Source organism: Ohtaekwangia koreensis, from assembly GCF_900167975.1.
Lineage (GTDB): Bacteria > Bacteroidota > Bacteroidia > Cytophagales > Cyclobacteriaceae > Ohtaekwangia > Ohtaekwangia koreensis.
Window position 1 is genome coordinate 1,276,270 of sequence record NZ_FUZU01000002.1, and the last position, 57,671, is coordinate 1,333,940.

The window sequence follows — 57,671 nt, forward strand, 5'->3', positions numbered from 1 at the left end:
CTGCGAGAGGATTTTTGGTCCCGTGAAGGATTGGGAATGTCATTGTGGAAAATATAAGCGTATCCGTTATAAAGGTATCATTTGCGATCGCTGCGGTGTAGAAGTTACCGAGAAGAAAGTAAGACGCGAGCGCATGGGGCATATCGAGTTAGTTGTACCGGTAGCACATATCTGGTATTTCCGTTCGCTCCCTAACAAGATTGGTTACTTGCTTGGCCTTGCTACCAAGAAACTCGATCAAATTATTTACTACGAACGCTATGTGGTGATTCAACCTGGTGTTAAAGAAGAAGATGGTGTAAATCGTCTTGATTTCTTAACCGAAGAAGAATACCTCGATATCATTGATAAACTTCCTCGCGAGAATCAATTGTTGGATGACAATGATCCTAAGAAGTTCATCGCGAAAATGGGTGCGGATGCACTTGAAATGCTGTTATCAAGAACTCAACTTGACACACTTTCATATGAATTAAGACACCAGGCAGCGACTGATACATCTCAACAACGTAAGGCTGAAGCATTGAAGCGTTTGAAAGTGGTTGAAGCTTTCCGTGATGCAAAAACTCGTATTGAGAATAAGCCTGAATGGATGGTGATTAAAATGGTTCCGGTAATTCCTCCGGAATTACGTCCACTCGTACCATTGGATGGAGGTCGTTTTGCAACATCAGATTTGAATGATCTTTACAGACGTGTTATTATTCGTAACAATCGTCTTAAGAGATTGATCGATATTAAAGCTCCGGAAGTTATCCTTCGTAATGAGAAGCGTATGCTTCAGGAAGCTGTTGACTCTTTGTTTGATAACTCAAGAAAAGTAAACGCTGTGCGTTCCGATGGAAATCGCGCGCTGAAATCTTTGAGTGATATGCTGAAAGGCAAGCAAGGACGTTTCCGTCAAAATTTGCTGGGTAAACGTGTTGACTACTCGGGTCGTTCAGTAATCGTGGTTGGTCCTGAGCTGAAATTACACGAGTGCGGTCTTCCAAAAGATATGGCGGCTGAGTTATTCAAGCCATTTATTATCCGTAAGCTGATTGAAAGAGGAATTGTAAAAACTGTGAAGTCAGCAAAGAAAATTGTTGACAGAAAAGATCCAGTGATCTGGGACATTTTGGAAAACGTATTGAAAGGACATCCTGTTCTTTTGAACCGTGCTCCAACACTTCACAGACTAGGTATACAAGCATTCCAACCGAAATTGATCGAAGGAAAAGCGATCCAGCTTCACCCGCTCGTATGTACTGCGTTTAACGCTGACTTTGACGGTGACCAGATGGCGGTTCACGTTCCTCTTGGACAAGAAGCGATTTTGGAAGCTTCGTTATTGATGCTGTCATCGCACAACATCCTTAATCCTGCTAACGGTGCCCCTATCACAGTTCCTTCTCAGGACATGGTGTTGGGATTATACTATCTCACAAAAGGAAGAAAAGGAACTCCTGAACATCCAATTAAAGGTGAGAACAAACGCTACTACTCTTCTGAAGAAGTTATAGTTGCGTTCAATGAAGGTAAACTTTCAAAGCACGCTAACATAAAAGTTCGCGCTGTTGTAAAAGATAAGAAGACAGGTGACTTAGAATTTAAGATGATTGACACTGTCGCAGGACGTGTTATCTTCAACAAATTCGTACCGGAAGAAGTAGGCTTTGTAGATGAACTTCTTACAAAGAAAAAACTTCAGACGATCATCTCTGACATCTACAAAATTGCAGGTCAATCTAAGACTGCCAAGTTCCTTGACGATATTAAAGAACTTGGATTCCAGATGGCTTACAAAGGTGGATTGTCAATGGGCTTGAACGATGTAAAAGTTCCTGCCGAAAAAGAGAAATTGGTAGCAAATGCCCAGGAAGAGGTTGATGCCGTTTGGAACAACTACATGATGGGTCTTATTACTGACAACGAGCGTTACAACCAGGTGATTGATATCTGGACGCGTACGAATACGTTGCTCACCAATACACTGATGAAACAGCTGGAAGAAGACCAGCAAGGTTTTAACTCGATCTACATGATGATGCACTCTGGTGCTCGTGGTTCGAGAGAACAGATTCGTCAGTTAGGTGGTATGCGGGGTCTGATGGCGAAACCTCAAAAGAACCTTGCAGGTTCAGTAGGTTCCATCATTGAGAACCCGATCCTTTCTAACTTTAAAGAAGGATTGGATGTATTGGAATACTTTATCTCTACGCACGGTGCTCGTAAAGGTCTTGCTGATACTGCGTTGAAAACAGCCGATGCTGGTTACTTAACGCGTAGGCTTGTGGACGTTGCACAGGATCTTGTAGTGAGTGAAGATGACTGTGGAACTTTACGTGGCTTGAAAGTAACGGCTTTGAAGGACAACGAAGACATCGTTGAACCTTTATCAGAACGTATCCTTGGCCGTGTTACAGTTCATGATATATATGATCCGATCAATGATACATTGATCTGCCCTGCGAATTCTGAAATTACTGACGAGCTTGCTAAGTTGATCGAAGATACAGCGATTGAAGAAGTTGAAATTCGCTCACTGCTTACATGCGAATCGAAAGTAGGAGGTTGTGCTAAATGCTACGGTCGTAACCTGGCTACCGGTAAAATGGTACAAGCAGGTGAAGCTGTAGGTGTAATTGCAGCACAATCCATTGGTGAACCAGGAACGCAGCTTACACTTCGTACATTCCACGTTGGGGGTACTGCGTCTAACATCGCTGTAGAAGCAAACATCAAAGCGAAGTTTAGCGGTATTCTTGAATTCGAAGGTATCCGTACCATTGATACAACGAACAATGATAACAACCCGATCCAGGTAGTAATGGGTCGTACCGGGGAGATTAGAATTGTAGACAGTGAAAAGACTAGAGTATTGATCACTAACCACGTTCCTTACGGTGCTTTCCTGAAAGTGAAAGACGGTCAGAAAGTGGAAAAAGGTGAGGAACTTTGTTTCTGGGATCCTTACAACGCTGTGATCTTGTCTGAGTTCGATGGAACAATTGAATATGAAGCGATAATTGAAGGTGTTACTTACAAGGAAGAATCAGATGAACAAACTGGTCACCGTGAGAAAGTAATCACCGAGACACGTGATAAGACTAAGAACCCTGCTATTGTTGTAAAAGGGAAAACTGATACAAAAGGTTATAACATTCCTGTGGGAGCTCACTTAGCAGTAGATGCAGGTGAGAAAATCAAAGCAGGACAAGTGCTGGCGAAGATTCCTCGTACCATGGGTAAATCTCGTGATATTACAGGGGGTCTGCCTCGTGTAACTGAATTGTTCGAAGCACGTAACCCTTCAAATCCAGCAGTAGTAAGTGAGATTGACGGAGTTGTTACTTATGGAGGTATTAAACGTGGTAATCGCGAAATCTTTATTGAATCTCGTGATGGTGTACAAAAGCGTTATTTAGTGCCACTGTCAAAACACATCCTTGTTCAGGATAACGACTTCGTAAAAGCCGGTCAGCCATTATCTGATGGTTCGATCACGCCTTCGGATATCTTATCAATTAAAGGTCCGACTGCTGTTCAGGAATATCTTGTGAATGAAATCCAGGAAGTATACCGTCTGCAAGGTGTGAAAATCAATGATAAGCACATCGAGGCTATTGTAAGCCAGATGATGCAGAAAGTTGAAATCATTGATCCGGGAGATACAAGCTTCCTGCCAGGCGAATACGTTGATAAACTTCAGTTTAGAGAAGATAACGACTTGATTCTTGATAAAAAGGTAGTTATTGAAGCAGGCGACTCTCAAGTGTTGAAGCCAGGCCAGATCATTACCGCGCGGGAATTAAGAGACGAGAATTCAGTTCTTCGCAGAAAAGACCATAAATTGGTTGAGGTACGCGATGCACTGGCGGCTGTTTCGAGACCAACGCTTCAAGGTATTACTCAGGCTTCGTTGAAAACTGAAAGTTGGCTATCTGCTGCATCCTTCCAGGAAACCACGAAAGTACTTAGCGAAGCTGCTATCCGTGGTAAAACTGACTGGTTGAATGGTTTGAAAGAGAACGTAATTGTAGGTCACTTGATCCCTGCGGGAACTGGTCAGCGTAGATTTGCTGATTTGATTGTAACGCATAAGGATGAATACAATGCATTGGTTAATGCTCCTGAAAGAGCTCGTGATCGCGAGAAAGAACTCCAGGATTAATTAACAAATTGAAATAGAACAATCTGCGGATGCGCCCTAAATGGCCATCCGCATTTTGCTTATAGGGATATTGAATATGATTTAAACTTGTGACCTCGGTGCAAGAACTATTTAGAATATGACAGACGAAAAAAACAAACAAGCTCAAAACCAGATCAATATAGAGCTTTCAGAAGAAATTGCTGAAGGGATCTATTCGAACCTGGCCATGATTGCGCATTCTAACAGCGAGTTCGTCATTGACTTTATTCGCTTAATGCCGGGGGTTCCGAAGGCCAAAGTCAAATCCCGGATAGTGATTACTCCGGAGCACGCCAAACGTTTTCTATTAGCATTAAAAGACAATATAGATAAGTATGAAAGTAGCTTCGGCCCGATAAAAAGAACAGAGGATATGCCAAAGTTTCCAATGAATTTTGGTGGAACAGTTGGTGAAGCGTAAAAAATGATTAGTAAGAATATGAATGAAAAAGTGCTACTCAGGCTTTGCTTGCACTAAAAGTCATATTTAACTACTCAATAATGCTCTAATCCTTTAAAAATAATCTAACATGGCTTTGCAAGCTGTCATACTTTAAATACCTTTGCAGTCCTAATTTTTGAGAGGTTTATAAAAGAAATATAAATGCCGACCATTCAACAACTTGTAAGAAAAGGGCGTAAGAAACTGGAATTCAAATCGAAATCTCCGGCCCTTGATTCTTGCCCACAGAAGAGAGGAGTATGTACACGTGTGTACACAACAACTCCTAAAAAGCCTAACTCTGCGATGCGTAAAGTAGCTCGTGTTCGCTTAGTAAGCGGCAAAGAAGTGAACGCATACATCATGGGTGAAGGTCACAACCTGCAGGAGCACTCTATTGTGCTTATTCGTGGAGGTCGTGTTAAAGATTTGCCAGGTGTTCGTTACCACATCATCCGTGGTGCACTGGATACTGCAGGTGTAAATGGTCGTAAACAAAGCCGTTCTAAATATGGTGCAAAACGTCCTAAGCCAGGTGCAGCAGCTCCTGCAGCTAAAGGTGCGCCAGCAAAAGGTAAAAAATAATAGGATAGAGCCATGAGAAAGACAAAACCTAAGAAAAGATATCTTCTTCCTGACCCTAAGTTCAACGACACGTTGGTAACGAAGTTCGTGAACTACCTAATGGAACAAGGCAAGAAAAGTACAGCATATGGCATTTTCTATGATGCTGTTGCTTTAGTAGAAAAGAAAACCAACGAGAGCGGTCTCGAAGTTTGGAAGCGTGCCATGAGTAATCTGACACCTTCTGTTGAAGTAAAAAGTAGACGTGTTGGTGGTGCTACATTCCAGGTTCCGGTTGAAATTCGTCCGGAGCGTAAAGTGAACCTGAGCATCAAATGGTTGATTGATTATTCGAGACTTCGCGGTGAGAAGACAATGATGGATAAGCTTGCTGCTGAAATCATCGCTGCTTCAAAAGGCGAGGGCGCTGCTATAAAGAAGAAAGATGATACACATCGTATGGCAGAAGCGAATAAGGCATTTTCACATTTCAGATTCTAATCAGAGGACCAGGTAATGTCTAGAGATTTAAAATACACCAGAAACATAGGTATTGCTGCTCACATTGATGCAGGTAAAACAACAACTACCGAGCGTATTCTGTATTATGCCGGTGTTAATCACAAGATCGGTGAAGTACACGAAGGTGCTGCTACTATGGACTGGATGGCTCAGGAGCAGGAGAGAGGTATTACCATTACTTCGGCCGCTACTACAGTATTCTGGGATTATAGAAGTAATAAGTATAACGTAAATATTATTGATACACCTGGTCACGTGGATTTTACCGTTGAGGTAAACCGCTCCCTCCGTGTATTGGATGGTCTTGTGTTTTTATTCAGTGCTGTTGATGGTGTTGAGCCTCAATCAGAAACAAACTGGCGCCTTGCGGATAATTACAAGGTTGCTCGTATTGGTTTCGTGAATAAAATGGACCGTGCAGGCTCTGATTTTCTTGGAGTTTGTAAACAGGTAAAAGAAAAATTAGGTAGCAATGCAGTTGCTCTTCAGTTGCCAATCGGTGCAGAAGAAAACTTCAGAGGTGTTGTTGACTTGATTAACAATAGAGGTATTGTTTGGAACGAAGCCGATAAAGGCATGACTTTCCAAGTTGTTCCAATCCCTGATGATATGTTGGAAGAAGTCAAAGAATACAGAGAAAAACTTCTGGAAGCTGTGGCTGATTTCGATGAATCATTGATGGAAAAATATTTCGAGAATCCGAATTCAATTACGGAATTAGAAATATTGACAGCTTTGAGAAAAGCCACAATAGCGATGAAGGTTATTCCAATGGTATGCGGATCGTCTTTTAAAAACAAAGGCGTTCAGACTATGTTGGATTATGTGATGGAACTTCTTCCTTCACCATTGGATAAAGATGATATCATTGGAACTAATCCTGATACTGACCAAGAGGTTATTATCAGACCAGATGAGAAAGAACCATTTGCAGCACTTGCATTTAAAATTGCTACAGATCCTTTCGTTGGACGTCTTTGCTTCGTTCGCGCTTACTCAGGTGTGCTTGAATCGGGATCATATGTTTACAACACAAGATCAGAAAATAAAGAGCGTATCTCGCGTGTATTCCAAATGCATGCTAACAAACAGAATCAAATCGAAAGGTTGGTTGCTGGTGATATTGGAGCGGTAGTTGGGTTCAAAGATATTAAAACAGGTGATACACTTTGCGATGAAAAACGCAAAGTAATTCTAGAATCAATGGTGTTCCCTGAGCCTGTAATTGGTTATGCTATTGAACCTAAGAAACAAGCAGATGTTGATAAGCTGGGTATGGCTATCGCGAAGCTTGTAGAGGAAGATCCAACACTTCGTGTGAATACAGATCAGGAAACTGGTCAAACGATTCTTCGTGGTATGGGTGAACTTCACTTGGAGATCATTATCGATCGTCTGAAGCGTGAATTCAAAGTAGAGATCAACCAGGGTGCTCCTCAGGTTGCTTATAAAGAAGCTCTTACGAAGTCTGTTGAGCATAAAGAAGTTTATAAGAAGCAGACTGGTGGTCGTGGTAAATTTGCTGATATCGTATTCGAAATCGGGCCACGCGAACTGAAAGAAGGCGATAAAGACGGTCTGGAGTTTGTAAACGATATCGTAGGTGGTGTAATTCCTCGCGAATTCATTCAACCTGTTCAGAAAGGTTTCGAAAGCGCAATGGTAAATGGTCCGCTGGCTGGATATCCGATCGACAACATGCGCGTTCGTTTATACCACGGTTCTTACCATGATGTCGATTCAGATTCATTGTCATTCGAATTGGCAGCTCGTATTGGTTTTAAGGAAGCTGCATCGAAATGTGCTCCTCAGTTACTTGAGCCAATCATGTCAGTAGAAGTAATGAGCCCGGATGAATATACAGGTTCTGTAACAGGTGACCTGAACAGAAGACGTGGTGTTATGAAAGGCATGGACACTCGTTCGGGTGCACAGCTTATCAGAGCCGATGTTCCGTTGAAAGAACTCTTCGGATACATTACAGACTTGAGAACACTTACTTCAGGTCGTGCTTCTGCATCCCTGACGTTCTCACACTATGCTCCGGTTCCGAAGAACCTTGCAGACAAAGTAATTGAAGAAGTAAAAGGCGCAGTTGCCGCTAAATAATAAACATCTAAAAGGCGTTTAGATCATGAACCAGAAAATCAGAATAAAACTTAAGTCTTACGATCACAACTTGGTTGATAAATCATCTGAGAAAATTGTAAGAGCTGTAAAGGCAACAGGTGCTGTAGTTAGCGGTCCTATTCCGTTACCAACCGAAAAAGAAAAATTCACTGTACTTCGTTCCCCACACGTTAACAAGAAGTCACGTGAGCAATTTCAACTTTGCACCTACAAGCGCTTGGTTGACATTTATTCAAACAGTGCAAAAACTGTAGACGCCTTGATGAAACTTGAACTTCCTAGCGGAGTTGATGTAGAGATCAAAGTGTAGTTATCTACGAAACAATACTAAAAAGCCATCTTCTCAAGAGATGGCTTTTTTAGTATATATACTTTTCTTCACCCGGTTGCTGTTTGGCTTTCCTGGTTATTATAGGAATTAAGAATTTCCTGAGTAACATCTTTGCCGCCATTCAGATTGTGGACTAAACTGCCAATACTATATATAGGCCCCCAAGGAATTCCCCACCAGCCTAGTAAAAATGTCATAAGAGTGAAAGGTAGTCCCTTAATCAAACGACTTTCACCAGAGCGAATAAAATAAATGTCTGATGATCGTCTGAAGGTCATTACAAGAACAGAAATTGTGAATTGGAACACAACGAACTTAGCGCCATGTGCGAGTTCTCGGTTGATTTGGTCTGTTGTAAGACCCTCAATGTTTTTAATTCCAGCCATTGATAGATGTAGTTTAGACGTGAAATCAAATCTAGCTTTCAATGACTATATATTCGTATAAAGAACGCAAGGCCTATCACTGATGTAGGAAATGGTTAGTCTTTAGGAGTTTTTATCAAGGAAGGATTTATAGCTGTCCGGTGTATCTAAATCAATCTCCCCGTTGGGGAAATTAATAAGCTCAGCGTCTTCCGGGTGAAGTGTAATTACTTTTTTAGCACCTTGGTCGTCAGGCATATTCAATAATACGGGGAATATGTTTTTATCGAAAAGAGCAGGCACTCCAGGTGAATCTGAATAGTAAGATGCTATAATTTTTTTTTGTGTTAATAGATATCGATCAATCAGAACATTCAGATGATCTTCGGATATATAGGGCTGGTCGCAGACTATGATGATAGCCGCATCAATGGCTGCGTCAATTGTTAACAAGTGATTGAGCCCTGCCTTTAAAGAACCTCCCATGCCGTTTTGCCACAATGGGTTTTGAATGATAGCTACTCGTTGATTTTTTAATATACTTTCGTGAAGGTCTTTGTTCGCTCCAAGCACCACCACGGTATATGCAGCTTTTGATTTTAACGCAATGTTACACGTTCTGGTGAGCATTGGTTCTCCAAAGATAGGCAACATCTGTTTTGATTGGCCCATTCGTGTTGAAGAACCTGCAGCAAGTATAATTATACCTATACTTATCCTACTCACGGCTCCAATGGCTTTCCGTTATTGAAATCTTTTTCACTAATGGTTCCCCCTTCTGATGAATCAGAATCAACGAGTATTTTCCAGATTCCATTTTCCTTACGAAGCACTACATGAAATTTACCATAGAAACTTCTACTCTCGCCCTGGGCGTTTATGACAGTTGTCTTGTATACACCTACTTCATAAGCTTGGTTCTCATTTGCTATTCGCTCCAGGAAATGAAGCTCTATAGACCGTTTCGTTTTTTGCTGAAGTGCTTTGTTATCTCCTTCGGTATTCTGTTTTTTATATTGATCAAAGGATAAAAGTGTTTTCGAGTCACGCGGAGTACGAATTAAATCCTGAGAATGAACAGACATAAATCCCTGTGTATCGTGATTGCTGAATGATGTTATGAAAGGTTCCCAGACTTGTTCATTGATTTGTTTTTGGATTTCTTGCGAATAACCTGCGAACGATATTACTATAAATAGAAAAACGATCCATTTTTTCATTGTATAAATATTAGGAGTTCTGTGCAGCCTTGTCTTCGTGATGATGCAAATATACTTGCTTGAACACTTGGTCGCTTGCAGAATCGCGTTGATGTATAGAACCCGTTCTGTATTTTAAATACCCACCCGAGCGATTGGAAAATTTACTTTGGATTTCAGCAATAATAGAAACGGCAATTTCATCAGGAGCTTCCGCACCAATATCAAGACCTATCGGAGAATGAATGCGGTGAACATCATTTGAAGAAAGCTGAATATTTTCTTTTGCAAACTCGTTAAGCATTTTATCAAAACGCTTTCTGGGTCCAAGCATACCTATATATGGTGTTTCTGTCTTTAGTAGTTTTCGCAACACGTCTCTATCATACTCATAATTATGAGACATTAATACACAGGCTGTGTATGGGGTGATGTTGAAATCACGGTCTATAAAGTCACGTTGACAAAGCGAGAGATTGTCAGCTGCGGGAAAAAAGAGTGGCGCTATATGTGCAACACATTCATCGGTAACGGTAACTTCCCAGCCAAGTGATTTGGCCAGGTAACTCACCGGCCGTGCATCAAATCCACCTCCGAAAATAATAAGTGAAACAGAAGGCTGAATCAGCTCAATGAAGACTTCTATTTCTTTACCCTTTACTGTATATACTTTGGCTTCGGATTTCTTTGATTCAAACAAGATTTTGAGATCAGCGGAAATAATTCGTTCGAGTTCCGGATCCTGCAGATTGTGAAGCTTCGTTAATCCAGGGGTAACTAAAAGTTTTTTTCCGATCTCATGAGCATCGTTGTGCACAAATATAGTGGCCAGTGCAACCGGGGCATTCATCTTGATGATACTATCAAAAAGCAACGTTGGATTATTCTGATCTTCCGGGTTTATAGGTTCAATCAATACATCGATCACGCCATTGCATCCTAAGCTAATCCCAAGGTTTTGATTACTTTCTTCTCGTGTATCGTACGTAACAGTTAAAGGTTTCCCATCGGTCATTACCAAGCGCGCTTTGCGCAAGGCATCACCCTCCAGGCATCCTCCGCTGATAGATCCTACCCACTTACCATCATCAGTAATCAACATGCGGGCACCAGGACTTCTATACGATGAGCCTCTCACTTTAACGACTGTAGCCAGTGCTGCCTTGTGTAGATTAAAATCAATCTTCGTGCATTCCTGGAGTATCGTTTTAAATTCCTTCATCGCTATATCTATATAAGTATACGATCTTATTCGAAGATTATTACCAGACTGGGTTAACGTGCGGCCTTTGCTTCTTCGGGTTTTACAGCGTCTCCTTTATTTCCCCACGAATTACGCACATAGTTTAATACATCACTTACTTCCTCATCAGTCAGATCTATAGCCGCCATTTCTCCGTTATAAGTAACGCCGTTTACTTTTATTTCGCCACTAACGCCATGGAGTACTTGTTGGATTGAGCGTTTCTTGTCAGCCATTAAATAGTCCGATTTAGCGAGTGGTGGAAATACACCTTCCATACCTTCTCCTTGTTCCATGTGACAAGTCATGCACTGTACAGTATATATTTCTTTTCCTCTGGCGATACTAGCCTTCAGATCGAATTTTGGTTTTTGCTGGAACGCCACAAATGAAAATCCGGTGGCAGCGATTGTAATAATAGTGATATAGTGATTTAACCTCATCTTAATGATATATATGTGCAATTAATCAGTGCATATTTACGCCGGGTAAATATGCACTATATTTTTTATAGATATTTACGTTATACCCTGCTTATACTCTATTGTATTTTTTTATACTTCCTCCAGGTTAAACGGTAGTTTGCGAATTCTCTTTGATGTCAGATCGAAAATTGCATTCGTCAATGCCGGTGCGAAAGGAGGTAAACTTGGTTCACCAACACCGCCTGCTTTTTCCTCGTTGTCCATAATATGAACTTCAATTTCAGGAGTATCCGTAATGCGCGGCATCTTGTATGTATTAAAATTCTGTTCCACAGCTTTGCCATCTTTGAAATGCGTAGCATGTGTAATAGCAGCACCCAGTGCCATAATTATACTACCTTCTATCTGCGCTTTGATGATGTCAGGGTTTACATACCAGCCACAATCCATTACCGCCCATACCTTATCAACCTTTACTTTGCCATCAGCTTTCTTGGACACCTTCACTACTTCGCCTACTATACTTGAGAAGCTCTCAGCGATAGCTACTCCATACCCCTCATTTTTCTTCCGTGATTTCCAACCTGAAACTTCCTCAAGCTTATTGATCAAATCGTGATATCGACTTTCTTGTAAATGTTGTCTGCGAAACTCCAGCGGATCTTTACCAGCTTTGAAAGCGAGTTCATCCATAAAACTTTCAAATGCAAAAGCATTTGTAGAAGCATATACTGATCTCCACCACATTACCGGAATAGGTGCATCCAGCGGAGCATCAGAGAAGCTATAGTGTGGCAGCGAATTGAAGTATGTTTCCAGGAATCCTTCAGTAGCCGAACCGTTGTATGACTTCTTATCCGCATTTGGCCACTGGTGATCCATGTTCTGACCTGCAGAACGATGAAGGAAGGATTCTATACTTCCATTCGCATTTATCGAACCTTTGCATTGATACATCATACCCGGGCGGAAAGGCCCTTGTGTTGTATCATCTTCACGCGACCAGACTACTTGCACGGGTGCCTTTATTTCCTTGGAAATTATAGCCGCTTCATGCGGATAATCCATGAACGCTTTACGACCAAATCCTCCTCCGAGGAAAGTCATATTCACGATAATTTTTTCTTTTGGCAGTCCCAGAAGCGGACTCAAAAAATCCTGCACCCAATCAGGTCCCTGAATCGGTCCCCAGATTTCAAGTTTATCATCCTGATAGTGTGCTACACAGTTAAGCGGTTCCATACAACTATGCGATTCATATGGAGTTTCATATACCGCCTCTACCTTTTTATCTGATTTTTGAAATATACCTTCTGCATTTCCTTTTGTTCGTACCGAAAGACTGTCATTGCTTTTCAGAGATTCACTCATACGGGTATATAACTGCTCAGTACTCAAGTGTTCAAAACCAGAATCATCCCATTCAACTTTTAAAACTTTTCTCCCTTGCATAGCAGCCCACAACGTATCGGCTACAACAGCAACACCTTCACGGAAGGTGGAGAATACACTCATCTTTACTGGGAGTACATGTTTTACACCGGGTATCTTTTTTGTCTCCGTATCATCAAAGCTTTTTACTTTACCCTGAAAGCGTGGATTACGTTCTACAACAGCATAAAGCATTCCCGGTAATTTTTTATCGAGCCCGAAGATTGCTGTCCCATTTGTTTTTAAAGGAGTATCCTGACGAGGAAGAGGCTTTCTGATAATTTTATACTCTTCCGGTAATTTTAACTTTACATTTTTTGGTGGTTCAAGTTTAGATGCCTCCTGTACGAGTTCACCATAATGAAATTTCTTTCCGGAGGGTTTATGTATAACGTGACCACTCTCGGCATAACACTCAGCCTTTGATGTGTTCCATTTCTTGGCAGCCGCTTCCATTAACATTTCACGTGCAGACGCACTGAGCTTTAGTAACTTTTTATAGGAGCCGCGAATGGTAGAACTTCCACCTGTAATCTGACTTCCATACTTCGCGTTGTTACCCTGCGCAAAAATAATGTTGATATCGTTCAGGTTTACTTCCAGCTCTTCAGCAATGATCTGCGGTATAGATTGAAATGAACCTTGTCCCATCTCCGAACGGTGATTGGTAATGGTAACTTTACCGTTGGTATCAATGGTGATCCAGGCGTTCAGTTCGATGCCTAGGTTTTCTGCTGTTTCAAGATTTATAACTTCAGCCTCCTTGCCATTCGCAGGAAAATAAAATCCAATGCTAAGGGCAGCACCCGTAAGACTGGAAAGCTTAATGAAGTTTCTTCTGGATATACTTTTGGTGATTTCTTTCATGATATAGGTATAAAGAACATGAGTATAGCGATGCCGTATATATAGTATGAAGTTTACCTTCACACCAGTTGCCTGCATCTATTTAATACTTGCTTTTTGATTCATCAGCTGTGATGCAGCTTTGATAGCTTTGCGTATACGAGGATATGTACCACAACGGCATATATGTCCTTGCATAGCCATGTCGATATCTTTATCGGTAGGGTTAGGCGTTTTCTTGAGTAGCGCAGTGGCAGCCATGATTTGTCCGGATTGACAATAACCACATTGCGGCACTTGCTCCGCGATCCATGCTTGTTGCACCGGATGAGAGTTGTCAGATGAAAGTCCTTCGATGGTGACAATATCTTTGTTAGCCGCCGCTGAAACAGGAATGGAGCACGACCGAACCGGAGTGCCTCCAAGGTGTACTGTACACGCTCCGCATTGAGCAATACCACAACCATACTTTGTACCGGTCAATCCTACGACATCACGAATAGCCCAGAGTAGCGGCATTTTAGGATCGACATCTACCGTATGATTTTTGTTGTTGATCTTTAAGGTGAGAGATGCCATGATTATTATTTTGGGGTTGGAACTAAGGTAAGTTACGAAATAACAATGAACGTGTTACTGCTGTTAAAGGAAGAATAGAGTGTGGCGTTCAAAAAAATGATTATTACGTATAAACGGTAACTTGTGGAAGACAAAACGCATTCGTATTTCTGGCATAATTTTTTGACTACAGAAATAAACAGGGAAACTGAAAGTGTTATATATTGAAAACTTAATCGGAGAGATATGAAAAAGCTTATGATGTTGTGTTTGATAGCAGGGTTAGCAGTAAATGTTATGGCACAAACAAAGTTGCAGGTGACGGTAAAGAATATAAAAGGACATAAAGGTGATATTCTCGTAGGTCTGTTTGATAACGATAAGGACTTTCCAAGAAATGCTATGGATGGAAAAGTTACGAAGGCATCCGGCAATGAGGTAACGGTTGTGTTTGAAAATGTAAAGCCCGGAAAATATGCTGTAAGCGTTTTACATGATGCTAACCGAAATAAAGATCTGGATAAAAATAAACTCGGAATTCCGAAAGAAGGCTTTGGCTTTTCCAACAATGCGATGGGAGCTATAGGACCACCATCTTTCGAAAAAGCACAGATCGATCTGCAGCCAGATCAAAAAGATTTGGATATCAGCATCGATATGAAGTATATGTGAGGCATCATCAATACTTCATAAGTTTTTTAAATGAAGTATATAGATCGCAAGATCAGCCTCCTTTAATTTCCTTTAGCAACGCGGTGCACCGCTCTTTACGTGGAATATCATCCGGTTCTTTTAGCGGTAAAGCCAGTGCTTGCTGAAGAAGCTTAACAGCTTTGTCATCCTCGTCCTGGTAATGATAGGCAGAGGCTTCACCAAACAGAAAAAGTATAGTGTTAGGTTGAAGCTCGCTAGCTTTCTTTAGATTTTTAATAGCGGCATCCATCGATATATTTTCAGGAAGTCCTCCGAAAAAGAACTTGCATGCCATCTGTTCGATCCAGCTTAGTCGCGCAAGCTCAAAATGCCATTTGCCTAAAATGAAATACGCAGGAGCAAAGGTCGAATCCATTTTAATCATTGCATCAGCCTCTTGCCGGATGAGCTTGGCATCCTGAATTTTTTCGCGCGGTGAGCCAGCAACTTCAGTCATCAATCCCATCGAAATTATATAGGCAAGTCTGGCTTCAATATCCTGATTGTTGATAGCTACAGAACGGATTGCATATGCCTTGGCCTTGCTATAGTATTTTTTCTTTTCCTCTTTTTTGTCGACTGGTAAACGTCCTCCTATATTCGAGAGCATCCGGCTTGCATGTGTTAACGCTTGCGCGTGATGCGGATTTGATTTTAAGCACAACTCATACTTCTCAAGGGCCGCCTCGACTTTAAATTCTTTTTCAAGGTGCATACCTTCCGAGAATCGATCGGGTGTTTGTGCCCAGACAGAGGAAACGATAAAACAAAGACTTAGAACAACGGAGCCTGATAATATTTTCATTTTGCAGTGGAACTACGATTAGAATTTGATTCATCGACACACCGGTTCAGTATCTTCGTAATTTCCTGCAATTCTATACTATCGCGTTTATGATCCCAGGTGTTATATAGATAGGTTGTTATCTCTGCAATTTCAAGGTCTGTAAGCGAAGGTATACCCGGCATACTTTTGTTAAAGCTTTTTCCATTTACGATCAGTTCACCATCTATACCATGTCGCATCAGACAGACAACGGTTTCAAAATTCTGATCTACAAAATCAGATTTTGCAAGAGGTGGATATAGCAGCCCCAGGCCTGTGCCATTTTTCTGGTGGCAATTACTGCAATGCTTTATATAGAGCTGCTCGCCCTGAACATAATATTGTTGCTGCTTAATAGACGATGATGAAGATATATTGGAGTCCGTTTTCTTTTCACGACAACTCTGTAAACTCAAAGCAAAAAGCAGAAAGCCTAAAGTGAAAAGCTTTGCGACTAAGGTTACGCGATATATAGCTTTTGGCTTAACGTTCTTCATTAGTTCTCTTTCGCATATTCTTTCTTGAGACGCTGTATATCTGCGAGTAAACGATTAACATCCTCTTCTTTTGTGCCATCGTACTTACCACGGATTCTACGGTCTTTATCAATTAGCAAGAAAGCTCCACTGTGTATAAAACCATCCGGCTCCGATTTATCTTCCATAGCGGTGGCGAAGTAACTGGTTTGTGCAATCTTATAAATATCTTCTTTCGGCCCGGTAACAAAATGCCACTTGTCACTTTTTACCCCCAGGCGTTCCGCATAGTCATGTAGCAACCCTACGGTATCATATTCCGGATCTATACTATGCGAGAGTAACAATACATCCGGTTCATTTTGAATCGAATCATATACCCGGAGCATTTGTGTTTTCATAATTGGACAAATCGTGCGGCATGATGTGAAGAAAAAATCAGCCACATAAATTTTGTCCTTGAAAGTATCATTTGTTACAGCGGCACTGTCCTGGTCTACAAATTTGAATTCACCGATGGTGTGATATACTGTATCTGTTCCTTCTACCTCACGTTCACCAAAAATAGGAAGCGGGTTTTCCTTCTTTGTACATGCAGAAATTAATATACTAAATACGATAAGTAAAGAAGCCGCTCCTCTCACTATTGACTGTTGACCATTGATCAATGACTTATTCATCTTTCCTTGTTTTTTTATAGACTTTGATTCCTACCATAATCAGGATTGTTACCGCCAGTAATCCTGCAATGCCCCATAGCATACTGAGTGCATCCTTGAGCACAATTAAAAATACAATACTGATCAGAAATAAAGTAGACACTTCATTCCATACTCGCATTTGCTGAGAAGTATACTTTACAATTCCCTTCGTTAACTGGTTTAATAGTATCTGCAATGAAACGTGGTATATGTATAGAAAAAAAACCAGAGTAAGCTTGATGTGCATGAATCCCATCGTTAGCCACTGCGGCTGATCGATCAGAAGAGATGTGCCCATGCCTGCAGTAATAATTGCCGATGGCCAGGTAATGCCATACCAGAGGCGACTCGCCATCATATTTAATTGCCTTACAAGGATTGATTTCTCCGGCTCATCTTTACCATTTGCTTCAATGATATAAACAAAAAGCCTCGGCATATAAAATAGTCCGGCAAACCAGGTAACAATAAATATAATGTGGACTGCTTTTAGATATAGGGAAGTCATGCGTGATGGATCATTCGTGATACATGTCAGTTATAGAACGGATATTTTATCACCAACTTGTATTTGCAGATGATGGGTTGCAATCAGATTTTGTCCGAAGTATACTTTGTTATTCTTGGTACGATACGATGCTAATGTCTTGAGAGGCTCTGCACCTCTTACGGCAGTATCCTGATTCACGGTGGTAAGTACACATCTGGCACAGGGCTTCACGGCTGTAAAACCATTTGAGCCTATTATAAAGTTTCGCCAATCATCCTCCTCAAATGGATCTCCCCCAGTGAAAACAAAATTAGGACGGAACCGATTCATAGGGACAGGTTCTTTTAGCCTTGTGTTAAGATCGTTCAATGATGTCTGCCCGATAATCAGGAAGGGATATGCATCTGCCAGACTAACATGTTCATCGTTTACTTTATAGGTAGGGTCAACAGGTCGTTCGTTTTCTTCCGGAAAAAATACAAGCCTGCATTTCATCCCGAGCAGATCAGAGAACCATTGACTATAGATCGGATTTACTTCATTTGCTTGCACACGGTCATCCCAGATCTGAACCGATTGTGCCGGTTCGCTTATAGGAGGCACTATTGGCAGAGCGATACTTTCTTGCTGATGCCGGATGGTTAATTGCGTATCCTCGATTGATAATTTGAACAACGCCATCTTTGGGTATACCCGTTGCGTCATGAATTTACCTTCTTCATCGATCAGCATAAACCGCCTGTCATATAGAAGACCTTTTTCCATAACTTTACAGGATGATAACCGTATTCCTCCCAATGACTTCACAGGGTAAATCCAGATTTCACTGAGTCGTAGATCCTTCATGCAGGTACAATCAATTTTAGAAACTTAATGTAAATGGCAACTTCAGCAGCAGCCCTTTGGTACTTCGAAAGTGTTAATCTCTACCACATCCTTTGCCCGCACAAAGTAAAGAAGATGGGCGATAAGCACGAGTTTATCCGCTATAAAAAAGATCAGTTTATTTATGTTCCGGAGGATGCCGCGTCTACTATTTATCTGATCGTTGACGGAAGAATTAAGATCGGGCATTACCTGGAAGATGGAAAGGAAGTTGTTTCGTCTATTCTTACCACCGGTGAAATTTTTGGAGAGCTTGCGTTGGCAGGGGAGAACACGCGAAAAGATTACGCCCAAGCAATGTGTGAGGCTGTGATCTGCCCACTGACTATTGAAGAGCTTCGGGAACTCATGTTTGAAAATAAAGAACTCAGTTTTAAGATCTTGAAACTGATAGGCCTGCGGTTGATGAAGCTCGAGCGAAAGCTTGAACTCCTTGTATTTAAAGATGCGCGCACGCGTATCATAGAATTCCTGAAAGATACAGCAGCCTGGAAAGGAAAGAAGGTTGGCTTTGAAACGATGATCCCTACAAAACTTACACACAAGGATATAGCTTCACTTACGGGTACATCGCGCCAGACGGTAACAACTATTTTAAATGAATTAAAGGAGCAGAACCTGATCAACTTTGATCGGAAGAAAATCCTCATCCGCGATATTGATAAGTTGCAATAACAAAAGGTGCATTTCGATCCCTTTTGGCTATTTCTAAAATATTTTATTTTTCTTCTGTAACAACCACTACCCCTCAGCGTCTTGTATTTGAATTTCAACGGATGAACCTCGAATCTTTTCAAACCCAGGTATTGCCAGTCAAAAACAAGCTTTTTCGCTTTGCCCTGAAATTTGTAGGCAGTGAAGAAGAAGCGAAAGACGTTGTGCAGGAAGTATTTATCAGGGTATGGAATGGACGTGAGCAAATGAATGAGGTACAAAACTGGGAGGCTTGGTGTATGCGCATCACCAGAAATCTTTCACTCGACCGCATTCGCTCGATGAACCGGAAACAGACTCATCCGATTGAAGAAAGTTTTAATGTTCAACACGAAGCGTTAACGCCGCATGAATCAACCGAAATACATGAGAGTATGCAGCGAATCAATCAATTGATAGCAGCGTTGCCCGAGAAGCAACGCCAGGTAATACACCTTCGGGATGTGGAAGGGTATAGTTACAACGAGATTTGTGATATTCTCGAACTGGATATGAACCAGGTAAAGGTGAACCTGTTCAGAGCCAGAAATGCAGTGCGCGAAAAACTGACGAAGATTAATGCTTATGGACTCTAACCGGATTGAAGAATTACTAAACAAGTACTGGAACTGCGAGACTTCTCTCGAAGAAGAGCAGCAGCTGCGCGAATACTTTAAAGGTGGAGGTATACCCGAGCAATGGAAAGAGACCGCTGCTTTGTTCCGCTACTTTGAAGAAAATAAAAAAAAGGCGTTAAGCGATCTTGCTTTTGATGCTGAGGTTTTAAAAAATGTGAACCCGCCCAAGCAAGGTAAACTTGTAAAACTCTTTTATAACTCGATGCGCATTGCTGCCGGAGTAGCTGTGGTAATGATGGCTGTATGGTTTGTACGCAAAGAGGTTCGGCAAACAACGCCACAACAGGTTGTTGATACATATGATGATCCGCAGCTGGCCTTTGAAGAAACTAAAAAAGCATTGCTGATGATCTCAAAGAGTTTCGGTAAAGCAGAAAACCAGGCAAAAAAAATAAACATGTTTAACGAGGCGCAGGAAGAAATTCAAAAGAAAGAAAAGGAAAAGAATAAAAACCTTTAAAGGTATATATACCATACACACACCGCCACACCGTAAAAATCAAACATGAAAAACATATAATTATGAAAAAGATATTTGTGATCGCATTGATGATGGTAATCGTGAACGGAGTATTTGCGCAGGATGCTATCTCTAAATTTTTTACAAAGTACCAGACTGATGAATCTTTCTCTCAGGTAACGGTGAGCAGCAAAATGTTTAACCTGTTTACAAACATGGAAGTGGAAAGTAAGGAAGACCAGGAAGTATTGAACGCCATCAGCAAGTTGAAAGGCTTACGTATACTGGCCAAAGAAAATACATCGGATGCCCGCGCACTTTATAAAGAAGCCTTTTCGCTCATCCCTACAAAAGAGTTTGAAGAATTAATGTCTGTTCGTGACAAAGACAAAGACATGAAGTTCTATATCAAAGAAAGCGGTGGCAAAATCTCTGAACTGGTAATGATTATGGGAGGCACAGACGACTTCATGGTGATGAGCCTCTTCGGTGAAATCGACTTGAAGCAAGTGTCCAAAATAGGTAAGAAGATGAACGTTGAAGGCTTGCAAAAGCTTGAGAAAATGGATGACGGCAAAAAACATTAAATATTTAATAATGGAATCAGGTGGTATAGCTATAAATATCACCTGATTTTTTTCCCCCGATGCAACCTCTGGTATAGACGCTGCATCTTCTGAGCAAAGTCAAACCCCCACGATTATGAAAAATATCCTTGCTCTCGTACTCATCACAGCTTCCCTCTCTACATTCGCGCAAAGCGAAAGCTTCCTTACCCTTAAAGAAAAATTTGGTGATTCCAGAAATGTAACGTCTATCAGCGTAGGTGGATTTATACTCCGCACCGCCTTGTTGATTTCAGGTGAGGACCATTACAGAGACGAATTTGGTGATGTATCCAATGTACGCCTGATCAATATACCTATAGAGGAACTTGATAAGCGTAACCTGAAGATCAGTGGCTTCAAAAAAGTACTGCGGAATGATAACTTTGAAGAAGTGGTTTCTGCTTCGGAAGATGGTGAGCACGTTACCATATACATGCAGGAACGCAAAAGAAATAAAAATCTATACTTTCTGTTGATTGAAGGTGAAGACCAGATTCTGGCTATCGAAATAAAGGGCTATCTTGACCCTAAGAAATTACTGGAAACAAACTCCAAAGATCGATTAACAAGTTTATAAACCCTACTCTATGCGATATATACTTATACTCCTAATGGCCGCAACCCTGCAGTCGGCATACGCACAAAGTGCTACAACAGAAGCCTTGCAGAAGAAATATAGCGACTCGCGTGCTTTTTACTTTTACAACAATACACTGCGCATGCTCAACCAGACGGAGGATAAAGATTTTGATGCGCTGATCAAGGACATCGAAAAGATGAAATTTCTGATGATCGATAAACGCAAGGATTTTGCTGCTACGGATTATAAAAAAATCATTACAAACTATAAATCGGAATCATTCGAAGAGATGATGAGCAGCCGTCACCAGGGAAAAAATTTCGATATTTTTGTAAAAGAAAAGGATGGAGATACAAAAGGAATGTTGGTTCTTATAAATGATTCTACAAGTCTTTTTGTACTGGATATAGTAGGCAAGATTGCAATGGATAAAGTGACCAAGCTTTACTCTACAATCGGCGAAAGCTCAGAGTTTGGAAAAAGAATACAGGATTTTACAAGGAAGTCTGAAAAATAGTGTAATTCTTTTCTGATCTCAACTACTTATTCATAAACTATATATTCCCTTGGAAGCAGTCCTCTCAATAAAAAATCTCACAAAGAATTTCGGCAGAATAAAAGCTGTGAACAACCTGTCATTGGAAGTAAAACCCGGACAGGTTTTTGGCATGCTCGGCCCGAACGGAAGTGGTAAGACTACAACACTCGGAATGCTGATGGGCGTTGTAAATCCGACAGGAGGAGAATTCACCTGGTTTGGTGAGGAACCTACGCATCACGTCAGAAAAAAAATAGGAGCCGTGCTTGAGCATCCTATATTCTATCCATACCTCAGTGGGCAGAAAAACCTGGAGCTAAATGCAATGATCAAGCAATGTCCTGAAGCAAATATTCCAAAAGTGTTGGAACTCGTAGAGCTGCTCGATCGTAAAGACGATAAGTATAAAACATATTCATTGGGTATGAAACAGCGCCTGGCAATAGCCTCTGCGTTGTTAAACGATCCAACCGTGCTCATTCTGGATGAACCAACAAACGGTCTCGATCCAATGGGAATCGCAGAGATCCGTGAGCTCATTAAGAAGATTGCCGCTAACGGCAAGACTATAATTTTAGCAAGTCACTTGCTCGATGAAGTTCAGAAGGTGTGTACACACTTTGCTGTCTTGAAAAAAGGCAACCTGGTACACTATGGCCCGGTAGATGAAGTTGGTAAAGGTGAAGAGACTGTAGAGGTATTAGCAGAAGTTGAAAACCTCAACGAATTGTTGCTGTCCTTTGCCGGTACATCTTCTATTAATCGTGAAAACGGCAGCTACCAGGTAGCCATGCGCGATGGCTTTCATAGCAAAGACCTGAATAAGTTTTTGTTCGAGAAAGGTGTTGTGGCGTCACACCTGATCACCCGGAAGAAAACACTCGAGAAACAATTTATCGAGATCCTGGCTAGTTCCTGATAACATCAGGTCGCGCGTTACTCATTCTTAATTCCTATATATACTCCTGGTAACTATAAATATGTTGCACCTTCTCAAAATCGATCTAAAGAAAATGACGAGCTACCGTACCTTCTGGGTAATTGGTGGTTTATACTTTTTAACGCTTGGGCTAGGGGCCGCTAGCGGAATGGAGTTTTTGAAATGGCTCGCAAGGACGTTCGAAGATTTTGGACAGAAGCTTAACATCAACAGAATTCCGTTATATCATTTCCCGGATGTATGGCTTAACCTCATCTGGAGTGCAGGACTTTTGAAAATAGTGCTTGGCGTTTTGATTGTTATCTCGGTAACGAATGAATATACCTATCGTACGCTACGGCAAAATGTTATCGATGGATTAAGCCGCGCTGAATTCCTGACCTCGAAAATCCTAACGAATCTGTTGCTGAGTCTCATCAGTGTTGCCATGATTTTTGTGATCGGTCTTATCACCGGCATGATTTATAGTCCTTCGCTGGAGATTGACCAAATGATTACCGACTTGGAGTTTTTTCCCGCGTACTTCCTTGAGTTATTCTTCTTCCTGTCGTTTGCACTGATGTTGGGTATATTGATTCAACGTGCTGGCCTTACCATCATTGTTCTTTTACTTTTCCCTGCCATCGAAGGAATCATCGCTGCCAAAGTAGATAACTATGCTCCATGGTTAATACCATATTTTCCAATGCGTTCGATTTGGTATTTGATTGAGTGGCCGTTTCCCCGCTATGCATTTCAGGAGATTCAGGATTACGTAAAGCTGAGTTCTGCTGTCATTGTAATTGTGTGGACAGCATTATTTAATTACTTCAGCTACCTCAAATTAAAACGCGCAGACATCTGAGTGGAAGTTCACGCGCTTACTTATATTCCTCATACATTCAGAAATCAATGCAATCGCTTTTGAAAGCAAATTTCCTGCAATCGTTTTAAATAGAAAGTAGAGTAATAAAATTACATGGATGGTCAACCTCCGCAACGTTTGATTAATTTTGCCGTGTATTAGATTGAATAAGACCTCTACGACAACTATGAATATGATTCAGCTTTTAGGATTACTGGCCGGTGGTTGCACTACCATCGCTTTTTTGCCACAGGTTATTAAGACCTGGAAATCCCGCTCTGCAAAAGATCTTTCACTCAGCATGTTTTCCATCTTTTGTATAGGCGTTATGTTATGGCTCATCTACGGCATTATAGTGCAGGATATACCGGTTATTGCTGCCAATATGCTTACGCTGATGCTTGCTTCCACACTGCTATACTTTAAGCTCCGCTTTAAAGAGTAAGCTGCCCCCAGCGCGTGCGTTTATACGAACGCAGTAAAAGGAATATCAAACCTATCTGTACAGGCATTACTGCCCATTGGATCATCGGCTGTTTGGATAACAGATAATGTGCGAAGCCGAGTAGACCAATTAGGAAGAACGTAATGAAGGCGCGCGCTATATTACCCGACTGGCTGCGTACGTTTGGTGCCATTGAAAATGGCAGATGACGTTTGTTGATCAGGGATAGCGTTAGCAGCATCAGGAAGTTGTTAAAAATTCCGAAGACTATATCTTCTGCTGCGCGGATTCCCCAGATAGCAAGTATAATGATACTGATGCCTACGTAAGCCGGTATAAATAATCTTACGAAGATAGCCTTCAAAGTTCCGGAAAGAATCTCGCCAGGTTTATCAAGAGGCGTTGAGAAGTATACCCAGCTCGCTTTAAAGTCATCGGAATATGGAATTTCATGCAAAGCCACTTGCAATACCATAAACGTCAGATAGATCAACACGATATGATATTCTGTATTGGGAAGATTATGCCAGGTGTCAGCAAAATCTTTTTTGCCCTGCATCATAAAGATCAATCCGAAAACTAATATATACCCGAAGGCAGGGTAAATTTTCAGCTTGAGTTTTCGGTCGCGTCCCAGAATTTTATAGATCACGTCAAAAGCGCCTTGCTCGAATGGATTGCTTGTAATCCAGGTTGATATCTTATCAACTAAACTTTCCTTTTCTGTTTTTACTTTTTGTACCTGCTCAGTGCTGGCACCCATCGACCCCAGCTTTTTACTGAATACAGGTGAGAGATATTTATTTACCAGGTATGCGCCTGTTACCGGCAGAACAAGTGCGCAGACGGCAAGCCCTATATGTGCGACATCAAACAAATGAAAATGAATGGATTCCATTGCTCCTGCCATCCACACCGGTGGAAGTAAAAAATGCCACCACTGGACTTCGAATATATACTGCTCTATATCCATACGTTCCATAACGCGAGGTAAGATCTGATAGCCACCCATAATAGATATAGCCATGATGATCTGGAAATAATTGATGATGTTTTTGAGCTTCTCTTCACTGGCAAACTGCATTACTAGCAAATAGAAAGCGTTCGTAAGAAATACAGCGGTTAAAACAGACAACACTATGGCCAGTAAAAAGAAGATAAAGAGCACTATACCGTATTTTATAATCACAACAAGGGCAGGTAAAAGTGATAGACCTATAGCAAGCTGCCCGAGATATAGCAGGATGTGAGTAAGGCGAGCAGCAAACAATGTCTGGCCATTGACAGGACGTGGCAAAATTATTGTGTTATCGCTGGTGTCCAGAAGTATGGATGAAAAATCAGTGATCAAAGTCATGGAGATCATAACAATGATGTAGCTGAAAAATACAATCATGGAAAGTATAAAGGAGGGAATCATGTATAGCGCCAGCGCTACAAATATTCCAAATATACTATAGACCACCAGTGTCATAATGAAAGCATTGCCGGGTTCCTTATCGGTTTTGCGCCTGTAAGAAACACCCTGCCTTCGATTGTCCATCATCAGTTTTATATCGACTATCGCGCGGAGTTGTTCATAGTCTGCACCAAGCCTGGTATAAATCCCACGAAACAAATCCAGAAATTTTAAGAGAGTAGTATTCATACTGCTGCTATTGGTAGGTTGAAACGTACGCTCATTAATTTTCAAGTATATTAATGAACTGCCCCGCAGCCGTACTATGCTCTTTGTTTCCGGTTAGTTCGGTGAAAATATTTTCAAGTGAGCCTCTGGCCTGTGTATTCAACTCTTCAAACGTGCCGTTGGCAATCATCTCCCCTTTATTGATGATCATAATGCGATCGGATATTTTTTCAACCACGTCCATTAAATGCGAGCTGTAAAATATAGTCTTCCCCCCGCGCTTTAGTTGTGTTAAAATTTCTTTCACCAGGATCACAGCATTTGCATCCAATCCCGAAAGCGGTTCATCTAGAAATAAAATGGATGGATTATGGATCATGCCTGCGATGAGCAATACTTTTTGTCGCATACCTTTTGAAAAGGTAGTCATGCGGGCGTCCGTATAGTTGCCCAACTCAAATACATTTAAAAGTTCCTTCGCTTTTTTATCAACAGCTGTGCGCTCCATTTTATATAGCTGTCCAATGAAGTGAAGATACTCAACTGGTGTGAGTGTATCATATAGTGCAGCATTCTCAGGAATATAGCCGATCTTCCGTTTTACTTCCAGCGCTTTTTTACGGATATCAAGTCCCAACACCGAAGCCTCTCCGTCATAGTCTGGAATGATACCCGTCAAGATCTTGATCGTAGTACTTTTACCTGCCCCGTTGGGTCCGATATAGCCGATAATTTCACCAGCATTCACCGTCAGGTTAATGTTTTTGAGAACCGGGACTTCATATGTTTTAGAAAGATTTGATGTCGTAATTACAGGCGATAAGCTTTCCATAAATTTTGCAGAGATGATCTGTGTCAGGTTGATTACAAGATAGAAAATAAATTAAAAAGATTAACCTATATATGTGAAGTGGTGAAGCATCTCCTCTATATACATCTTTAGTCTGGTGCGATGAGCTTCTCAAATTCAAGTAAGGCTTCATATGGATCTCCCACCAGTTGTAATGCTACTGCAAATGCAGGCTCCGTTTTTAATCCTGATTGTTTGAAGTGAAGAACCCGCTCTTTCAGTTCGGTTCCATAGCGTTGAAGTAAATAATATTCTATGCGTAAGTGTCTATAGGCATATTGATTTTCTACTGGAGTTTGCTGCGCGAAGATTTCAAATAAAAAACGCTTCCAATGGAACCTTACAATAACAGATTGTGTTTGCTTAATGCTTTTCCTCTCCATTGTGAAATCATCATAAGTAGAGAATTCCTCAATTATGGCGTTTTGGAATAGTGTCAAATCTGCAGCAGTGCAAATTATGTCTAAATCGCTTTTCTCATCTATATAAAGATCGAGCGGTAACGTACCTGCCAACACGGCATTAAAATCTTTTAATTTCGATAGTATACCGATGTCTTTTAAAATTCTCCATCCCTGTTGCTGGATGTTTGAACCTTTCGATAAGTACTCTATGTTTTTAAAATCGGGTAGCATATATCTTTTTCAAGATAGCCAAATTGTCTAAATCAAATGTCGTTTTGGCTGAGATGTTAAGTTGGTATAGGTATTGAGTTACAAGGAAATCAAGAAGGAGAAAATAACAATGGACAATAAAAAATTTCAGGATTTATTAACCTCCGTGGATGTGTTGAATACGTTACATGGAGGAATCAGCGAACCGGTCTTATCGCTGCGTCAGCAGTCAAGCGGCCGTGAAGTACGCGTTCGGGTTCCCGGTATAGATAAAGAAACTTTGCAAGTTGAAGTTCATAACAACATGCTTTCGGTTTTTTATCTTATTCCTATCGATACTGCAGGAAAGGTTATAAACATGCCATTGGTAGTATATAACAAAGCTATACCTTATTTTATCGATATAAGTGCTATCAAAGCTGTGTTCGAGGCAGACGAACTGGTGGTACAATTACCATACAATAAGCTGTCGAGCGGATACAACAAGAAGATACAGATAGGTGAAGAGTAAATGGTTAACAGGTGAGTTAGTTTTTTGAGGTCAGTCGTCTGCAGAAATGCAGGCGACTGTTTTTTGTTATATATAGCTTAAGATTTCGGAACACGCAATTGTAAGTTGATCTGCCTCTTTACATTTTTCAGGGCTTGTTGTGTACAGAATGCCTGATACAGCAAAGTGAAAACTGCACCCGCTAATTTTGTTAACCAGCTTCCTGGTTCTGAAAATGTGTGGATGGCAAAGAACAATCCATCTTTGCGTTCCTCTAGTGTAAATGTAGATATACCCTTCTCTACATGTCCTTCAATAGTCTCATAGCTAAAACCTTGGCGTGTCGGTTCCCGAATGATTGAATTGATCCTGACACCAAAGACAACTTTTAGGGAAGGAAATTTTAACGGTGGCAAAAACGGTTGCTGCAGAATAGTATCGCCAACGGCTATAGTTCTGAGCTCCGTGTCCCATTGTGTTTTACTGGTGAGAATATTTTCGGGGAAGATTTTATACCCAAATAGAAAATCAAGGTTCACTTCATCCAGACTCCGTGCATCAGCAATGTGGATCTGCATAATCTTTTCAATAAGCTTTTCGCGATTATAAGCTATAACCGGTTTTGTCATCAATATTTTTAAATAACGATCAAAATTATTTTTCTGATCCGCTATATAGATCTGCATTCTGTTTTTTAATAATTGTAAAGTGAGGCAATTACCTTCGTGTATAAACCCTTGAGAATTGCAGCAATAGTATATATCCCAACAGAAGAAAGGTAGAAAACAGAATGGTTACACCGTATGTCTGCGGATGTTTGAAAGGATTTAAAAGATGCGTTGCTATATCATGCAACAAATGTGTAGGCGATGAAATAACATCCCAGCTATTCCAGCGGAGGTAACGACCCAGGTAAATTCCAAATCCAGCCAGAAGCAAACTGCCGATCGATATCAGCCAGCCTACAAAAGCATGAAAACGGGCAGTAAATACAGCCTGTATATCCATCATCGATGCAAAGCCAAGCATCAGTCCATTCCATGCGAAGAACAGAATAAGCGCGAGATCATACCAATACGGCACTCCGGCCCGGGGTTTCAGGTGAAAAAGATCGGTAAGAATATAGGGAGCATTCGGAAAGAAGCACAACCATGCCATGAACGGAATCCACAGCCATATACTTTGTTTGATTTTGTGATGATATAATACCAGAAGCGTACTGATCATATACGGTACAAGCGCCAGAAATATATTCCAAACCAGGAAAACGAATGTAACTTTATCTGTGTACTGAACCCGGAAGGCAACCAGTGTTACACAGAGTATAGTAGTAAGTGAAAAAACAAGCAGGATATAAAGTCTGTTCGTTTCTTTCAGACGATGGAAGATGGTAATCATAAGGGCGCGGGATTATATCACCTGTTCACGCAGAACTATGGCAGCGGGTTTTGCCGTTGGACGGTTAATTTATGCCGACTGGCTTTTTTCACCTTGTCGCAGCCATGCAAAACCCCTGCGTTATATAGTATAAGAAGTATAGCGCCGCCTTATAGGGCTGGCATTTTTTCTTTTATTCCTTCCAGCATTGTAACCAGACTTACAATCTGAGTGTTGGATGATTTCTTCAATTCATCCAGTACGAGCGCAGAAATTAACTTGGGCCAGAATAACGAAGAGTTTACATCACCGCCTTTTTCTTCGATCGCAGTTATGCGTTCAGCTAAAACTGTACGAAGTGATTCGGGAACAGCGGGGTCCTGTGAAAGCACTTTAAATTTTTGTAATCCCTGCTGCATCCGCTTCGCCTGGATGTCGGCTATAGCATCTGTTAATTGATAAGGCCAATGTATACCGGTCTCGTTGGCAAAACCTGCCCAATAGAATTTCGATTGATTAAAATCCTTTTCATAGACTTTAGCGAGTCCAAGCATCATATAAAATACCGTTGCTTCATACTGAATGCCAGAGTGAGGTTTCCGAAGCTGGCGTTTTGCAAGCAACGATTCTTCATGCGCCAATGTATCCCATCCTTGTTCATACATCGCGATGGAGCGAAGCGACTGTGCCAGATAGCGTACATCTTCATCTTTACTCTCTTGCGCCAGGTCAGCTTCAGCAAAAGCCATCGCAGGCTTTTTAGAGATAGTCCAAAGATACCCAAGAAGCAAATGCGCATACTCAGTTTTTATCGGAGCTACCGAGTCTGGTAATTCGTGATTATATAGCGTTACCGCAGGAGCCACGGTTGCAGAAGAGGTTGCTTTATACGTTTTATAAGTAAAGCTTGAAGTGGTTTCTTCGTATAGCTCGCGCTCAGTTTTATCGGCTGAACAGGAAAATAAGAATAACAATACAATTAACAGGAGTGCTTTGTTTTTCACAAGGTATAGATTAAGTATAAATGATGTCTGGCGATGTAATCGATCTATATATAGATGTAATAGGGATGGCTATATTACTGGATTCTTTTATAGACGATCTGCGATTTTAAAGGGTCAGCGCTTTCGGTAGCCAACCCGATGGTATTATCATCGATGAATTGAACTTTAAATTCCTGTGAGGTAGAGAGGCCATAGAGCGAAAATAAATCGCGCGCAATCTTCTTTTCGACAAGCCTGAACTGATAATTGGAAGAACGCCTGATTTCTGAAACCCACACATCGTTCGTGTCAGCAAACATCTTTATAAACTTGTTATCGTTCAATTTAAAAATTCTGCCACTTAATTTTTCGCCCTGCTTATCAATTCTTACTTGTATCCCTTCAAACATACTCCGCCCTTTCAATTCCCAAAGGCCTACGAATTTATCTTCAGATACGGTTGCTGTATCTGAACAGCTAAAGCAAATTAGTGTAAGCGCAAGGAGCAAATACTTCACGTTCATAGTTTCAAATGTGAATAATAAGATAAGCGTATAAAAGTAAATATATATAGCATACTACTACACTTTTTAAATAATTTCTTTATGAAATAAGTTTCCCGACCTTTACGTTACGTATGCTATAACCTCCATGTCTATGAAACCCTTTATCTTTCGTCTGGTTATACCAGCGGTACTGTTCATCCCTGTTAGCGTCCTGGCGCAATCACTAAATCAACAAGTTATTCCTGCTAAGATTCAGGAAGTGACTGTTTTTATAAACGGTGCTGAAATTACCGATAGCGAACGTGTGCCGGTAAAAAAGGGAAGAAGCACGCTGATCTTCGATGGTGTTTCACCATTCATAAATACAAAGAGTGTTCAGGTGTCTGCAGAAAATGTAGAGTTGTTATCCGTATCAACCGAAGATGCTATAGCGGCAACGGACGCAAGGATAAAAGTAATACAAGACTCTATTGATATTCTGACGGATAAAATCGAATTGATTCATAACGAAGTCGATGCTTTGCAATTTGAAAAAAAGATGCTGGCAGAGAATCAGCGTCTGGGTGGAAATCAGAATGGCGTAACGCTTGTTGAACTGAGCAAAGCTGCTGATTTTTTCCGCGAGCGGACCTTGAAGATAAACAATGCGTTGACAACGTTTAACAATAAGATTAAGACATTGGATCAGTCTCTGAAAGCACTGCATGCAAAGTATAAAACTATAAACGACAAAGTGAATACCGCGCGAAAGCAGATTATTGTCGTAGTGTCTTCGGATAAAGATTTAGCTGTAAATTTCAAAATACGATACCTCGTAAACGAGGCTGGCTGGATAGCTTCGTATGATCTGGTTGCCCCGGATATAAATAAGCCTGTAACGTTAAAGTATAAAGCGCAGGTATATAATAATACTGCCATTGACTGGACGGATGTAAAGCTAACGCTATCGACCAGCGATCCTTCACTGGCAGCTTCGCGTCCGTATTTAACAACGTGGACGTTGAACTATACCTCAATGGCCAATGAAGGCCTGTTGGAGAATAAGGCTTTGCAATATAACAATGACCTTTCGGATTCTGCTGTAGAATATGATGATATAGCGGTAGCTGAACTAAGTACATCTTTCGATATAGCACAACGTCACTCTGTTTTGGCGAATGGCGAATTTCATCGATTGGATTTAGTCAACGAGTCTCTGAATGCCACCTTCGAATATGTAGCGGTTCCGAAGGTTGATCTGAGTGCTTTCCTCATTGCCAAAGTCACTGGTTGGGAAAAGCTGAATTTAATCAGTGGTACAGCCAATGTATATTTCGGAAATACATATATAGGTGAATCGCGAATTGATACGCAGCTGATGAGCGATACCCTTGAGCTTTCGCTCGGCAGGGATAACCAGATCCTGGTAGGACGAGCCAAGCTGGAAGATAAAGCTTCCGCCAATTTTATAGGTGCTAAGCGCGAAGAGTCTTTTATCTATGAAATCCAGATTAAAAATAATCGGAAGACTCCCATTACAATTAAGATTCAGGATCAGATTCCGATATCACAGGAAAGTGATATTGTGGTTGAAACATCAAATCTTTCGGGTGCTAGTCTTGATAAACTATCCGGGAGATTACAGTGGTTCAAAACTATACCCGCTTCAGAGAATGTAAAATATACCGTGGCATTTTCAGTGAGACATCCCAAAAGCAAATATGTAAATATCCGCAAGCAGCGCGTGGTGAGATCTCCTCGATTCCATCATTAATAATTTAAGGGATTGATTTGAAGAGTATATACCTGTTGCACCACTTGGATTACGGGTATACCTTAATTCTTTAGCTATAAATTAGAAGAATACCTTCCTAATATTTTTCAAAGTGAATCTCATCAAAAGATTAAGGAAGACACTACGCACTCTTTTGATTGCTGTTGTAACATTGTAAGCCAACCGTGTATTCCATCGCTTTTCAAAGGATATAGTATAGCTGATGTAGAATTGATGTAGCCCCTTGCTGCTGTGTGAGACAGTTTTGATGTAGTCTTTTTGTTGACTTGCCAACTTCATTCATTCACTTTTGGTCAATTGCAAACGATTGTAATTGATGTTCAACCAGTAAACCCAAAAGCTTATGAAAAACTGTTACACACGAATGCTTCTGAAAAAGATGTGTTTGATCCTAATGCTCTGCTTCTCTGCAGTGCTGATAAATGCCCAGACTCTGGTATGGGAAGATAACTTTGATGGCCCTTCTATCGATGGTAATAAATGGACGTATGATTTTGGTGATGGCTGCGAGCGCGGACTCTGTGGTTGGGGCAATAGTGAGTTGCAATACTATACGAGTCGCACCGATAACGCACGCGTTGAAAATGGAAACCTCGTGATTGAAGCCAAACGCGAAACATTTCTCACCCGTGAGTTTACTTCCGCCCGCCTCAAAACTGAAGGGCGTATGCATTTCAAGTATGGTACATTGGAGGCCCGTATAAAAGTGCCCAGTCTTGCAAACGGATTGTGGCCTGCCTACTGGATGCTCGGCACTACAGGCAACTGGCCCGCGAATGGTGAAATTGATATGATGGAAATGGGATCTGCCGCGGCTATAGCAGCCGGTGTAGCCAACCGCAGAGCAGGAGCCGCGGTACATTGGGACTACCAGGGATCGCAAGCAGATTTTGGTGAAGACTATACCAGCCCTACGGATCTTACCAGTGGATATCATATATATAAGTTAACCTGGGACGCTCAATACATCCGGGTATATATCGACAATATCGAGTTCTTTGATTTTGCGATTTCAGATATAGCGGGTGGTTCATTGGATGAATTTCATATACCGCATTACCTTATCCTGAACCTAGCGGTAGGTGGTTCTTATACGGGCGTTATGTCGGCAGCGGGTATTACGGCACCATTGCCTGGTAAAATGGAGATCGACTATATAAAGTTATACCAGAACAGCGGCAGCTCGCTATATGTAGGAAGTGCCAATGCGCAGGCCGGTACGTTTGGTGTATATACTGAAACGACTCCGGTAAACAATGCATTAACGTATGGCGTAGATGCTAATTTATACTTGTGGAATAATCTCACACCAATAACAGCAACGCCCTATGAAGGCAGCCAGGTAATGGCGTATCGCGCAAATGCAGGTGCATGGTTTGGATTGGGTGTGGCCACTGACTATAAGAACATGAGCAGCTTCTCCGGTGGTAATTTGAAATTTCACATGAAGACATCTTCCACCGCTACATTTAAAGTCGGCATCAGCACGGCGTTTGGTGACAGCTGGATTAACTTTGTAAATGGTGGTCAACAATACGGATTGGTGCGCGATGGTAATTGGCACGAAGTAACGATCCCGTTTAGCGCGTTTTATAATCTGGATTTATACTCTGTCAAGCAGATGTTTATGGTGGTAGCTGATCCACCTGCAGCGAACGTTGACATCTTTATAGACAATATATACTATAGCGGTGGAGCAGTGGTAAATCAACCGCCCACTGTATCGATTACATCGCCTTCTGCAGGCGCAAGCTTTGCGCAGGGGCAAGCCATCACCATCAACGCTACTGCTGCAGATGCAAATGGCTCTGTAACGAAAGTAGAATTTCTGGCGGATGGTATAAAAATAGGAGAGGATACATCTTCACCCTATACATTCAGTTGGTCGGGTGCAGCGGCTGGCAACAGAATCCTTACCGCGCGTGCCATTGATAACGGAAACGCTTCCACAACTTCATCATCTGTTTCCATTACCGTGAATGTAGCAGCTACTAACCTAGCGTTGAATAAAGCAGTTACAGTTTCGTCATCCGAGAATACAACACTTTCAGGTGCAGCCGCAGTAGATGGCAATGCAAGTACACGGTGGTCGAGTGCCTTCAGCGATCCGCAGTGGCTATATGTTGATCTGGGCGCAAGCTATGCAGTCAATCGTGTTAAGATTACCTGGGAAGCTGCTTATGGAAAAGACTATCAGGTACAGGTGTCATCGAATGCTTCATCGTGGACAACCATTAAAACGATAACCAACAATACCACGCTCGTAAATGATCATAGCGGGTTGAGTGGAACAGGCCGGTATATTCGCATCTATGGCACCGCGCGTGGTACTGTGTATGGCTATTCAATTTTTGAACTGGAAATATATGGTACACCGGGAACAACAAGCACCGTATGTACTGGCACTGCCACGAATGGTGACTATAGTTATGAGGTGTCCACAACGGGTGGTACAGTGAACTGGAAATTTATACCACTGGCACCAATTCAGGGTAGTACACTTGCTATACTCTATGTGAAGATTGGTAATGGCGGATATGCCGGGTATCCGATGACGGCATCAGGAAGTAACTTTACATATTCCCAGGTACAGAGCAGTGGGAGTGCGCTCACATTTTACTATACATACCGCGTAGGCAATACAACGACAGAACGCAATTCGAGTGCAAATCCGCATACCTATACCGTTGGTACCACATGTTCTGCCGGTGCGAGAAATGCAGCGCAGGAAGAAACGCAGCAGCTGGCGTTGGAGTCGCCCGTTGAAATATATCCTAATCCTGTTGAACATGAGTTACGGGTAAAAGGTATACAGGAAGCACCTGTGCGAATTACCGATATGACCGGAAAAGAAATTATGCAGGGAAACCTGCGAGGTGGAGCTATGGAAATCTCACCGCTGCATGCAGGGGTATATATAGCCATCATCCAAAGTAAAAAGGGAATGGTGGTGAAAAGATTTATAAAACGCTGATGTGTTTATAGAGTAAGGAGGGGGTCTCTTCCTTACTCTTTTTTATTTTTTTATATCTTCTTAGTCCTCCCTTCTTAGTTCTCTCGCCCCTTCTTCATTTTACAGCTCTCGATTTTTTAAGCCCCTTCATTCTATTTAGCGGCTGCATACAAACAGCTTCTTCTACGAACCCTCGTAGAACTTTAACGGACATATATTTGTATTATTTGCAACGCCGATGTTCCTTGCATCTGAAAAAATACCAGCAAAATGCATACTGTAAAAAGATTTTTTTTATTCATAGTGTTGCTGCTTGCAACCTTAGTCGTTGAAGTACGCGGTCAGCAGGCATCAGCGAAAGAGCAACTTTCAGTTGATGAATTCCAAACGAAGCTTCAGCAAAGTCCGGATGGACAGCTTGTGGACGTACGCACTGCCGAAGAATACAAGAAGAATCATTTGAAGGGTGCGCTGAATCTTAATGTTAACAGTAAGGACTTCCAGAGACAGGTATCTTCCCTCGATAAATCAAAGCCTGTATTGGTATACTGCCTTTCCGGTGGAAGAAGTGCCAAGGCAGCAGCCTATATGCGCGAGCAGGGATTTAAAGAAGTATATGAAATGAGTGGAGGCATGATGCAATGGACTGCTCAGAATAAACCGTTTGAAGAAGGCCAGAAATCACTGCCCGGTATATCTGTCGAAGACTTCAATAAAAAAGTCAACACCGATAAAATTGTGCTTGTGGATTTTTATGCGAAGTGGTGTGCTCCCTGTAAAAAGATGGGACCCTGGCTCGAAGAACTCTCAACACAGTATGCGGATCAAGTAACGTTGTTAAAGATTAACGTGGACGAAAATGCAACGTTGATTGGTAATATGAAAGTAGATGTACTTCCTACCATTTTACTCTATAAAAATGGAAAGAAGGTATGGTCAAAGACAGGCCTTGCTGAAAAGGAAGAATTGGAAAAGTATATAAAAGCTAATCTATAGTGAAAAGTATATCTCCCGCAGGTTGTTCTTTGCGGGAGATATATAGTTTAGTCAGCGAAACTCTGGTACGTGAGTGTCTTGAATTTGTCACCGATGCTCCAATAGGGAGTCTGGTATAGATTGGTAAAGATCAGGCCGATCAGTTTTTCTTTCGGATCAGCCCAGTAATGCGTATTAAAGGCTCCGCCCCACGAAAACGTTCCGAGTGATAAAACAGATTGGTAATCATTTTCGATGGTCTCCAATCCAAAGCCCAAACCTACGTGTGTTCCCGGAACATGCTGATCGGTTAACATCAACTCGATTGTCTTACGACTCAAAAGCTTTACGCCATTGTATTGTCCATTGTTTAGGAACAGTTGCAGGAACTTCGCATAATCCTCTACGGTAGAAGAGAGACCTGCTCCACCCGAGAAATATGTACCTGCAGTTTTCGGATAATCCGGGTTAACATTGTCGTACGCCTTCGTTTCCGGTTTTACAATCTTGCCATCTTTTCCTCCAGCATACAGCGTTACCAGGCGGCTATACTTTTCCTTTGGTAAGTAGAAGTAAGTGTCCTTCATCCCCAATGGATCGAAAATACGTTTTCGTAAGAATTCATCGAAAGACATACCTGACCAGATTTCAACCAGGTAGCCCAGCACATCGTTATTCAATCCGTATGTCCATTGTTCACCAGGGTTGTGTTTCAATGGAAGTTTGCCCAGTATTTTTATTCGGTCAGCCAACACCATATCGTTGTTGCCTATACCGCTGGGAACTCCGGCCTTTGCATATATAGCTTTAAACTCCGTGCTCCCAATGGCAGCGTAATCTATACCGGAAGAATGAGTAAAGAGATGCCGGACAGTAACTTCACCTTTCGCAGGTTCGGAAGCATAGCTGCTGTCTTTCGGGTTGAATGTCTTCAATACCGTAGCATTCTTGAATTCAGGTATATATTTCGAGATCGGGTCATCGAGCAGAAATTTACCTTCCTCCCAAAGCATCATGGCTGCCAGGCTGGTAATCGCTTTGGTCTGTGATGCTATTCTGAAAATGTCGTCTTTCTTCAGAGCTGCTTTGGATTCAACATCGCTATATCCGTATGCTTTGTGATACGCAATTTTTCCATTGCGTACGATCAACACGACAGCACCGGGTATCCATTTGTTGGTGATGTGTTCATTCACCATTTTATCAATTCGAAGAAGCCGGTCTGCGGAGAGACCGGCTTCTTCAGGCTTGGCAACGGGTGTAAGAAGTTTAGGTTGAGAAACGGCAATAACAGAAACAAAACAAAGAAGTGCTATTGCAAAAGAAACATTGCGCATGGTTGTAGTTATAAATTTAAAAATTTGATCGTGGCTATACTTTGACGTGTGCCCAGTTCTCTCCGATTTTAATCCGGTGGATCTGCATGTCAGAAACTCTGAAACGCTTGGCCAGCGCTTTTAATGTTGGTTGCTTCTTCGATTTGAAAAGTGCAACCTTTATTTGTTTTACTTTATCGACTGTTAGTTTAGGACCTTCATCGGGGTTTAAGCGTTGCAATACATTAGGATCTTTTTTTGCATGCTCAATCTGTGTATCATGCGTAACCCACTTCAGATTGGTTGCCTTGTTGTTTTCTTTTTTATGATCGACATGAATTACAAAGGCTGTTTTGGTACTGGTTGGTTTATTGAAGTATTCAGCGACAAGCCTGTGTATATAATAATTTTGACGAGTGTCCTCGCGACCAATGGTTATACTAGGATACCCTTGCGTCAATCGCGGTTTCAGAATATACCCATCTTCGATGGCGGCTTTGAAGCTGACAATGCGACCCTTGTCTGATACAGCATAGCGCTTGGTAGAAGTTCCCTTCTTCAGTTTTAGTTCCTTCCAGTCTTCGCCAGGAAGGACTTTCAATTTGGTTTTGTTTGTTGTAGCCATAAGTTAAGTGGTAAAGGTTCAGATTAGGTTTCAGGCTTGTAGAACCTTACGGATACTCAAGCCTGTATAGGGAGTATGTACAGGATGCGTTTCAATATAAAACATATCCCTTGTGCGTATAAGGTGCCGCTGATGACTGCCTGTGTCGACCGCATGAAGTATATACCGCCGGTATAACGTAATCACGGTTGACTGCAGTCCCTTGAGGGAAAGAATTATATTATATATAGTATGTATATAGTAACGGGTATTTATAGTACGGATGAACTCTGCAAGTACAGTATAATGGTCAACGATATATAAACTTCGTGCACCTCGCGATAAAACGTTACCTGCGCGGACTTTACTACAAGAGTTTTTCGTGTTAAACTTTTGAAGCATTGTTAAAATACGTCTAGGTTTTCATGGCCTGGCACTAAGGGGTAACAGCGGGCATTAGTGGCTATACAGACGATGAATGTTATTAAAGTAAAGATTATTTTTTGTAAGGGTCAAGGCTTTCGCCAAAAAGGTGGCAGTTTTTTCTTGATAGACATGGGCTTTTGATGCTATAACATCTAAAGAAGAGTCGTTGCGATTGTACCGCATCTCCGTTAAGGCCTGTAAACATTGCACTACGGCCGGTATAGATAAAGATCGCGGTTCCTGTTATACCCTAAGTATACCGGATCTACGTAACCTACACAGATGGGGGATTATGCCTGATCTTGACTCCCGCAAAAGTATACCCTATACTATACTTCTGTCTTCTGCGGCAGCGTCAAGTCTTAGTAATCCTTTTTTACCACCAGCAAAAAGTAATCTTTTTCAATCGGCAGGTAGCCATGTTCATAGCAATAGAAATATTGGGCACCATCCCGGGTCTTATAAATACTGGTGAAGAGATTGAAATCAAACCCTTTGGCATTAAGCTTTTCGCGGCTAACCCTGCTTTTTCCGTCTGGGTTCAGGTCAATCAGTATCCTTCTGTTTCTGCGCAGTATATTATTGACATTGCGCATATAGTTGGTATCATCACTATTGAGCTTGTTGTTATAGGCACTGCGACATTGATCGGAGCAAAATTTTTTGTCAATCCTGCCTTTAATAGGTGTCCCACACTCGATGCAAACCTTTTTAATTATTTCTGACATATAACGTTCCGTTTACAAACGGCTACAAATGGAAGTAAGCGTTTTCTATACAACTATAACTTTTTTGTTCCTGCACCTTTGCATCGTCAATACAACGGCAGGGGTAGACAAATAATTACGCTTAAAATGTAAACAATAAATAGATACATATATGTCAAACTTAAGAAACAGTGTACAACTTATCGGTCGTTTAGGTAAAGATCCTGAAATCAAAGTCTTTGATAGCGGCAAGAAGCTCGCAACGTTTACCATTGCTACGAACAGCGCATACCGAAATAATAAAGGAGATAAGGTAGAGGAAGTGCAATGGCATAACCTCGTAATGTGGGATAAACTTGCAGATATAGCTGCCCAATATTTAAAGAAAGGAAGTGAAGTAGCGATCGAAGGTAAGCTGGTGCATCGCTCGTATGAAACTTCCGAGGGAGAGAAACGCTATACTACCGAAATAAATGTAAATGATATTGTGATGTTGGGAGGTAAGTAAAACAGGTTGAAGTTAACCACCACACCCCGTTAGCCCGTAACCGTTAGCCATAACGTTGTTCTTTGTTTAGGCTTGAGCCTGGCTTCAATGGAGCCAGGCTTTTTAGTTTTTAGAACGCATAATTAAGTTTGAGACCAAACTGGAATTTTTTGAAATCATTGGTCAGGTAAAACTCCGGGACTATATTTAATCGCGTGCTGCCTAAATCTGATACGATAAAAAGCTTTGCGGTTTTGCCTTGAAAGAAATTTTCAGTTTCGTGTACAAGTATAGCGGCCCCAATACCGCCCCACATTTCGCGATCGCCTTTTGTGTTGAAATTTTTTCGATACGATACGCCCAAAAAAGAACTGATCGAATTGTTATAGCCGCCTTCAGGCTTTTTATCCAGTAGAAACATACTTGAATAGGTAAATTCTATTTTGCGGTTCCTCCGGTTGAACCGATCACTAAAGCTCAGGCCAATGGCTCCGGTTAGTTCCGGATAAAGCTTATCTCTCAATACACCAACCGCTGCACTGCCGGTTGCATAAATTAAATCATGCGGCTCAGTATGCAGAATGTTGCTATAGCTTATCGCATTATTTTGAATGATAATTCGGGCTTTGAAACTTTTTCTCCCGATATACCAATTTTTGGACGCATCGCGAATGCTGGAAACTATTTGAATGAAATTCTTTGAAGATAATTCCTGAAGCTTGCTGCGCTCTGGAACATATAGATATACTTTGGCTATATCCGTATTTAAATAGATTTCTATACCGGGCGGGAGAAGTTGAACGATCTCTTTCTCCTTTACAAGAAGCTTGGTCTGTGACTTTTTCTCTTCAATGGTGATCTCCTTCTGATTGTCCTTCCGGTAGGTGGCATTCACAACTATAGATGCGTTGGTACTTAAAGTTGTGGGTAAACTTTTTTCAAGATAAGTGTTTAGCTCCAGAAGCGTTGCTGGGAAATTTTCTATGAATGCGTTGTTGGCCTGAAAGTTCTTCAGCTCAAAGACTACTAACGCTTCCTGCTCTGGAAATTCAACACGGATAGAATCCGGAAAGTAATGTATACCGTTGCGCGTGTCGCGGTATATATTCTGATGTCGGTCCGTACCTTGGCTATAATTTAGTGTTTGGCCTTGCAAGCCATAGAAAGAAACTATAAAGAAGATTGCAACAATGGAGTGTTTCATGAGTTTGTAATAAGGTTTAATGTCAGAAATAATTTAAAATGGCAAGCCCTGTCTCAATGCATTGAGAGCTTTTGATTATATATAGTTTATTGTTTACTTAATTGATTCGCGCAATGATGAGTTTACTTTCACCGTTAGCGTTATCCGGAAACTTTTCTTTTTCTGAATTGAAAAACCTGAATTTGGATTTCTTCTCTTTGCGCGTTGCGACTACCGGTTGCTCTTGCTGTGGAATTATACCGATAATTACTTTTACCCGCGGGCTTCCGTTTTCCGTAGCAACCGGAGCGTTCACATCATATACTATAAAATCCACTGATGCGACCGCGGGCACTTCTGTAAAGTATATACTCGCAGAATCCTGATTTTTAACAGGTGAAGCATCTGGCAATTTCGATTCAACCGACTTGTAATTTTTAGAAGTGTTGATCTTGGCAGGAGCGATCGGCTCCATTTTTAAATGTGACACAACAGGTTTCTCATCTATACTCTGCACAGCAGGTTTACTGGTTTCTTTGGTCAATGCTTTTTCCTGTGAAGCTGCCGAGATAGTATAGCCCAAATAAATATATTTCACCGCCAGCAACGCCACAACCAGTGATGCTGCGATAGAGAAGTATATCGGCTTTCTGGAACGGGTTTTTGTTTTCATCCCCATCCGCTCCCATACTTTTTCTTTTTGCCAACGCGTTGGACGCATCTCTGCTGCGTATACCTTGCGTTGGATAGTTTTTTGAATGTCAGGTTCCATAATGATAGCCCTCTTGTATAAGCATTTTCTTTAGCATGGTCTTCGCCTTGAACAACTGCGATCGTGATGTGTTCTCACTGATCTGCAGCATGCCGGCAATCTCTGCGTGATTAAATCCCTCTATAACAGAGAGGTTAAAAACGGTTCGGTATCCCGTGGGGAGCTGCGTAATGAAATAGTATATATCCTCTGCTTCCTGCTCGCTGAAAGCGTTGAGCTCAGGTTCAGGCAACGATGCCTCCAGGCTTTCTGTGAGGTTGAAGTTATGACTTCGCCGAAGCCACATCAACGATTCGTTCACCACGATCCTGCGCATCCAACCTTCCGTACAGCCTTCTCCCTGGTAAATAAAATTTCCGATGCCGTTAAATATTTTTGTAAAGGCAGTCATCAGGACATCCTCTGCTTCTTCACTTTTTATGTAGCGATACGCGAGCCGGTATAAACGATCTGCATACAACGCGTAGAGTTGCTCCTGCGCTCTGCGGTCGTTTTGCTTACATCGTTTTACCAGGTCTGCCTCTTTCAAGGGTTTAGGGTTTTATCGTTTTATAGATAGAAATGCCATCTTCGCAGCGTTCGTTGCCTGGCCATTGATTTTATTTTAAGATGTCGATCGAGCAGGCAAAAGTTTTATCAGTCGGAAGGAAGCGGCCGTTGGTCAAATTATAGGCACTTCGATGAATGGATAACCGTTTAACTATTAACTTTATCGCCGATGAATTTTTTATATCCTTCTTTTTTGTGGGCGCTGGGAGTGCTGGCGATTCCGGTTATCATCCATCTTTTTAATTTTCGAAGAACTGTAAAGGTTTACTTTTCCAATAACCGTTTTCTTAAACAGGTAAAGGAAGCAACAACAGCAAAACGGAGGTTGAAACATTATCTCATCCTGGCATCCCGATTATTGTTCCTGTTCTTCCTGGTGATTACATTTTGCCAGCCCATTATTCCAGCCAAGAACCAACTCACAAATAATCATACGATCGTTCTTTATCTCGACAACTCTCAAAGTATGTCCGCACAAATGGAGGATAAAGTTCGGGGCCTCGATGCTGGTGTTACGTTCGTTCGAAATATCGTTTCTCTGTTTCCTCCCGACACACGGTATAAACTCATTACCAACGATTTTGCTCCCTTCTCAAATTCTTTCAAGACAAAATCAGAAGTGCTTGATCTCCTTACGCAAGTCCGGTTGTCGCCAGTAAGTCGCACCATGCAGGAAGTACTCGATCGCGTTCGTCACCAAGGCCATGCACAACAGCAGCAAGAAGTTTTCTGGATCTCGGATCTTCAAAAGTCTACGCTGGGTATAATTCCTAAAGCGCTTGACTCTTCTGCTCAATGGCGATTGGTTCCCATACGCTTTGCATCGCTCGCGAATATATTTGTTGACACAGTGTATCTGGAAAATCCATTTGCTGCTTCGGGAGAAAAAAATGTACTGCGCGTTAAAGTACGCAACGATGGCAAACGCGATGTCGATCAGTTAAATCTCAAGCTCACCATTAACAATATACAGTCTGGTGCCGGTACAATTGATGTACCACAAGGTGGCGTTGCCGAGACTACATTTGATTTGGCCACAGGTCTTTCAGGGTTGAATGAAGCACGCATCAGCTTCAATGATTTTCCGGTGAGCTTCGATAATGAGTTTTTCTTCGCGTTAAATTTTACCGACAAGATAAAGGTCGTTGAGATTAAAAAAGATAATATACCAACACCGGTTGAAAAAGTATATGGCAACAAGCAGGTGTTCACATACCAGGGATTTGCCGTCAGCAATTTTAACTATAATGAATTGGCACAAGCTGATCTCGTAGTAGTCAACGGACTGAATACTGTCGATCCTTCTTTAACAAATGCCTTGCTCGACTATATTAACAAAGGCGGCACGTTGCTCCTCGCTCCGGGCACACAGCCCGATGTAAATAATCTAAAAAATCTCGCACAGGTCCCCGGTTTAAATTCAGTACCGAAAGCTGAACCTCTTGAGCTTGATCGTCCTGATTTTTCAAATCCATTTTTTGAAAATGTATTCGAAGAAAAATCCACTTCACTGGCCATGCCCAAGGCCGCACGATTGCTTGATTTAGGGGGCGATCGTTCGGCTATTCTTAAATTTAAAAACGACCAGGCATTCTTGTCCTTGTTTAATCGCGGTGGCAAACTGTATATACTGGCCACGGCATTGGAGAGCGACTTTACTGATTTCCACCAGCATGCGTTATTCGTGCCCGTGATGTACCGCATCGCTGCCAGCGCCCGCAGAAGTGAAACCAAGCCCTATTATACCCTTCGTGAAAATTTAATAACGCTTCGCCTCGATAGTGTAAACGATGATGTACCCTTGAAGCTCGTAGGCAAGGAAGAAGTAATTCCCGGCCAGCGTAAAGTTGCTGATCGTGTATTTATAGATGTACCCAAGTTTTCGGTTGAGCAGGGATTTTATGATGTAGTGTCACAAGGCGATACCGTTGATCTGATCGCCTTCAACCTGAACAAAGAAGAGTCACTGATGGAACAATATACCGGAGAAGAAGTAAAGGCAATGGCAGGCGGAGGAGAGAATATTAGCATTTTTACGGCAACATCATCCGGAGCGTTTAGCAACGAAATCAAGGAACGATACCTGGGCACGCCCCTGTGGAAATACGCGTTGCTGCTGGCGCTGCTCTTTATACTGGCAGAAATTCTGCTGATCCGGTTTATGAAGTAAGTATATTTGTTGAGCAAAAAGACTACGATTAATACTTTCGTTCGGCCAATACTTACTAAACTTGCAGCATAGATTTTTGGGCTCTCCGGAAAAGCTTTTTGAAAGGGAATCCTGGGCCTGACGGGTGAAAAATAACACGCATGAAAATTCTTATACAAAACGCTGAAATACACGATCCGAATTCTCCCTTCCATCAAAAAGAAAAAAATGTATTAGTCAACAACGGGCGCATTGCAGAAATAGGCGATAAGAATTATTCAGCAGATAAAATTATTAAAGCGGATGGCATGAAGTTGTCCATCGGCTGGTTCGATCTCGGTACGTACGTTGGCGACCCGGGGCTTGAACACAAAGAAGACATCGATTCAGTTTCAAGAGCTGCAGCAGCTGGAGGGTTTACAGAAATTGCTGTGCTCCCCAATACATCTCCATCGGTTCAAACAAAAAATGAAGTAAGTTATATCACGCGTAATAACGATACGCGCCTGGTTGAAATACATGCTATGGCATCTGTAACCAGGAACAACAAAGGTGAAGAGCTTACCGAAATGATAGACCTGCATGAGGCCGGAGCAATTGCGTTTACCGATGGACTCAAGCCTATATGGCATACGGATATTTTACTGAAGGCTCTTCAATATCTTCAGAAGTTCAATGGTCTGCTGATTGATCACCCCGAAGATGTATGGCTTAACATGTTTGGCCAGATGCACGAAGGCGTTAACAGCACCATGCTCGGTTTGAAAGGTATGCCGCGTATAGCGGAAGATATCATGGTTGGTAAGAACCTTGAACTACTCGGGTATGCAGGAGGTCGCTTGCACATGGCGCGCTTGTCGTCCGGCAAAGCAATTGATTTGATTCGTACAGCAAAAAAGAAATTAAATGTAACTTGTGATATAGCAGCTTATCAGCCTCTGCTCGATGACAGCTACCTCTCAGACTTCGATACAAATTATAAAGTAAACCCTCCGCTACGCGAGAAGGTTGATAACGATGCGCTCATCAAGGCATTGAAAGACGGCACTATAGATGTGATCTGCTCCGGTCACTTGCCACATGAAGATGAAAGCAAAGAACTTGAATTTGACCTCGCTGATTTTGGTATCATTAACCTTCAGACCTTCGGAGCGAACCTGGTTTCGCTTTCGCGATCAGTAGAGTGGAGCACGTTGGTGGAGAAAGTTACTATAAATCCGCGCAAGCTTTTAAATCTCGAGATTCCAAAGATCGAAGTAGAAGCGAAAGCATCGCTTACACTCTTCGATCCAGCGCGGACATGGACGTTGGATGAAAAATCGAACCTTTCCAAATCGAAGAACTCGCCCTGGTATGGTAAAGAAGTAACCGGAAAAGTGGTTGCCGTATTCAACAACAACAAACATCGCATAGAAGATTGATCCGGCTAACCGGGAAGTATATACATGAATCGTTCACCCTTATTAAAAATATCCGTACGGTACGGACTTGTTGCCGGAGTACTCACCTTTATACTGCTGGTGGCGCTATACTATATCGGCCGTCACCCGCTGATGATTGCGCCGTATCTTGACTTCAGAATCTTGCTATACGGGATTTTTATATTCTTCAGCTTGAAAGAAATCCGCGATTACTATCAGAACGGTGAGCTATACTTCTGGCAAGGCATGATAGGCGGAGGCATTGTGGTGTTGTTAGCCGACAGTATATCTTCTGTCGGTTTAACGGCTTTCGGAAGTTTTGAAAAGGATTTTATAGCTTCTTATGTGAAGTTGATGTCGCAGTATCTCAACACATTTTCGAAGGAAGATATTGAGCGGATCGGAAAAGAAGTTTTTGAGCGTAATTTGAATCAGTTACCTACGACTAACATCTCGGTTTTGGCAATGACCTACTTTGTGCAGGGACTTGCCATCGGCTTTTTTGTTAGTATAATCCTTTCGGTAATTGTAAGAAGACAACCTAAAAACTAAAAAAACTATGGAAGAAAACGTTACACCCGTATCAACACGCTCAGCAGGTATGAAATTCGGTTTGATCTCCGGCCTTGTCGGGATCGCTCTATTCCTCGTATCTGCTATCACCGGTATGAATCCTTTTCAAGGAGTATTAAACTGGATCGGAATCGCTATATCCATTGCTTTTCTGTTCCTGGCCCAAAAGAGTTTTAAAGATAATGGAGATGGTTTTATGTCGTATGGCCAGGGCGTTGGAATAGGCTTTTGGTTTACATTGATTTCAACCATCCTCACCATTGCTGTTATGTATGTATATGTAACCTTTATCGATGGCGCTCCAATGGAACTCTTTTACGAAGAGCAAGCTTCCAAAATGGAAGGTCAGGGACAATCAGAAGAAGCTATCGAAATGGCGTTGGAATGGACGCGTAAGTTATTCTGGATCTTCGCTGTACTGGGAAGTATTTTCTGGGGAATGATAATCGCATTAATTTTGACCATCTTTACACAGAAAAAACATCCAGAACCGACATTTTAAGCCATGATACATCCGGAGATTTCCGTAATCATTCCGGCAAAAGACGAAGAGGAGTCAATCCCCGAACTATGCCAGTGGATAAGCCGTGTGATGCAAGCACACGGCTTATCATATGAAGTAATTTTTATTGATGATGGAAGCTCCGACACCACGTGGGAACAGATTCTGAGAGTAAACGAAGCAGACGAGCGCTTCAAAGGCATCCGCTTTAACCGTAACTTCGGAAAGTCGGCTGCCCTCCAAACAGGTTTTCGCGCAGCCAAAGGCAAGGTAATTATTACCATGGATGCCGATATGCAGGATAGCCCGGATGAGATACCGGAACTTTACCGCATGGTGACGCAAGATCGTTATCACCTGGTATCTGGCTGGAAGAAAAAACGCCACGATCCGCTCTCGAAAACTATTCCTTCTAAATTTTTTAATTACGTTACCCGTAAGCTCTCCGGCATTCCGCTGCACGATTTTAATTGTGGATTGAAAGCATACCAGTCAAATGTTGTAAAGAACATTACCGTATACGGAGAGATGCACCGTTATATACCGGTGATTGCCAAATGGGCAGGCTTTACTAAAATAACTGAAAAAGTAGTAGAGCACCGCGAGCGTAAATTCGGAACCACCAAGTTTGGGCTTGAGCGTTTCATCAACGGTTTCCTGGATTTACTTTCCATTACTTTTGTGAGCCGCTTCCGGCAGAAACCAATGCACTTCTTTGGATCACTCGGAACGTTTTCTTTTCTGATAGGTTTCGCCTTTACTATCAAGGTCATCTGGGATAAAATGGATGCGCTATATTTCTCGAAGATTCCAATCAAACGTGATATAACAGCACAGCCATTATTCTTTCTGGCGTTGGTCGCTATTATTATAGGTGTACAACTTTTTGTTACCGGCTTTCTCGCGGAAATGATTTCAATGCAGTCATTCTCCAAACGCGATTACCTTGTAATTGAAAAAGTAGGACTGGAAACACCGGAGAAAGTATAGATGCATCCTCCGAAGTATTCCATTGTTATACCGGTATATAACCGGCCGCAGGAAGTAGACGAACTACTAGAGAGTTTAACACACCAAACGGTGAAGAACTTCGAAGTACTCATCATCGAAGATGGTTCATCCACACGGTGTGAAGAAGTGGTAGATCGCTATCGCGATACATTAACGATTCAATATCATTTCAAGCCCAACACCGGGCCAGGCCCAACGCGCAACTTCGGTTATGCGCATGCACGCGGAAGTTACCTTGTGGTGTTTGATTCAGATTGTATTATACCACCAACGTATTTCGAAGCGGTAGATAAATCGCTTGATGAAAATCAGTGGGACGCCTGGGGAGGACCGGATCGCGCCCATCAAAATTTTACGCTCGTGCAACGCGCGATGGGATATACCATGGCTTCTGTTTTAACAACGGGAGGTATACGTGGAGGTAAAAAACATGTAGGATGGTTTCAGCCGCGTAGCTTTAACATGGGTATATCGCGCAAGGTATATGAAGCTACACAAGGATTTAAATTCGATCGCTTCGCTGAAGATATAGAGTTCAGCATTCGCATGAAGAAGGCTGGGTTTAAAGTAGGGTTGATTCAGGAAGCATTCGTTTATCATAAGCGCAGAACAAATTTTTCGCAGTTCTATAATCAGGTGTTTAATTTCGGCAGAGGCAGAGCACTGGTAGGAAAAGTACATCCGGAAGAAATCAAGATCACACATTGGTTCCCTTCGTTTTTTGTTATCGGTACGTGTCTCTTGTTACTGTTGCCCTTTATCGACATCACATTATTTGCTATAGGTTTTGGAGGATGGCTATTTTACCTGGCCGCTATTTTTCTCCACTCACTGTTTGAAAATAAAAATCTGGTAGTGGCCCTGTTGTCGGTTCCTTCAGCACTGCTTCAGCTAAGCGGTTATGGAATGGGTTTTCTAAAAGAACGTTTTGCAGGCAAATAATTAAAAATCTCAGCGAATAAATACCGGTGATCATTCGATAGGAAGGAAAATTGCGTTTTTTTAAATAATATTGTTTAAATTCCTATTCCTACCCTTACATGAAGAAAATTGCCGGATACTTCCTTTTATTAATCGCGCTCACGTCTTTAAGCTTCAACTCATTTTCACAATCAAAAGAGTTAGTGCCTGGTTATTATGTAGTAGTTAGTGCGTATGCATCATCGCGTGAAAATTTAGCGAAGCAGTATGTAGAGGATCTTAAGCAGAGCGGCATCGCGGCAGAGTATGGATTTGATTCCGGAAGAAAACTGTACTTCGTATACCTGAAATATTTTACATCCCTGAAAGAATCTTTAAAGCATATGTCGGCTACCCGTAAACGCGGTAAGTTTACAGATGCATGGGTGCGTGTTATACCGGGATATATAGCAGCATTGCAAACCACACCGCCACCTCCTGAGGTAAAGACAAGCACAACACCACAAGGAAAAAATGAAGAGAAAAACCAAACTGCCACTCCTGCAAAAACAGAAGATATAGCAGCGAAGGAAGCACCGGTAGATAGCGCAGCGGAAGAGGTAACGGAAAATCCTCCGATCGTGCAGCATGAGGTAATGACTCTTGGAAATACAGAAGTCTTTTTGAGTTTATACAACGCCAGAAACAATCGTATTGTAGAAGGTGATGTTCAGGTGATAGATACTGAGCGCTCACGTGTCATGACGCGCGTGAAGGGAAATGAATACCTGGTATTGCCCGATCCTAAAAGTAAAACCGGCCAGCTTACGCTGATCTGCGAAGCCTTTGGATATAGAAAAGTACAACAGGAAATAAACTACCCGTTACCATTAGCAGATACAATAAAGCCACACATTGATCTGATGGGAACTACCATCGTGATAAACTTCGATCTTGTCCGTTACCACAAGGGAGATATAGCAACACTATATAATGTTTACTTTTACAACGATGCGGCGATCATGCGACCCGAGTCATCGTTTGAGTTGAACAGCTTGTTGCAACTGATGCTTGAAAATCCGAACTATAGAATTCGCCTGCACGGCCATACAAATGGAAGTTATCATGGTAAAGTAATTACCATGGGACCTGACAAGAATTTCTTCTCATTGGATGGCTCGAAGCAAGGAAGTGGTTCTGCAAAAGATCTTTCCTACAACCGCGCTTCCGTTATTAAAGACTATTTGATCTCGAAAGGTATTGCTGCCGACAGAATGGAATTAAAAGCATGGGGAGGTAAACGTCCTCTATATGATAAACGGAGTCCGAATGCACAGAAAAATGTTCGTGTAGAAGTGGAGATCCTGGAAGAGTAAACGTTGGATTCGTGGAGCCCAGATAAAAGCCCTGTAAAGGGCTTTTATTTTTTTTACGATTTGTTAATTGATGATCTGTGTTAATTTTATACTATAAATAATAATCTCGTACTGTTTTGTTTCAGACCCTGCACATGAAGAAAGTGTTACGAAGTTTCTTTCTCATTATCAATTACAAAACGCTCATCATAACAGCGCTGTCGGTTATCTCTACCTATATATGTTATCGCGCGGGACTCACAGCGAAATTTCCGGATATGCTGGTAGGCGTTGCTATTGTCTTCCCTGTCGTGTTTTCTATTGGCTCCGCCTATAACAGGAGGGAGACTGCGTTGCAACGTTTCTCTGATTTTAAAGGACATGCTCTCGCTATATATTATGCTACGCGCGATTGGACTACTGATAAACAAAACGATCTTCCGGCACGCACACGGGTTTTGATTGAATCCATGATGGGATTGATGCGGATGATGTTCATCGCCAAGAATCAACACGACATCATTGCCAACGAACGGAAAGTATTCCAGTATTTTTCAAAGCTCTCCGCAATGACGATGGAATTACGTGCCTATGGTGTTCAAAGTGGAGAGATCTCACGGATAAATCAGTATATCAGTAAAATGATTATAGCATTCGATAACCTGAAGATTATTCACACATATCGTACGCCCATCACGTTGCGTGCCTATAGCAAAGTGTTCATCTATATCTTTCCGATTATATACGGACCGTACTTTGCCAGTACCTTTCATGATTTTTCAGCGCACCTGGAATATGTAATGCCGGTACTCTATAGTTTTATACTGGTAAGCCTGGATAACATTCAGGATCATCTGGAACATCCGTTCGATGAAATCGGTGAAGATGATATTCGCATTGATGAGAAGGAACTCATTGTGCACATGGATTAAGCATCGTTATACTGTAAATATTTTGGATGTATACATGTATACATCCAAAATATATCCTTTGTTACTTAATATATACTGATTGAATTGTATAGATGCCTAACTAAGAACGTCCTGAAATTCCTTCACTTTTTCAAATACACTTTTTGCAAACGGACATAACGGAAGGATCTTGATGTTGTTCTTCCGCGCATAGTCTACTGCTGCACTGACTAATTGTTTACCTGCACCCTTTCCGCGAAGCGCATCCGATACATCGGTATGATCGATGATGATCATTGAGTCTCCTGCTTTACTGAATGTCATCTCCGCGAGGCGTGATCCATTCTCGGCTATATAAAACGCTCCTTTACTGGCCGACTCTTCAAATTGTATCTGCATGATTTATGAATTTTGTTTATAGCGAAATGCCAGGATGGTCATGATGGCAAACAGAACAGCAACGCCTGCCAAAGCAATGCGAAGTGTCTGCCAGTCGGCAATAAAGCCAATCACCGGAGGGCCAATCAGAAAACCGCTGTACCCTACCGTTGTGACCATCGCTAATCCAACACCTGGTGGAAGATCTTTGGTGTGTCCTGAAATACTATAGGCAATGGGCACAATGGTAGAGAGGCCCAGACCTACGAGAAAGAACCCTGCTATACCTGCGAAAGGAGTAGCAATGATTAATGCGGCCAGTAACCCTACCGTTGCAATGGCACCACCGCCCATGATCATCTTCTGATCACCGGCACTGGCGCGTAGTTTGTCTCCGAGGAGTCGGCCGATGGTCATAGCCGTAGCAAATGCCGACAGCGCTATAGGAGCGAGGGACTTGCCTGACAACGCTACATTCTCCATGAAGTTTACACTCCATTCAGACATAGCACCTTCACCCAGCATACAACAAAAAGTAATAATGCCAATGCTGATCAGTGTACGATTCGGCAAGCGGAACAACGGCCCTTCATGTTTCAGGGAAGGATCAGGCTTATCATAAATAAGATTGCGGCTTGCCCAGATTACTCCTATGAGTGAAAAGAATACGATGATACCAAAGTGCTGAATCAACTCGACGCTTAGTTTTGAAAAGAGCGCACCACACCATGCACCGATTGCCATGCCAATGCTAAAGAAAGCATGGAAGGAAGTCATGATCGGTTTGCCATACTGCTTTTCAATCATTACCGCTTGCGCATTCATGGCTACATCGAGCATGCCTGTGAAAACTCCCATTGCTATATATAACACAATCAACACGGGTATATATGACATATAGGGGATGAGCGGAACAAGAATGCAATACATCAGTAACGAGACAAGCGTAATTCTCCTGCTTCCGTTTTTAATGATGGCCCATCCCGTAAAGGGCATTGCACAAACTGCACCTAGCGACAGGCCAAGCAGCACAAGTCCAATCGTGCCATTATCGGCTCCATATAGTTCCTGAATGCGGGGAAGTCGCGACACCCAGTTGGCCAGGATAAAACCATTGATAAAGAACGAGATCTTTACCGCGACACGGTTGCGGAACAAAGTTGGTGAAACAAGTGCTTTCAAATTGGTGAACGAATCGTACGAAGATCATTCGTAGGAACGATTAAACAAAAATATAGCACCAAAAATATTCGTAGAACAAATTTGTCTGTGCCCTAGTTGTTATGCGTATTTACCGTGAAACTATGGCTGCCACTTCCTACTGCGCCATCTTGCGTCATGCCTTCCACAATGATTTGAAAATTACCAGCCTGATCGGACGTATAGAATTCAAGCTGTTGCTTGCCATCAGTTGTGGTTGTTACCGACGGATTCCAGTATAACAACGTACGCTGATCGGGCATCCGGCTCTGGCGTTGTGGTTGTGTTTCATAGCGTGGTGAATAAAATTCCCGTTGCAACTGCAGACCTTCGTAATTTAGTTTTACACTTTTTGGATTGAGTTGGAATCCGGCAAGATCGCCAGTATATGTAGTATAGCTCACAATTCCAGGAAAGCTGAGCGGGCCCAGGTAATACCGTCTTCTTACCACTTCCAGCTTTTTAACTTTCAGTGGATCGAACGCCATAATCTCATCTTCATCAAATATAGGTACACCATCCAGCATTACCAGCGGGGTATCCTCAAATATAGCGCGATGCACATCGTCCAATACTAAAAAGTGAAATCCGTCTTTTCGTTTACGTACCATCACCCCCGGTACATATTCACGCATTACCTCTTCCATCACCTGGAAGCGAGTAAAGGCATCCAGCATATACTTTTCATCCGGTGGTCCGTAAAAAGCTGTGCTATCGGTTTCGCGGTTGCTGAATTTTTCAAGCTGATCGCGATAGTATACATCCTGCACTTGAAGCGCCACACTTCGTTCGAGTAATTCTTTACCACGTTCGGGGGCCAGTTTAAATGGAGATATAGTACGTGAAGAAAATGTATCGGAAAAAGGCGAGAAGATCTCAATGCGTTGTGTACTGTCGCGCTTTACGTTGGTTTGCAGGATGATGTTTGTAGAACCTGCAAATTTTTGCATCTCGTAAAATACTTCACCCTTATCATTACTTCGTGATCCGTATAGTCTTGTGATTTTACCGGGGGCAGCGAGGTATGTGAGAATCTGGTTTGCTGGTGATCCGTCAGCATTTCGCACGATACCTTTTACAATGTGCCCGCGATACTCCGGGAGGAAATTAACAGCGGTATATTTGCTGGCAATAACATCGTTCCATTGAAATCTTCGCCAGCCGTGTGTTAACATCAGGTTATCTATAGCTTCTTTTACAGAGATGTCATTGCTTAAATAATATTCCGGTGACTCAATGGTGCCTTTCAGATCGGAAGTGATCCAGAAATAATCTTCTATACCTTCTGTATTGGTGTTAAAAAGAGAATCGATTTTATATACCGATACCGACAGATCCGAGACTTTCGCTTCAGTGTTCAGCAATGTTTGCAGATCAACGCGTACACGTCTGCGGGTACTGTATTGTGATTGATCAGCTTTAACCGCGATCGACAATGTAGTGGCAGGTTTTTTGAAATATAGTCTTTCACTTACAGGTTTCAGATTGGCATCGAAGATTGTAATATGATTAATGCCTTCCGGTAGATCATTTTTGTTGATCGAGAAAATTGTTGTGCCTTGGTTTGAGTTTTTACCTTCGGCATAGCCGATGATCTGGCGCGCGTGAACAAAGGTATAGATTAGGGATGATGCTTCATCCGTTATAGCATTCACCTCTACGCGAAGTATTTGGTCGGTAGAATCAGTAACATGAAGTGCATAGCCCTTCGGTGATACCGGTGCTATTTTGAAGATCGATTGTTTACCGGACGCTTCACGAATCACAACACGGTATACCTGATCTGCCTGTGGTATAAATGTAACGTTACCAATACCAAACGCAAGCGGCTTAAAGGAGACAAGGGTATCATTTTGTTGATTGATAATCGAGCCTTTGAAATCAATTCCTTTCCCAGAGGAGTTGATTACCCGGAAGCCTACTTTATTTTTAAAACCACTTAGTAGTGTTCCGCCTTCCGGAAAGAACTGCGCATCGAGGGATGATGCAACTGCTTTTGTCTCGGGCTCTGCTTTTTTAAAGGCATTGATGATGCCGACCGGTTTATGAAAGTAATAATCTGCGCTGAAGTTTTTCATCCAGCTGGTATAGGCACGTATAGTATAGTTACCTGAATTTAATGTAGCCGGCAGAAAAATTGACCCGTTCCCTTTTGCATCCACCAACCCGACTTTGGTTTGTAATACTACTTGAGTTGTGCGGTCGAGTATTTCAATATAGGCTACATCGCTCATGGCTGAGGCCCGGTGAAAACTTCCATCCGTAAGATATACTTTGAACCACATCGTCTCCCCGGTAAGATATCCCGAGCGATCGGTGTGGAGGTATATTTTTTCCTGAAGACCATTTTTGCGAAAGCGATCGAATCGCTGCCGGAGACTGTCCAGCGGAAGCTGCTGTGCAGAAATAAATTCAGAGGATAAGCACAGGAGTAACCCTGTCAATGTCAACCTATATATAGTATTTCGAAGCATAGGATTTTTAGTTATTCCCAGAAATCAGGTTTCGTAAGCGAGCCACCTTGTGTCCGGCAATCGGCACAGGATTTAGAAGTATAGATGAACCCGATGGTGAAAGGACCCTGCGTTGCAGTTCCCAGCAGTTCGTTGAAGCTGCTGTTGTACTGGGGAAGATCTGCCATCAGCACGGTATCTTGTGTACAGTTCCCTACAGTGAGATAAGCTTTTAGATCGTTAGGGAGATCCATGAATTTGATGAAGAGTCTCTTCTCCACCACAGTACCGCCACTAAAATAGCCGAGCACAGGCTCGTCAGAGTCTGCCGTGTTGTGAATGTTACCCGCCACTTTACCCGGTTGAGGATCAAAAAGTCCGCCCAGGCTCTCCGTTGTTTTTTGCAGTTGCTCCCAGTAGTCATACGCTTCACGTGTAAGCGCACGTTGTTTCAGGAGCATGCTATACTTAATGAAAAGCTTTTGTGAACCTTTGGCAATAGTGATGAGTGGAAATTTGCTGATCAGGTCTTCCGCCAATCGATCGGATGAACCAATGATAATTTTTTGGGATGATGTGGTTCGCCAGCATCGGTATATATATTCATCATACGGACGTATATCCACGGTGTCATCCACAAAGATTAATCCCGATTGATATACGGCAGTATATTCCCACGTTTCATCATAGCTCCACTGATAGTAACGTGAGTTTCCGGTGTCATCATGCGTGGTTACAACAATCCGGGTGCCTGCATCCGTAGGAATCCAGGTTAACTCATCGATCGCAGGTGTTTGCTTTAACTCTATATAGTCAGAGATATATTCCTCGCCATCGAGTGTGCGAATTTTCAATCTATACTTGCCGGTTATATCAATGGGAATGCCAGCGCCTGTATAATTTCCTGCATTGTCTCCCGAGAGGGAAGTGCTGTTACCACGGTCATCTTCTACGCTCACGGCAGCGCCTGTTTCGGGTGGAGGCGTTGTTGTGGCCGACAATGCTATAGCACGTGAGAGTTTTACGGTGGCCGTTCCATCGCTACTGTTTACAAAACCATCAACCACCAGGTAATTTACATCCGATTCTATAACCGGTGGCGCATAAGGTTCAACACATCCGGTTACGAGTATGATATATACCGGGATCAGGAATATATATGGATACAGTGCTTTCATGATCCTTAGAATTTGAAATTATAAGTAATGGTAGGAATAGGGCGGGCGAAGATTGACATTTTGTAGCCATTGATCTTGCCCTTCTCGGAAACGAAATATACTGAGTATGCATTTTCTCTTCCGAGGAGATTATAGACTGCGAAGGTCCACGAGCTATGCGCCAGCTTCCTGACCTTATGGTTACCCTCTACGTTGATTGATATATCCGTTCGGAAGTAGTCAGGAATCCGGAATGCATTTCGATCGGAATAGTATACCCGTAATGTTCCGCCTAAATCATACTTCGCTATTGGCAATGTAATAGGGCGGCCGGTACTGTAAACCATATTCAACGAGAAATTAAACCTGCGACTGAATTTATAGTTACCGATAAAGTTTACAGCGTGAGGTTTGTCGTAACTGCTGGGATAGTACGTGCCATTATTAATAGTTTCAGTGGATGTTGCTCCTGCTGTTTTAAGCATTGTGCGCGAATACGTATAACTAATCCAACCGTTTAATTTGCCCGTTGATTTCTTCACCATGAATTCTACTCCGTAGGCTTTACCTTGTGCATTTAGTATATCGGTTTCGATGTGGTGGTTAAGCAAGAGTGAAGCACCATCTTTAAAATCAGTGGCGTCCTGTATCTTTTTATAGTAGCCTTCCACGGAGGTCTCGATCATATTACCGCGCATGTTCTTATAGAAGCCCAGTGAGATCTGGTCACCGATCTGCGGACGTGTATAGGAGTCGCTTAACTTCCAGATATCCGTTGGTGCAATCACCGTTGTGTTGGACAACATCTGTATATATTGACGCATCCGGTTATAGCTGAACTTCAGCGATGCATTGTCCGATAACAAGTAGCGTACAGAAAAACGCGGCTCAGCGCCATGATACGTTGCAATGGGACCGGATCCATATTGTACTGTATCTTGTATAGTAGACTCCTGTCGTGGCACACCAGGTGCGTAACGGTATACTTCACGTGGGCCATAGCTTTGGTAGTAAGAATAACGCAGCCCTGCGTAGATTGATAGGGACGGAGTTATTTCAAAATTCTCCCCTATATATACTGCGCTCTCCAGTGCTTGTTCATCCTGCAAAACATCCGGGGTTACTATCGATTCACTTCCGTGGGGTTGATAATTACCGGGGGATAAACCGTAGCGCGTTACACCGGCACCGGCTGTTATAGTATGTTTGGCATTGGGAAAATAATTCAAGTCTGCTTTCGCGTTCCATTGCTTGATGGCGAAATCCATTTTAAAGGCATTCACCGGGTTCGAGTTGCTGGTTACAGAATATTCATACCGGCTATACGTTCCTGTTAATACTCCATATAGCTTGGGATTGAAAATGTGTTTCCATTTCAAGGACGCGTTACGGTCGCTATAAGTATAGGCTGTATCGGTGTT

The 57,671-nt window shown here is 42.0% G+C and carries 59 protein-coding genes (2 of these 59 only partly in view); 29 read left to right on the forward strand and 30 right to left on the reverse strand.

Annotated features, from left to right (window positions below; translation table 11 throughout):
- The 6 genes from rpoC to rpsJ all read left to right on the forward strand — a co-directional run.
- Window positions 1-4,153: the 3' portion of a DNA-directed RNA polymerase subunit beta' gene (gene rpoC, locus B5Y40_RS18565; RefSeq protein ID WP_079688283.1), read on the forward strand. 158 nt of this gene lie to the left of the window's left edge; only the last 4,153 of its 4,311 coding nucleotides appear in the window; its start codon lies beyond the left edge, outside the window; its stop codon occupies window positions 4,151-4,153.
- A 118-nt stretch (window positions 4,154-4,271) separates the two neighbouring features.
- Window positions 4,272-4,595 carry a DUF3467 domain-containing protein gene (locus B5Y40_RS18570; RefSeq protein WP_079688284.1) on the forward strand — a complete coding sequence of 108 codons (324 nt, stop codon included), beginning with the start codon at window positions 4,272-4,274 and terminating at the stop codon, window positions 4,593-4,595.
- Window positions 4,596-4,778: 183 nt separating this feature from the next.
- A complete protein-coding gene (rpsL, locus tag B5Y40_RS18575; RefSeq protein ID WP_079688285.1) occupies window positions 4,779-5,201 on the forward strand; it encodes a 30S ribosomal protein S12 in 423 nt (140 codons plus the stop codon).
- A 12-nt stretch (window positions 5,202-5,213) separates the two neighbouring features.
- Window positions 5,214-5,681 carry a 30S ribosomal protein S7 gene (gene rpsG, locus B5Y40_RS18580; protein ID WP_079688286.1) on the forward strand — a complete coding sequence of 156 codons (468 nt, stop codon included), beginning with the start codon at window positions 5,214-5,216 and terminating at the stop codon, window positions 5,679-5,681.
- A gap of 15 nt (window positions 5,682-5,696) precedes the next feature.
- Complete coding sequence (gene fusA / locus B5Y40_RS18585) at window positions 5,697-7,811, forward strand: elongation factor G (protein ID WP_079688287.1); 2,115 nt, start codon at window positions 5,697-5,699, stop codon at window positions 7,809-7,811.
- A 25-nt stretch (window positions 7,812-7,836) separates the two neighbouring features.
- Window positions 7,837-8,142, forward strand: coding sequence for a 30S ribosomal protein S10 (gene rpsJ / locus B5Y40_RS18590; protein ID WP_079688288.1), 306 nt, complete (start codon window positions 7,837-7,839; stop codon window positions 8,140-8,142).
- Between the two features lie 68 nt (window positions 8,143-8,210).
- Here the strand turns inward: rpsJ and B5Y40_RS29950 are convergent, their stop codons facing one another.
- The 7 genes from B5Y40_RS29950 to B5Y40_RS18625 all read right to left on the reverse strand — a co-directional run bounded on the left by B5Y40_RS29950 (window position 8,211) and on the right by B5Y40_RS18625 (window position 14,251).
- Window positions 8,211-8,360 carry a hypothetical protein gene (locus B5Y40_RS29950; RefSeq protein ID WP_245840625.1) on the reverse strand — a complete coding sequence of 50 codons (150 nt, stop codon included), beginning with the start codon at window positions 8,358-8,360 and terminating at the stop codon, window positions 8,211-8,213.
- A 291-nt stretch (window positions 8,361-8,651) separates the two neighbouring features.
- Window positions 8,652-9,254: a nucleotidyltransferase family protein gene (locus tag B5Y40_RS18600; protein ID WP_143785812.1), complete on the reverse strand. Its 603-nt coding sequence runs from the start codon at window positions 9,252-9,254 to the stop codon at window positions 8,652-8,654.
- Window positions 9,251-9,748 (reverse strand): YybH family protein, encoded by a 498-nt coding sequence (locus B5Y40_RS18605; protein ID WP_079688291.1) that lies wholly within the window; start codon window positions 9,746-9,748, stop codon window positions 9,251-9,253. Before B5Y40_RS18605 ends, B5Y40_RS18600 begins: the two co-directional genes overlap by 4 nt.
- A 10-nt stretch (window positions 9,749-9,758) precedes the next feature.
- Complete coding sequence (locus B5Y40_RS18610) at window positions 9,759-10,949, reverse strand: XdhC family protein (RefSeq protein ID WP_079688292.1); 1,191 nt, start codon at window positions 10,947-10,949, stop codon at window positions 9,759-9,761.
- A gap of 53 nt (window positions 10,950-11,002) precedes the next feature.
- The gene (locus B5Y40_RS18615; protein ID WP_143785813.1) at window positions 11,003-11,413 is read right to left on the reverse strand and encodes a c-type cytochrome; all 411 of its coding nucleotides are present in this window, start codon (window positions 11,411-11,413) and stop codon (window positions 11,003-11,005) included.
- A 111-nt stretch (window positions 11,414-11,524) separates the two neighbouring features.
- On the reverse strand, window positions 11,525-13,771 hold the full coding sequence (locus tag B5Y40_RS18620; RefSeq protein ID WP_245840628.1) for a molybdopterin cofactor-binding domain-containing protein: 2,247 nt from the start codon (window positions 13,769-13,771) through the stop codon (window positions 11,525-11,527).
- A complete protein-coding gene (locus B5Y40_RS18625) occupies window positions 13,772-14,251 on the reverse strand; it encodes a (2Fe-2S)-binding protein (RefSeq protein WP_079688293.1) in 480 nt (159 codons plus the stop codon).
- Window positions 14,252-14,476: 225 nt separating this feature from the next.
- Here B5Y40_RS18625 and B5Y40_RS18630 point away from each other — a divergent pair, with 225 nt between their 5' ends.
- A complete protein-coding gene (locus B5Y40_RS18630; RefSeq protein WP_079688294.1) occupies window positions 14,477-14,902 on the forward strand; it encodes a DUF2141 domain-containing protein in 426 nt (141 codons plus the stop codon).
- A 52-nt stretch (window positions 14,903-14,954) separates the two neighbouring features.
- Here B5Y40_RS18630 and B5Y40_RS18635 read toward each other — a convergent pair whose 3' ends face one another.
- The 5 genes from B5Y40_RS18635 to B5Y40_RS18655 are packed head-to-tail and all read right to left on the reverse strand — an operon-like array spanning window position 14,955 to window position 18,262.
- The gene (locus B5Y40_RS18635; RefSeq protein ID WP_079688295.1) at window positions 14,955-15,728 is read right to left on the reverse strand and encodes a hypothetical protein; all 774 of its coding nucleotides are present in this window, start codon (window positions 15,726-15,728) and stop codon (window positions 14,955-14,957) included.
- The gene (locus B5Y40_RS18640) at window positions 15,725-16,246 is read right to left on the reverse strand and encodes a c-type cytochrome (RefSeq protein ID WP_079688296.1); all 522 of its coding nucleotides are present in this window, start codon (window positions 16,244-16,246) and stop codon (window positions 15,725-15,727) included. The genes B5Y40_RS18635 and B5Y40_RS18640 overlap by 4 nt, the downstream gene beginning before the upstream one ends.
- Window positions 16,246-16,905 (reverse strand): SCO family protein, encoded by a 660-nt coding sequence (locus tag B5Y40_RS18645; RefSeq protein ID WP_079688297.1) that lies wholly within the window; start codon window positions 16,903-16,905, stop codon window positions 16,246-16,248. The genes B5Y40_RS18640 and B5Y40_RS18645 overlap by 1 nt, the downstream gene beginning before the upstream one ends.
- Window positions 16,898-17,434, reverse strand: a complete 537-nt coding sequence (locus B5Y40_RS18650) for a CopD family protein (RefSeq protein WP_079688298.1) — start codon at window positions 17,432-17,434, stop codon at window positions 16,898-16,900. The genes B5Y40_RS18645 and B5Y40_RS18650 overlap by 8 nt, the downstream gene beginning before the upstream one ends.
- A gap of 30 nt (window positions 17,435-17,464) precedes the next feature.
- Entirely contained in the window at window positions 17,465-18,262 is a 798-nt protein-coding gene (locus B5Y40_RS18655; protein ID WP_079688299.1) for an MOSC domain-containing protein, read from the reverse strand.
- A gap of 33 nt (window positions 18,263-18,295) precedes the next feature.
- On the opposite strand from B5Y40_RS18655, the gene B5Y40_RS18660 reads away from it, so the two are divergent.
- The 9 genes from B5Y40_RS18660 to B5Y40_RS18700 all read left to right on the forward strand — a co-directional run bounded on the left by B5Y40_RS18660 (window position 18,296) and on the right by B5Y40_RS18700 (window position 24,047).
- Window positions 18,296-18,976: a Crp/Fnr family transcriptional regulator gene (locus B5Y40_RS18660; protein WP_079688300.1), complete on the forward strand. Its 681-nt coding sequence runs from the start codon at window positions 18,296-18,298 to the stop codon at window positions 18,974-18,976.
- Between the two features lie 101 nt (window positions 18,977-19,077).
- Window positions 19,078-19,590, forward strand: coding sequence for an RNA polymerase sigma factor (locus B5Y40_RS18665; RefSeq protein ID WP_079688301.1), 513 nt, complete (start codon window positions 19,078-19,080; stop codon window positions 19,588-19,590).
- Complete coding sequence (locus tag B5Y40_RS18670) at window positions 19,580-20,092, forward strand: hypothetical protein (RefSeq protein ID WP_079688302.1); 513 nt, start codon at window positions 19,580-19,582, stop codon at window positions 20,090-20,092. The genes B5Y40_RS18665 and B5Y40_RS18670 overlap by 11 nt, the downstream gene beginning before the upstream one ends.
- Window positions 20,093-20,154: 62 nt before the next feature.
- Window positions 20,155-20,679: a DUF4252 domain-containing protein gene (locus B5Y40_RS18675; RefSeq protein WP_079688303.1), complete on the forward strand. Its 525-nt coding sequence runs from the start codon at window positions 20,155-20,157 to the stop codon at window positions 20,677-20,679.
- A 115-nt stretch (window positions 20,680-20,794) separates the two neighbouring features.
- Window positions 20,795-21,277: a DUF4252 domain-containing protein gene (locus B5Y40_RS18680; protein ID WP_079688304.1), complete on the forward strand. Its 483-nt coding sequence runs from the start codon at window positions 20,795-20,797 to the stop codon at window positions 21,275-21,277.
- Between the two features lie 10 nt (window positions 21,278-21,287).
- Entirely contained in the window at window positions 21,288-21,797 is a 510-nt protein-coding gene (locus tag B5Y40_RS18685) for a DUF4252 domain-containing protein (protein ID WP_079688305.1), read from the forward strand.
- Between the two features lie 49 nt (window positions 21,798-21,846).
- Window positions 21,847-22,737, forward strand: coding sequence for an ABC transporter ATP-binding protein (locus B5Y40_RS18690; RefSeq protein ID WP_079688306.1), 891 nt, complete (start codon window positions 21,847-21,849; stop codon window positions 22,735-22,737).
- A gap of 61 nt (window positions 22,738-22,798) precedes the next feature.
- On the forward strand, window positions 22,799-23,602 hold the full coding sequence (locus B5Y40_RS18695) for an ABC transporter permease subunit (protein WP_079688307.1): 804 nt from the start codon (window positions 22,799-22,801) through the stop codon (window positions 23,600-23,602).
- A gap of 193 nt (window positions 23,603-23,795) precedes the next feature.
- Complete coding sequence (locus tag B5Y40_RS18700) at window positions 23,796-24,047, forward strand: SemiSWEET transporter (RefSeq protein ID WP_245840631.1); 252 nt, start codon at window positions 23,796-23,798, stop codon at window positions 24,045-24,047.
- Here the strand turns inward: B5Y40_RS18700 and B5Y40_RS18705 are convergent.
- The 3 genes from B5Y40_RS18705 to B5Y40_RS18715 form a co-directional block, all read right to left on the reverse strand.
- Complete coding sequence (locus B5Y40_RS18705; RefSeq protein ID WP_143785814.1) at window positions 24,037-25,695, reverse strand: hypothetical protein; 1,659 nt, start codon at window positions 25,693-25,695, stop codon at window positions 24,037-24,039. The genes B5Y40_RS18700 and B5Y40_RS18705 overlap by 11 nt on opposite strands.
- A 34-nt stretch (window positions 25,696-25,729) precedes the next feature.
- Complete coding sequence (locus B5Y40_RS18710) at window positions 25,730-26,506, reverse strand: ABC transporter ATP-binding protein (RefSeq protein WP_079688310.1); 777 nt, start codon at window positions 26,504-26,506, stop codon at window positions 25,730-25,732.
- 107 nt (window positions 26,507-26,613) lie between these two features.
- Entirely contained in the window at window positions 26,614-27,159 is a 546-nt protein-coding gene (locus B5Y40_RS18715) for a DUF4269 domain-containing protein (protein ID WP_079688311.1), read from the reverse strand.
- A gap of 109 nt (window positions 27,160-27,268) precedes the next feature.
- Here B5Y40_RS18715 and B5Y40_RS18720 point away from each other — a divergent pair, with 109 nt between their 5' ends.
- Window positions 27,269-27,649 (forward strand): Hsp20/alpha crystallin family protein, encoded by a 381-nt coding sequence (locus B5Y40_RS18720; protein WP_079688312.1) that lies wholly within the window; start codon window positions 27,269-27,271, stop codon window positions 27,647-27,649.
- Window positions 27,650-27,726: 77 nt separating this feature from the next.
- Here B5Y40_RS18720 and B5Y40_RS18725 read toward each other — a convergent pair whose 3' ends face one another.
- The 4 genes from B5Y40_RS18725 to B5Y40_RS18740 all read right to left on the reverse strand — a co-directional run bounded on the left by B5Y40_RS18725 (window position 27,727) and on the right by B5Y40_RS18740 (window position 30,506).
- Entirely contained in the window at window positions 27,727-28,314 is a 588-nt protein-coding gene (locus B5Y40_RS18725) for a DUF1990 family protein (RefSeq protein ID WP_143785815.1), read from the reverse strand.
- A 31-nt stretch (window positions 28,315-28,345) separates the two neighbouring features.
- Window positions 28,346-29,026, reverse strand: coding sequence for a DUF1361 domain-containing protein (locus B5Y40_RS18730; protein WP_079688313.1), 681 nt, complete (start codon window positions 29,024-29,026; stop codon window positions 28,346-28,348).
- Between the two features lie 149 nt (window positions 29,027-29,175).
- Window positions 29,176-30,009: a hypothetical protein gene (locus tag B5Y40_RS18735; protein WP_079688314.1), complete on the reverse strand. Its 834-nt coding sequence runs from the start codon at window positions 30,007-30,009 to the stop codon at window positions 29,176-29,178.
- Between the two features lie 74 nt (window positions 30,010-30,083).
- Window positions 30,084-30,506 (reverse strand): DUF2147 domain-containing protein, encoded by a 423-nt coding sequence (locus B5Y40_RS18740; protein WP_143785816.1) that lies wholly within the window; start codon window positions 30,504-30,506, stop codon window positions 30,084-30,086.
- 139 nt (window positions 30,507-30,645) lie between these two features.
- Between B5Y40_RS18740 and B5Y40_RS18745 the strand changes: the two genes are divergently transcribed.
- The 3 genes from B5Y40_RS18745 to trxA all read left to right on the forward strand — a co-directional run bounded on the left by B5Y40_RS18745 (window position 30,646) and on the right by trxA (window position 36,217).
- Window positions 30,646-32,247, forward strand: a complete 1,602-nt coding sequence (locus tag B5Y40_RS18745) for a DUF4139 domain-containing protein (protein ID WP_159453735.1) — start codon at window positions 30,646-30,648, stop codon at window positions 32,245-32,247.
- Between the two features lie 364 nt (window positions 32,248-32,611).
- A complete protein-coding gene (locus B5Y40_RS18750; protein WP_143785817.1) occupies window positions 32,612-35,242 on the forward strand; it encodes a galactose-binding domain-containing protein in 2,631 nt (876 codons plus the stop codon).
- A 249-nt stretch (window positions 35,243-35,491) separates the two neighbouring features.
- Complete coding sequence (gene trxA, locus B5Y40_RS18755; protein ID WP_079688318.1) at window positions 35,492-36,217, forward strand: thioredoxin; 726 nt, start codon at window positions 35,492-35,494, stop codon at window positions 36,215-36,217.
- 47 nt (window positions 36,218-36,264) lie between these two features.
- Here trxA and B5Y40_RS18760 read toward each other — a convergent pair whose 3' ends face one another.
- The 3 genes from B5Y40_RS18760 to B5Y40_RS18775 form a co-directional block, all read right to left on the reverse strand.
- Complete coding sequence (locus B5Y40_RS18760) at window positions 36,265-37,533, reverse strand: serine hydrolase domain-containing protein (protein ID WP_079688319.1); 1,269 nt, start codon at window positions 37,531-37,533, stop codon at window positions 36,265-36,267.
- A gap of 34 nt (window positions 37,534-37,567) precedes the next feature.
- Complete coding sequence (locus B5Y40_RS18765; protein ID WP_079688320.1) at window positions 37,568-38,137, reverse strand: NUMOD4 domain-containing protein; 570 nt, start codon at window positions 38,135-38,137, stop codon at window positions 37,568-37,570.
- Between the two features lie 767 nt (window positions 38,138-38,904).
- Window positions 38,905-39,270: a DUF2116 family Zn-ribbon domain-containing protein gene (locus B5Y40_RS18775; RefSeq protein ID WP_143785818.1), complete on the reverse strand. Its 366-nt coding sequence runs from the start codon at window positions 39,268-39,270 to the stop codon at window positions 38,905-38,907.
- 151 nt (window positions 39,271-39,421) lie between these two features.
- Between B5Y40_RS18775 and B5Y40_RS18780 the strand changes: the two genes are divergently transcribed.
- The gene (locus tag B5Y40_RS18780) at window positions 39,422-39,757 is read left to right on the forward strand and encodes a single-stranded DNA-binding protein (protein WP_079688322.1); all 336 of its coding nucleotides are present in this window, start codon (window positions 39,422-39,424) and stop codon (window positions 39,755-39,757) included.
- 109 nt (window positions 39,758-39,866) lie between these two features.
- Here B5Y40_RS18780 and B5Y40_RS18785 read toward each other — a convergent pair whose 3' ends face one another.
- From B5Y40_RS18785 to B5Y40_RS18795, 3 genes are all read right to left on the reverse strand, one after another.
- A complete protein-coding gene (locus tag B5Y40_RS18785) occupies window positions 39,867-40,940 on the reverse strand; it encodes a hypothetical protein (RefSeq protein ID WP_079688323.1) in 1,074 nt (357 codons plus the stop codon).
- A gap of 97 nt (window positions 40,941-41,037) precedes the next feature.
- Complete coding sequence (locus tag B5Y40_RS18790) at window positions 41,038-41,691, reverse strand: hypothetical protein (RefSeq protein ID WP_079688324.1); 654 nt, start codon at window positions 41,689-41,691, stop codon at window positions 41,038-41,040.
- On the reverse strand, window positions 41,681-42,220 hold the full coding sequence (locus B5Y40_RS18795; RefSeq protein WP_079688325.1) for an RNA polymerase sigma factor: 540 nt from the start codon (window positions 42,218-42,220) through the stop codon (window positions 41,681-41,683). The genes B5Y40_RS18790 and B5Y40_RS18795 overlap by 11 nt, the downstream gene beginning before the upstream one ends.
- A 189-nt stretch (window positions 42,221-42,409) precedes the next feature.
- Here B5Y40_RS18795 and B5Y40_RS18800 point away from each other — a divergent pair, with 189 nt between their 5' ends.
- The 8 genes from B5Y40_RS18800 (at window position 42,410) to B5Y40_RS18835 (ending at window position 51,083) form a co-directional block, all read left to right on the forward strand.
- Complete coding sequence (locus tag B5Y40_RS18800; protein ID WP_079688326.1) at window positions 42,410-44,410, forward strand: BatA domain-containing protein; 2,001 nt, start codon at window positions 42,410-42,412, stop codon at window positions 44,408-44,410.
- A 140-nt stretch (window positions 44,411-44,550) separates the two neighbouring features.
- Window positions 44,551-45,810, forward strand: a complete 1,260-nt coding sequence (locus tag B5Y40_RS18805; protein ID WP_079688327.1) for a dihydroorotase — start codon at window positions 44,551-44,553, stop codon at window positions 45,808-45,810.
- A 24-nt stretch (window positions 45,811-45,834) separates the two neighbouring features.
- On the forward strand, window positions 45,835-46,362 hold the full coding sequence (locus tag B5Y40_RS18810) for a DUF4199 domain-containing protein (protein WP_079688328.1): 528 nt from the start codon (window positions 45,835-45,837) through the stop codon (window positions 46,360-46,362).
- A 7-nt stretch (window positions 46,363-46,369) separates the two neighbouring features.
- Window positions 46,370-46,885 (forward strand): DUF4199 domain-containing protein, encoded by a 516-nt coding sequence (locus tag B5Y40_RS18815; RefSeq protein ID WP_079688329.1) that lies wholly within the window; start codon window positions 46,370-46,372, stop codon window positions 46,883-46,885.
- Between the two features lie 3 nt (window positions 46,886-46,888).
- On the forward strand, window positions 46,889-47,875 hold the full coding sequence (locus B5Y40_RS18820; RefSeq protein ID WP_079688330.1) for a glycosyltransferase family 2 protein: 987 nt from the start codon (window positions 46,889-46,891) through the stop codon (window positions 47,873-47,875).
- Window positions 47,876-48,838 carry a glycosyltransferase family 2 protein gene (locus B5Y40_RS18825; protein WP_079688331.1) on the forward strand — a complete coding sequence of 321 codons (963 nt, stop codon included), beginning with the start codon at window positions 47,876-47,878 and terminating at the stop codon, window positions 48,836-48,838.
- Between the two features lie 98 nt (window positions 48,839-48,936).
- Window positions 48,937-50,172, forward strand: coding sequence for an OmpA family protein (locus B5Y40_RS18830; RefSeq protein WP_079688332.1), 1,236 nt, complete (start codon window positions 48,937-48,939; stop codon window positions 50,170-50,172).
- A 134-nt stretch (window positions 50,173-50,306) separates the two neighbouring features.
- A complete protein-coding gene (locus B5Y40_RS18835) occupies window positions 50,307-51,083 on the forward strand; it encodes a hypothetical protein (protein ID WP_079688333.1) in 777 nt (258 codons plus the stop codon).
- Between the two features lie 96 nt (window positions 51,084-51,179).
- Here B5Y40_RS18835 and B5Y40_RS18840 read toward each other — a convergent pair whose 3' ends face one another.
- The 5 genes from B5Y40_RS18840 to B5Y40_RS18860 form a co-directional block, all read right to left on the reverse strand.
- Complete coding sequence (locus tag B5Y40_RS18840; RefSeq protein WP_079688334.1) at window positions 51,180-51,461, reverse strand: GNAT family N-acetyltransferase; 282 nt, start codon at window positions 51,459-51,461, stop codon at window positions 51,180-51,182.
- A 3-nt stretch (window positions 51,462-51,464) separates the two neighbouring features.
- Window positions 51,465-52,622, reverse strand: coding sequence for an MFS transporter (locus B5Y40_RS18845; protein ID WP_079688335.1), 1,158 nt, complete (start codon window positions 52,620-52,622; stop codon window positions 51,465-51,467).
- A 92-nt stretch (window positions 52,623-52,714) separates the two neighbouring features.
- Entirely contained in the window at window positions 52,715-55,114 is a 2,400-nt protein-coding gene (locus B5Y40_RS18850) for a hypothetical protein (protein ID WP_143785819.1), read from the reverse strand.
- An 11-nt stretch (window positions 55,115-55,125) separates the two neighbouring features.
- Complete coding sequence (locus B5Y40_RS18855; protein WP_079688337.1) at window positions 55,126-56,271, reverse strand: DUF4249 domain-containing protein; 1,146 nt, start codon at window positions 56,269-56,271, stop codon at window positions 55,126-55,128.
- 5 nt (window positions 56,272-56,276) lie between these two features.
- A protein-coding gene (locus B5Y40_RS18860; protein WP_079688338.1) for a TonB-dependent receptor crosses the window boundary here: on the reverse strand, window positions 56,277-57,671 show its 3' portion. 1,362 nt of this gene lie beyond the right edge of the window; the window shows 1,395 of its 2,757 coding nt (coding positions 1,363-2,757); its start codon lies beyond the right edge, outside the window — the gene reads right to left on this strand; it ends in the stop codon at window positions 56,277-56,279.

Bases quoted from the DNA above. Each gene is read 5' to 3' on its own strand.
- B5Y40_RS18625 (WP_079688293.1), bottom strand. From the start codon at position 14,251: ATGGCATCTCTCACCTTAAAGATCAACAACAAAAATCATACGGTAGAT.
- B5Y40_RS18850 (WP_143785819.1), bottom strand. From the start codon at position 55,114: ATGCTTCGAAATACTATATATAGGTTGACATTGACAGGGTTACTCCTG.
- B5Y40_RS18815 (WP_079688329.1), top strand. From the start codon at position 46,370: ATGGAAGAAAACGTTACACCCGTATCAACACGCTCAGCAGGTATGAAA.
- B5Y40_RS18765 (WP_079688320.1), bottom strand. From the start codon at position 38,137: ATGGCTACAACAAACAAAACCAAATTGAAAGTCCTTCCTGGCGAAGAC.
- B5Y40_RS18605 (WP_079688291.1), bottom strand. From the start codon at position 9,748: ATGAAAAAATGGATCGTTTTTCTATTTATAGTAATATCGTTCGCAGGT.
- B5Y40_RS18655 (WP_079688299.1), bottom strand. From the start codon at position 18,262: ATGAAGGATCTACGACTCAGTGAAATCTGGATTTACCCTGTGAAGTCA.
- B5Y40_RS18630 (WP_079688294.1), top strand. From the start codon at position 14,477: ATGAAAAAGCTTATGATGTTGTGTTTGATAGCAGGGTTAGCAGTAAAT.
- B5Y40_RS29950 (WP_245840625.1), bottom strand. From the start codon at position 8,360: ATGACATTTTTACTAGGCTGGTGGGGAATTCCTTGGGGGCCTATATAT.
- B5Y40_RS18675 (WP_079688303.1), top strand. From the start codon at position 20,155: ATGAAAAAGATATTTGTGATCGCATTGATGATGGTAATCGTGAACGGA.
- B5Y40_RS18680 (WP_079688304.1), top strand. From the start codon at position 20,795: ATGAAAAATATCCTTGCTCTCGTACTCATCACAGCTTCCCTCTCTACA.
- B5Y40_RS18760 (WP_079688319.1), bottom strand. From the start codon at position 37,533: ATGCGCAATGTTTCTTTTGCAATAGCACTTCTTTGTTTTGTTTCTGTT.
- B5Y40_RS18705 (WP_143785814.1), bottom strand. From the start codon at position 25,695: ATGAATACTACTCTCTTAAAATTTCTGGATTTGTTTCGTGGGATTTAT.
- B5Y40_RS18775 (WP_143785818.1), bottom strand. From the start codon at position 39,270: ATGTCAGAAATAATTAAAAAGGTTTGCATCGAGTGTGGGACACCTATT.
- trxA (WP_079688318.1), top strand. From the start codon at position 35,492: ATGCATACTGTAAAAAGATTTTTTTTATTCATAGTGTTGCTGCTTGCA.
- B5Y40_RS18855 (WP_079688337.1), bottom strand. From the start codon at position 56,271: ATGAAAGCACTGTATCCATATATATTCCTGATCCCGGTATATATCATA.
- B5Y40_RS18635 (WP_079688295.1), bottom strand. From the start codon at position 15,728: ATGAAAATATTATCAGGCTCCGTTGTTCTAAGTCTTTGTTTTATCGTT.
- B5Y40_RS18615 (WP_143785813.1), bottom strand. From the start codon at position 11,413: ATGAGGTTAAATCACTATATCACTATTATTACAATCGCTGCCACCGGA.
- B5Y40_RS18715 (WP_079688311.1), bottom strand. From the start codon at position 27,159: ATGCTACCCGATTTTAAAAACATAGAGTACTTATCGAAAGGTTCAAAC.
- B5Y40_RS18610 (WP_079688292.1), bottom strand. From the start codon at position 10,949: ATGAAGGAATTTAAAACGATACTCCAGGAATGCACGAAGATTGATTTT.
- B5Y40_RS18710 (WP_079688310.1), bottom strand. From the start codon at position 26,506: ATGGAAAGCTTATCGCCTGTAATTACGACATCAAATCTTTCTAAAACA.
- B5Y40_RS18780 (WP_079688322.1), top strand. From the start codon at position 39,422: ATGTCAAACTTAAGAAACAGTGTACAACTTATCGGTCGTTTAGGTAAA.
- B5Y40_RS18570 (WP_079688284.1), top strand. From the start codon at position 4,272: ATGACAGACGAAAAAAACAAACAAGCTCAAAACCAGATCAATATAGAG.
- B5Y40_RS18835 (WP_079688333.1), top strand. From the start codon at position 50,307: ATGAAGAAAGTGTTACGAAGTTTCTTTCTCATTATCAATTACAAAACG.
- B5Y40_RS18640 (WP_079688296.1), bottom strand. From the start codon at position 16,246: ATGAAGAACGTTAAGCCAAAAGCTATATATCGCGTAACCTTAGTCGCA.
- B5Y40_RS18825 (WP_079688331.1), top strand. From the start codon at position 47,876: ATGCATCCTCCGAAGTATTCCATTGTTATACCGGTATATAACCGGCCG.
- B5Y40_RS18840 (WP_079688334.1), bottom strand. From the start codon at position 51,461: ATGCAGATACAATTTGAAGAGTCGGCCAGTAAAGGAGCGTTTTATATA.
- rpsL (WP_079688285.1), top strand. From the start codon at position 4,779: ATGCCGACCATTCAACAACTTGTAAGAAAAGGGCGTAAGAAACTGGAA.
- B5Y40_RS18730 (WP_079688313.1), bottom strand. From the start codon at position 29,026: ATGATTACCATCTTCCATCGTCTGAAAGAAACGAACAGACTTTATATC.
- B5Y40_RS18745 (WP_159453735.1), top strand. From the start codon at position 30,646: ATGAAACCCTTTATCTTTCGTCTGGTTATACCAGCGGTACTGTTCATC.
- B5Y40_RS18800 (WP_079688326.1), top strand. From the start codon at position 42,410: ATGAATTTTTTATATCCTTCTTTTTTGTGGGCGCTGGGAGTGCTGGCG.
- B5Y40_RS18670 (WP_079688302.1), top strand. From the start codon at position 19,580: ATGGACTCTAACCGGATTGAAGAATTACTAAACAAGTACTGGAACTGC.
- B5Y40_RS18700 (WP_245840631.1), top strand. From the start codon at position 23,796: ATGATTCAGCTTTTAGGATTACTGGCCGGTGGTTGCACTACCATCGCT.
- B5Y40_RS18620 (WP_245840628.1), bottom strand. From the start codon at position 13,771: ATGCAGGCAACTGGTGTGAAGGTAAACTTCATACTATATATACGGCAT.
- B5Y40_RS18645 (WP_079688297.1), bottom strand. From the start codon at position 16,905: ATGAATAAGTCATTGATCAATGGTCAACAGTCAATAGTGAGAGGAGCG.
- fusA (WP_079688287.1), top strand. From the start codon at position 5,697: ATGTCTAGAGATTTAAAATACACCAGAAACATAGGTATTGCTGCTCAC.
- rpsJ (WP_079688288.1), top strand. From the start codon at position 7,837: ATGAACCAGAAAATCAGAATAAAACTTAAGTCTTACGATCACAACTTG.
- B5Y40_RS18650 (WP_079688298.1), bottom strand. From the start codon at position 17,434: ATGACTTCCCTATATCTAAAAGCAGTCCACATTATATTTATTGTTACC.
- B5Y40_RS18790 (WP_079688324.1), bottom strand. From the start codon at position 41,691: ATGGAACCTGACATTCAAAAAACTATCCAACGCAAGGTATACGCAGCA.
- B5Y40_RS18820 (WP_079688330.1), top strand. From the start codon at position 46,889: ATGATACATCCGGAGATTTCCGTAATCATTCCGGCAAAAGACGAAGAG.
- B5Y40_RS18685 (WP_079688305.1), top strand. From the start codon at position 21,288: ATGCGATATATACTTATACTCCTAATGGCCGCAACCCTGCAGTCGGCA.
- B5Y40_RS18725 (WP_143785815.1), bottom strand. From the start codon at position 28,314: ATGCAGATCTATATAGCGGATCAGAAAAATAATTTTGATCGTTATTTA.
- B5Y40_RS18695 (WP_079688307.1), top strand. From the start codon at position 22,799: ATGTTGCACCTTCTCAAAATCGATCTAAAGAAAATGACGAGCTACCGT.
- B5Y40_RS18810 (WP_079688328.1), top strand. From the start codon at position 45,835: ATGAATCGTTCACCCTTATTAAAAATATCCGTACGGTACGGACTTGTT.
- rpsG (WP_079688286.1), top strand. From the start codon at position 5,214: ATGAGAAAGACAAAACCTAAGAAAAGATATCTTCTTCCTGACCCTAAG.
- B5Y40_RS18665 (WP_079688301.1), top strand. From the start codon at position 19,078: ATGAACCTCGAATCTTTTCAAACCCAGGTATTGCCAGTCAAAAACAAG.
- B5Y40_RS18750 (WP_143785817.1), top strand. From the start codon at position 32,612: ATGAAAAACTGTTACACACGAATGCTTCTGAAAAAGATGTGTTTGATC.
- B5Y40_RS18660 (WP_079688300.1), top strand. From the start codon at position 18,296: ATGGCAACTTCAGCAGCAGCCCTTTGGTACTTCGAAAGTGTTAATCTC.
- B5Y40_RS18720 (WP_079688312.1), top strand. From the start codon at position 27,269: ATGGACAATAAAAAATTTCAGGATTTATTAACCTCCGTGGATGTGTTG.
- B5Y40_RS18805 (WP_079688327.1), top strand. From the start codon at position 44,551: ATGAAAATTCTTATACAAAACGCTGAAATACACGATCCGAATTCTCCC.
- B5Y40_RS18785 (WP_079688323.1), bottom strand. From the start codon at position 40,940: ATGAAACACTCCATTGTTGCAATCTTCTTTATAGTTTCTTTCTATGGC.
- B5Y40_RS18830 (WP_079688332.1), top strand. From the start codon at position 48,937: ATGAAGAAAATTGCCGGATACTTCCTTTTATTAATCGCGCTCACGTCT.